Annotated in this window: 43 protein-coding genes and 1 pseudogene (1 of these 44 only partly in view); 25 read left to right on the top strand and 19 right to left on the bottom strand. The window is 54.0% G+C overall.

All coding sequences use genetic code 11. The features are described from left to right. On the top strand, positions 1-2544 hold a 2544-nt coding region (gene mukB, locus UN63_RS02860; protein ID WP_104485276.1), incomplete at its 5' end, for a chromosome partition protein MukB. Between the two features lie 481 nt (positions 2545-3025). On the opposite strand, the gene UN63_RS02855 is transcribed toward mukB, so the two are convergent. The 3 genes from UN63_RS02855 to UN63_RS02845 form a co-directional block, all read right to left on the bottom strand. Next, entirely contained in the window at positions 3026-4786 is a 1761-nt protein-coding gene (locus UN63_RS02855) for an amidohydrolase (RefSeq protein WP_181068157.1), read from the bottom strand. A gap of 1347 nt (positions 4787-6133) precedes the next feature. Then, positions 6134-6673, bottom strand: coding sequence for an IS630 family transposase (locus tag UN63_RS02850; RefSeq protein WP_104485260.1), 540 nt, complete (start codon positions 6671-6673; stop codon positions 6134-6136). Then, positions 6634-7155 (bottom strand): helix-turn-helix domain-containing protein, encoded by a 522-nt coding sequence (locus UN63_RS02845; RefSeq protein WP_181068156.1) that lies wholly within the window; start codon positions 7153-7155, stop codon positions 6634-6636. Before UN63_RS02845 ends, UN63_RS02850 begins: the two co-directional genes overlap by 40 nt. A gap of 91 nt (positions 7156-7246) precedes the next feature. Between UN63_RS02845 and UN63_RS02840 the strand changes: the two genes are divergently transcribed. The 4 genes from UN63_RS02840 to UN63_RS16910 all read left to right on the top strand — a co-directional run bounded on the left by UN63_RS02840 (position 7247) and on the right by UN63_RS16910 (position 11371). Then, positions 7247-8068, top strand: a complete 822-nt coding sequence (locus tag UN63_RS02840) for a hypothetical protein (protein WP_219821053.1) — start codon at positions 7247-7249, stop codon at positions 8066-8068. After that, complete coding sequence (locus UN63_RS02835) at positions 8065-8508, top strand: hypothetical protein (RefSeq protein WP_104485258.1); 444 nt, start codon at positions 8065-8067, stop codon at positions 8506-8508. The genes UN63_RS02840 and UN63_RS02835 overlap by 4 nt, the downstream gene beginning before the upstream one ends. Continuing rightward, positions 8505-10562, top strand: coding sequence for an AAA family ATPase (locus tag UN63_RS02830; protein WP_181068155.1), 2058 nt, complete (start codon positions 8505-8507; stop codon positions 10560-10562). The genes UN63_RS02835 and UN63_RS02830 overlap by 4 nt, the downstream gene beginning before the upstream one ends. Before the next feature lie 113 nt (positions 10563-10675). Next, positions 10676-11371, top strand: a complete 696-nt coding sequence (locus tag UN63_RS16910; RefSeq protein ID WP_146084706.1) for a hypothetical protein — start codon at positions 10676-10678, stop codon at positions 11369-11371. A gap of 162 nt (positions 11372-11533) precedes the next feature. On the opposite strand, the gene UN63_RS02825 is transcribed toward UN63_RS16910, so the two are convergent. Continuing rightward, positions 11534-12316 (bottom strand): transporter substrate-binding domain-containing protein, encoded by a 783-nt coding sequence (locus UN63_RS02825; protein ID WP_104485256.1) that lies wholly within the window; start codon positions 12314-12316, stop codon positions 11534-11536. A 177-nt stretch (positions 12317-12493) separates the two neighbouring features. Further along, positions 12494-13516: a DMT family transporter gene (locus UN63_RS02820; protein ID WP_181068154.1), complete on the bottom strand. Its 1023-nt coding sequence runs from the start codon at positions 13514-13516 to the stop codon at positions 12494-12496. A 170-nt stretch (positions 13517-13686) separates the two neighbouring features. Between UN63_RS02820 and UN63_RS02815 the strand changes: the two genes are divergently transcribed. The 8 genes and pseudogenes from UN63_RS02815 to UN63_RS02775 all read left to right on the top strand — a co-directional run bounded on the left by UN63_RS02815 (position 13687) and on the right by UN63_RS02775 (position 20065). Next, the gene (locus UN63_RS02815; protein ID WP_104485254.1) at positions 13687-14577 is read left to right on the top strand and encodes a LysR substrate-binding domain-containing protein; all 891 of its coding nucleotides are present in this window, start codon (positions 13687-13689) and stop codon (positions 14575-14577) included. A gap of 316 nt (positions 14578-14893) precedes the next feature. Continuing rightward, positions 14894-15544 (top strand): LysE family translocator, encoded by a 651-nt coding sequence (locus tag UN63_RS02805; protein WP_104485253.1) that lies wholly within the window; start codon positions 14894-14896, stop codon positions 15542-15544. Between the two features lie 223 nt (positions 15545-15767). Then, positions 15768-16106: a zinc ribbon domain-containing protein YjdM gene (locus UN63_RS02800; protein WP_104485252.1), complete on the top strand. Its 339-nt coding sequence runs from the start codon at positions 15768-15770 to the stop codon at positions 16104-16106. Between the two features lie 209 nt (positions 16107-16315). Further along, entirely contained in the window at positions 16316-17722 is a 1407-nt protein-coding gene (locus UN63_RS02795; protein WP_104485251.1) for a DEAD/DEAH box helicase, read from the top strand. Between the two features lie 83 nt (positions 17723-17805). Further along, positions 17806-18519, top strand: a complete 714-nt coding sequence (locus tag UN63_RS02790; RefSeq protein WP_104485250.1) for an RluA family pseudouridine synthase — start codon at positions 17806-17808, stop codon at positions 18517-18519. A 288-nt stretch (positions 18520-18807) separates the two neighbouring features. Continuing rightward, positions 18808-18960 (top strand): annotated as a pseudogene (locus UN63_RS02785) (MscL family protein); the annotation flags it as partial. 100 nt (positions 18961-19060) lie between these two features. Next, on the top strand, positions 19061-19612 hold the full coding sequence (locus UN63_RS02780) for a hypothetical protein (RefSeq protein ID WP_104485249.1): 552 nt from the start codon (positions 19061-19063) through the stop codon (positions 19610-19612). Positions 19613-19711: 99 nt separating this feature from the next. Continuing rightward, the gene (locus UN63_RS02775) at positions 19712-20065 is read left to right on the top strand and encodes a DUF1622 domain-containing protein (protein WP_104485248.1); all 354 of its coding nucleotides are present in this window, start codon (positions 19712-19714) and stop codon (positions 20063-20065) included. A 160-nt stretch (positions 20066-20225) separates the two neighbouring features. Here the strand turns inward: UN63_RS02775 and UN63_RS02770 are convergent, their stop codons facing one another. The 5 genes from UN63_RS02770 to UN63_RS02750 form a co-directional block, all read right to left on the bottom strand. After that, entirely contained in the window at positions 20226-21362 is a 1137-nt protein-coding gene (locus tag UN63_RS02770) for an NRAMP family divalent metal transporter (protein WP_229793455.1), read from the bottom strand. 248 nt (positions 21363-21610) lie between these two features. Then, entirely contained in the window at positions 21611-22585 is a 975-nt protein-coding gene (locus UN63_RS02765) for a 5-oxoprolinase subunit C family protein (RefSeq protein WP_104485246.1), read from the bottom strand. After that, positions 22582-23328 carry a 5-oxoprolinase subunit PxpB gene (gene pxpB, locus UN63_RS02760; protein ID WP_104485245.1) on the bottom strand — a complete coding sequence of 249 codons (747 nt, stop codon included), beginning with the start codon at positions 23326-23328 and terminating at the stop codon, positions 22582-22584. The genes UN63_RS02765 and pxpB overlap by 4 nt, the downstream gene beginning before the upstream one ends. Next, a complete protein-coding gene (locus UN63_RS02755) occupies positions 23325-24104 on the bottom strand; it encodes a 5-oxoprolinase subunit PxpA (RefSeq protein WP_104485244.1) in 780 nt (259 codons plus the stop codon). Before UN63_RS02755 ends, pxpB begins: the two co-directional genes overlap by 4 nt. 16 nt (positions 24105-24120) lie before the next feature. Continuing rightward, the gene (locus UN63_RS02750) at positions 24121-24930 is read right to left on the bottom strand and encodes a putative hydro-lyase (RefSeq protein WP_104485243.1); all 810 of its coding nucleotides are present in this window, start codon (positions 24928-24930) and stop codon (positions 24121-24123) included. Between the two features lie 171 nt (positions 24931-25101). Between UN63_RS02750 and UN63_RS02745 the strand changes: the two genes are divergently transcribed. Beyond that, complete coding sequence (locus UN63_RS02745) at positions 25102-26004, top strand: LysR family transcriptional regulator (protein ID WP_104485242.1); 903 nt, start codon at positions 25102-25104, stop codon at positions 26002-26004. A 13-nt stretch (positions 26005-26017) separates the two neighbouring features. Here UN63_RS02745 and UN63_RS17380 read toward each other — a convergent pair whose 3' ends face one another. Then, complete coding sequence (locus tag UN63_RS17380; RefSeq protein WP_268244978.1) at positions 26018-26140, bottom strand: hypothetical protein; 123 nt, start codon at positions 26138-26140, stop codon at positions 26018-26020. 141 nt (positions 26141-26281) lie between these two features. On the opposite strand from UN63_RS17380, the gene UN63_RS02740 reads away from it, so the two are divergent. The 3 genes from UN63_RS02740 (at position 26282) to UN63_RS02730 (ending at position 30175) form a co-directional block, all read left to right on the top strand. Beyond that, complete coding sequence (locus tag UN63_RS02740; RefSeq protein ID WP_104485241.1) at positions 26282-26923, top strand: PepSY domain-containing protein; 642 nt, start codon at positions 26282-26284, stop codon at positions 26921-26923. A 32-nt stretch (positions 26924-26955) separates the two neighbouring features. Further along, a complete protein-coding gene (locus UN63_RS02735) occupies positions 26956-27363 on the top strand; it encodes a UPF0158 family protein (RefSeq protein ID WP_104485240.1) in 408 nt (135 codons plus the stop codon). Between the two features lie 112 nt (positions 27364-27475). After that, entirely contained in the window at positions 27476-30175 is a 2700-nt protein-coding gene (locus tag UN63_RS02730) for a cation-transporting P-type ATPase (protein WP_104485239.1), read from the top strand. A gap of 19 nt (positions 30176-30194) precedes the next feature. On the opposite strand, the gene UN63_RS02725 is transcribed toward UN63_RS02730, so the two are convergent. Together UN63_RS02725 and UN63_RS02720 are read right to left on the bottom strand one after the other, a co-directional pair. After that, a complete protein-coding gene (locus UN63_RS02725) occupies positions 30195-30632 on the bottom strand; it encodes a cytochrome c family protein (RefSeq protein WP_104485238.1) in 438 nt (145 codons plus the stop codon). A 141-nt stretch (positions 30633-30773) separates the two neighbouring features. Next, positions 30774-31445: a Dph6-related ATP pyrophosphatase gene (locus tag UN63_RS02720; protein WP_104485237.1), complete on the bottom strand. Its 672-nt coding sequence runs from the start codon at positions 31443-31445 to the stop codon at positions 30774-30776. Between the two features lie 166 nt (positions 31446-31611). Between UN63_RS02720 and UN63_RS02715 the strand changes: the two genes are divergently transcribed. The 3 genes from UN63_RS02715 to UN63_RS02705 all read left to right on the top strand — a co-directional run bounded on the left by UN63_RS02715 (position 31612) and on the right by UN63_RS02705 (position 35075). Next, positions 31612-32523: a LysR family transcriptional regulator gene (locus tag UN63_RS02715; RefSeq protein ID WP_104485236.1), complete on the top strand. Its 912-nt coding sequence runs from the start codon at positions 31612-31614 to the stop codon at positions 32521-32523. A 101-nt stretch (positions 32524-32624) separates the two neighbouring features. Next, positions 32625-33737, top strand: a complete 1113-nt coding sequence (locus tag UN63_RS02710) for an adenosine deaminase family protein (RefSeq protein WP_219821052.1) — start codon at positions 32625-32627, stop codon at positions 33735-33737. 24 nt (positions 33738-33761) lie between these two features. Further along, the gene (locus UN63_RS02705; RefSeq protein WP_104485234.1) at positions 33762-35075 is read left to right on the top strand and encodes an NCS2 family permease; all 1314 of its coding nucleotides are present in this window, start codon (positions 33762-33764) and stop codon (positions 35073-35075) included. A 188-nt stretch (positions 35076-35263) separates the two neighbouring features. Here the strand turns inward: UN63_RS02705 and UN63_RS02700 are convergent, their stop codons facing one another. Next, entirely contained in the window at positions 35264-35764 is a 501-nt protein-coding gene (locus UN63_RS02700) for a phosphatase domain-containing putative toxin (RefSeq protein WP_104485233.1), read from the bottom strand. Between the two features lie 188 nt (positions 35765-35952). Here UN63_RS02700 and UN63_RS02695 point away from each other — a divergent pair, with 188 nt between their 5' ends. Together UN63_RS02695 and UN63_RS02690 are read left to right on the top strand one after the other, a co-directional pair. Next, positions 35953-36318: a SpoIIAA family protein gene (locus UN63_RS02695; RefSeq protein WP_104485232.1), complete on the top strand. Its 366-nt coding sequence runs from the start codon at positions 35953-35955 to the stop codon at positions 36316-36318. Positions 36319-36337: 19 nt separating this feature from the next. Further along, the gene (locus UN63_RS02690) at positions 36338-36529 is read left to right on the top strand and encodes a DUF1289 domain-containing protein (RefSeq protein WP_104485231.1); all 192 of its coding nucleotides are present in this window, start codon (positions 36338-36340) and stop codon (positions 36527-36529) included. A gap of 49 nt (positions 36530-36578) precedes the next feature. Here the strand turns inward: UN63_RS02690 and UN63_RS02685 are convergent, their stop codons facing one another. Further along, positions 36579-37136: a porin family protein gene (locus UN63_RS02685; RefSeq protein ID WP_219821051.1), complete on the bottom strand. Its 558-nt coding sequence runs from the start codon at positions 37134-37136 to the stop codon at positions 36579-36581. A 510-nt stretch (positions 37137-37646) separates the two neighbouring features. Beyond that, positions 37647-37808, bottom strand: coding sequence for a helix-turn-helix transcriptional regulator (locus tag UN63_RS02680; protein WP_229793454.1), 162 nt, complete (start codon positions 37806-37808; stop codon positions 37647-37649). Between the two features lie 304 nt (positions 37809-38112). Here UN63_RS02680 and UN63_RS02675 point away from each other — a divergent pair, with 304 nt between their 5' ends. From UN63_RS02675 to UN63_RS02665, 3 genes are all read left to right on the top strand, one after another. Then, positions 38113-38670, top strand: a complete 558-nt coding sequence (locus UN63_RS02675; RefSeq protein ID WP_229793453.1) for a cytochrome P460 family protein — start codon at positions 38113-38115, stop codon at positions 38668-38670. A 147-nt stretch (positions 38671-38817) separates the two neighbouring features. Further along, positions 38818-39105, top strand: a complete 288-nt coding sequence (locus UN63_RS02670; protein ID WP_104485228.1) for a sll1863 family stress response protein — start codon at positions 38818-38820, stop codon at positions 39103-39105. Between the two features lie 208 nt (positions 39106-39313). Continuing rightward, on the top strand, positions 39314-40477 hold the full coding sequence (locus UN63_RS02665) for a mechanosensitive ion channel family protein (protein WP_104485227.1): 1164 nt from the start codon (positions 39314-39316) through the stop codon (positions 40475-40477). Positions 40478-40579: 102 nt separating this feature from the next. On the opposite strand, the gene UN63_RS02660 is transcribed toward UN63_RS02665, so the two are convergent. The 3 genes in view from UN63_RS02660 to UN63_RS02650 are tightly spaced (each overlapping or abutting the next) and all read right to left on the bottom strand, a layout consistent with a single transcriptional unit that may run on beyond the window. Beyond that, entirely contained in the window at positions 40580-41203 is a 624-nt protein-coding gene (locus tag UN63_RS02660) for a PqiC family protein (protein ID WP_104485226.1), read from the bottom strand. After that, on the bottom strand, positions 41200-42837 hold the full coding sequence (gene pqiB, locus UN63_RS02655; RefSeq protein ID WP_104485225.1) for an intermembrane transport protein PqiB: 1638 nt from the start codon (positions 42835-42837) through the stop codon (positions 41200-41202). Before pqiB ends, UN63_RS02660 begins: the two co-directional genes overlap by 4 nt. Beyond that, positions 42830-43183 carry the 3' portion of a paraquat-inducible protein A gene (locus UN63_RS02650; protein ID WP_229793452.1) on the bottom strand. It continues 933 nt past the right edge of the window, so only the last 354 of its 1287 coding nucleotides appear in the window; its start codon lies off the right edge, out of view — the gene reads right to left on this strand; the stop codon is at positions 42830-42832. The genes pqiB and UN63_RS02650 overlap by 8 nt, the downstream gene beginning before the upstream one ends.

The raw sequence follows: 43183 nt of genomic DNA, 5'->3' as shown, positions 1-43183 counted from the left end.
AATGAGGTCACCGCCGCCATGCAGCAGGCGCTGCGCGACGAGCATCAGGCCGAGCAGAGCAAGCAGCAATCTCTGACTGCCAAGCAGCAGCTGGAGCAGCAAATTCGCAGCCTGAGTAGCGGTGTCGACGCTGATCCGCGCCTCATCGCCCTGTGCGAACAGCTGGGCGGCACCTTGCTGGCCGACGTGTACGACGACATAGCGGTAGACGACGCCCCCTATTACGAGGCGCTGTATGGCCCGGCCCGCAACGGCATAGTGGTGGCCGACCCTCAGGCGGCGCTGGAACAGTTGCAGGCGCTGGAGTCCTGCCCGGCGGATCTTTACCTGATCCAGGGCAACCCGGATGCCTTCGACGAAGACCTGTTGCACGCCACCGAGCTGGACGGCGCCATCTGGGTGAAAAACGGCGAACGCCAGCTGCGTTATTCCCGTTTTCCGACCGAGCCCATGTTTGGCCGCGCCGCCCGCGAGGCCAAAATAATGCAGCTGAGCGCCGAGCTGGAAACCGTCAGCGCCCGCTATGCGGAGTCCGCCTTCGCCCAGCAAAAGCACAGCCGTCTTTATCATCAGCTGAGTGAATTTGTTAGCCAGGGTCTGCAACTGGCCTTTGGCGACAACCCGGAAGCCGCGCTGGAAGAGCTGGCCGCCCAGCAGCATCAGCTGGAACAAGAGCTGACCACCATCGCCGGCCAGCGGGATCAGTGGCAGTCCCGCCGCAACCAGTTGCGCGAACAGCAGGCCTTGCTGCACAAGCTGTTGCCGTTGGCGGATTTGCTGGCCGACGAGGGCCAGGCCCAGCGTCTGGCCGCCGCCCGGGAAGAAATGGCCCAGCTGGACCTGGCCCGCGACTTTATGGCCGCCCACGGCCAGCGACTGGGTCGGTTGGCCGAGCAGGTACAGGTATTGCGCCAGGATCCCGCCGGATTCGACGCCCTGCAACAGCAGGTGGCCGAGGCCGAAGCCGAGCTGCGTGAGGCCCGCAACCGCACCTACACCCTGACCCAGCTGGTAGCCCGACTGCCGCACCTGGCCTATGCGGATGCCGAGCAATTGCTGGATCAGAGCTCGGCCATGAACGACAGCCTCAAGGCCAAGCTGGTGCAGGCGATCGATGCCCGCCGCAAAGCCGGTGCACGCGCCGAGCAGCTGAACGGTCGCCTGACCGATGCGCTGCAGGCCCGCACCGCCTTAGTGACCGGTCGGGATGCCAGAAGCCAGACCCTGAACGAATTCCGCGACGAGCTGAATGCCTTGGGCATCACGCTTGCGCCCGACATGGAAGACAAGGCCCGGGAGGCCAAGCGTTCCATCGAGAACGAGCTGGTGCACACCCGTGGCAAGCGCAGCCAGACCGAGGCCCAGCGCCAGGTGAGCAAGCGCGAAGTCGAATCTTTGAGTCAGCGTCTGGGCAAAGACGGCCAGGGCTATTTTGCCGCCCGCAAGGCGCTGGTGGCTCACAAGGCCAACTGGGCCAGGGTGGCGCGACTGGCACGGGACCACGATGTGGAGCGGCGTCTGGCCCGGCCGGAGCTTGCGTATCTGGATGCGGACGAGCTGCGTTCCATTTCCGACAAGGCGCTGGGCGCCCTGCGCATGGCGGTGGCCCACGACGAAGAGCTGCGCGATGCCCTGCGCCTGAGCGAGGGTAACCGCAACACACTGCAGAAGGTGCAGTTCTACATTCTGGTGTTCAGCCACCTCAAGGCGCGCATCCGGCACGACATCATCCGGGCCGACGATCCGGTGGAAGCGCTGGAAGAGATGGAAGTGGAGCTGGGCCGCCTGGCGGACGAGCTGCAACTGCGCGAGGGCCAGCTGTCGCTGTCTTCCGTGGAGGTGGCGGCCAAGATCAACACCATTATCCGCCGCGAGCAGAACCGCATTCGCCAGCTCAACCAGGGGCTGCAGAACATCAGCTTCGGTCTGGTGGCCGGGGTGCGGCTGAACGTGAACATTCGCGATACCTATGGCCGCCTGCTGGAAGCCCTGAGCGATCCGGAAGGCCGCCATCAGGACCTGTTCAGCAGCAAGGAACTGAGCTTCTCCGAGGCCATGGGCAAGCTGTTCCAGCGGCTGAATCCGCAGCTGGAGCAGGGGGATCGCAGCCCGCAGGTGCTGGGCCAGGCCTTGCTGGATTATCGCAACTATCTGGATCTGGACATAGAAGTGCAGCGTGGTGCCGACGGCTGGCTACGTGCCGAAAGCGGGGCGCTTTCTACCGGCGAGGCCATAGGTACCGGTCAGGCCATTCTGCTGATGGTGCTGCAGAGCTGGGAGGAAGAATCCCGTCATCTGCGCAACAAGGAGGTGAAACCCTGTCGCCTGTTGTTCCTGGACGAAGCGGCACGACTGGATGCTCGCTCCATCGCCACCCTGTTCGAGTTGTGCGAACGCCAGGACATGCAGCTGCTGATTGCCGCGCCCGAGAACATCAGCCCGGAAAAAGGCACCACCTACAAGCTGATCCGCAAGGTACACGGCAAGCAGGAACACGTACACGTAGTGGGCCTGCGCGGCTTCGCCGCCGAAGCGGTGGTGTAACGCCGAAGGGTTCCGCCAGCAATAGCTGGCGGAACATGAGCAATACTAAAGTGTTTTGCCGTAGGGTCCACTTCAGTGGACCTTCAACAAGGTGTTAAACAAGAAAACAAAGCCCCGCAACCGAAAGGCCGCGGGGCTTTTTAGATCTCGTCATCCCCAGGTAGACACCTTCACCTATGCCACGCGCCGAACAACTCCTCCCCCTTGGCAGCGGCCCAACAGGCATAACGGCGGTGTTACGCCAGGGGGAGGCGGGGTGGGGGTGTTGCTATCAGTCTTACCGTAGGGTCCACTTCAGTGGACCTTTATCGGCACCTTCAATAAACAAACAAGGCCCCACAACCGAAAGGCAGCGGGGCTTTTTGTATGTGGGCAACTCGGGCCTCGTCGGGCAAAGGGCCGGCTACACTGAGCCGAGCCCTTTATCCTCCTGCTAATCTCGGTGTGGGAGTATTTATCCTATGTCTGCACGGCAGTGGATTCAGAGGGCCGGCGGCAGTTGGTAATAGGGCTCGACATGGGAGCCCGCAAATACCTCTTCACCCGCTACTATGGTCTTCTCGACGGCCACATCCCGCAGCTTCAGGGGATCGATTGTCAGCGGATCTTCCGCCAGCACCACCATGTCGGCTACCTTACCCTCTTCAATTGAGCCGCGTTCATTTTCATCGAAGGTCAGGTAGGCAGGCCCCTGGGTATAGGCTCGGATGGCTTCCTCGACCTTGATGGCTTCTTCGGCGCCATAGACCTTGCCATCGTAGCCTATGCGGGTGGTGGCAGCCCAGATTCCGAGCAAAGGACCGTGGGGCAGACCATCAGAGCCGTAGGCTATCTTGATGCCGTGATCCAGCAGCGAGCGCTGGGGATTCTGTCTTTCCAGTCGTTCTCCGCTAACGGCGGCCAGCATAAAGGCGTTGTTGTAGTAGGTGTAGTTGGGCTGGGTATCGACAATGATATCCAGGTCGGCGATCTTGGCCAGGGTGGCTTCGGGGGGACGAATGGTCAGGTGATGCAGGTGATGGCGGTGGTCTTTCTTCGGACTTTCCTTGAGGATCCGCTCCAGTACTTCTACCGCCTGTACCGCGGCGGCATCACCTATGGTGTGGATACCCAGCTGCCAACCCAGTTCATGGGCACGCTTGCCGACTTTGTACAGGTTATCCTGAGGGATGACTGTGACACCATCGAAATGACCGTCGTGATTCTCCCAGGGGCCGTGTTCGTCAAAGCTGACCTGGCTGTCATAAGGTTCAATGGTCTTGAAATCGGGCACGGCAATGGCTCCATCCATGGCCATCTTGATGGCGCCCAGCTTCAGCCGCTGATCCCCGATGCCCGAGTGAAAGCCAAGGCCTTCTATTTCGGCCAGGCTGGTTTCAACATGGTCATAACCGGGAAACATGAAAATCTGTAGGGTTGCCCGGGGTAGCTCATCACCCCATCGGGCATAGACATCCTGGATCAGGCGCAGTTCGTTGGGCCGGACGCCGGCGACGTTGACACTGGTGACGCCCATGGGTGGAAACTTCTTCAGCTGGGCACGCAGGTTTTCCCGGGCTTGCTCATCACTGAGAGAGGGCTTGGGAATAACACCGAGGGCATAACTCCGGGCACCCATGGTCAGCACGCCCAGGGGCTCTCCCTGTTCATCGCGGACAATCAGGCCATCTTTTGGCTCGGGTGTGTCTTTACTCAGGCCGGCCTTGCCGATGGCTTGAGAGTTTAGTGTTAGCTTCAGTACGCCACAGGCCAGCATCACAGGGTGATCGGGGACGATGGCATCCAGCTCCCAGCGGTTGGGCATCTTCATATGACAGTAAGGGCGATTCATCACGCCCACCAGCCATTCACCTGCCGGCACTTTGGCAGCCTGTTCAGCTAACACCTCACCGAGTTGATCCGGGGTGGGAACATTAAAGGTGGCGCCAAACGGTCGGGCACCAGTACCCACATGAATATGGCCATCATAGAAGCCGGGCAGCAGGGTCTTGCCGTGCAGGTCGACCAGTTTGGTATCTGTTGAGGCCAGTGCCTGGATCTGACTGTTACTGCCGACCGCCATGATATGGCCGTTTTTTACCGCCACAGCCTCGGCAATCTCGAAGCTGTCATTGACGGTCACGACCTTGGCATTGTGATAGATGGTTTCGGCTGTGCCATCCTGGTTGGCGGTGGCGCCAAATGCCATCAGCGGTGCCATGAGCAGAGCCAGGCTGGAAACCTTGCGTAATGCGTTATCCATATCCATATGTTCCTCTTGTATACATCTGTTCATACTGGTTCAGCTGAGCAGGTAATTGACGATCAGTCATGGCCGATAAATCCCAAAGCTACCAATTGCTAACAAAAAGTTAACCATAAGTTAGCAATGTCGATATCAGATACGATGCGGATGAAAGGAAGTAGTGCCAGTGGTGAGGTGCCATTAGTGCCAGGTGAAGCCTCCCTCGTTCTGTGTGGGTGGTTTTATCTGGATGCAGGGTGAAACAGCTCGTCATCGCGATCAAGCTCGGTTCGGACATATTATCTGCATCGCGATGTATGGTGGGAATGCCGGAACGGCAGGAGCACTTTTCGTCCCTGAAACGGAAGGTCGGCCGAGCCACTCCCTTTATCCTCCTGCTAATCCCGGCGTGACCTGTAAACGGAATTAACCCCGAACATCGAACTGCTCCTCCCCCTTGGCAGCGGCCCAACAGGCATAACGGCGGTGTTACGCCAGGGGGAGGCGGGTGGGGGTGTTGCTGAAGGCCGGCACTGGCTCGCGGCATACGTCGAACAAAAAGGCAGCCCCACGGAATCATCCTTCACTCTTCCATTTTGCAATCTCAGCCCCTTATAATGCAAGGCTTCATTCGAGTTCAATTTAAGATCGGCGACAGCGCCTCACAAACAGGGAAGGGAGAGGCCAGATCGCCCGTAAGATCCGGGCGGTAGCGTGGCCAAAGCAAAAAACTGCTGTTTTATACCTTAGAAATCCCCTCATTTTAATAGCAGATCGCGCCATGTTAGCTGCATAAACTAAATATGCACTAACCCCGAAATCCGCTGAGTACCGCATTGAACCTGGGGTGGGGCCATTTTTCTAAGTTGTGCGGTAGTAACGATAGTTTGGTCATTTCTTGCTATGACGCCCTCAAACCCAGGCGTAGCGCGGCTCATATGAGGGGATGACTAAGGTTTTATACAGTATATTTTCGGATTCAAGAGCTCGGTGCGCACTATCAACAACGTATGCGCGTGTACAGCAAGCCAGGCCTTAAAAACGCTCATGATCTGAGCTGGTTAACGGCAGGGCTTTGTGGATAGTGCGCACGCGCCTGTTGATATCACGCATGCGTGTTTTTGCACATCACCTTATACGGCTGACGAGTAAGAATCATTTTACTATCATAAACTTATGGGTGAAAAGTGAGTTGGTGTGATGGAGAAATATGCGCATGCGCACTATTAAAATGTTATGGCAGGCCATAGCGTTGAAGGCACAATGGACTTTGGAATTAATAAATGATCCAGACTAAATACGGAACTTTTGACGGGGATTCATGGGAAGACCTGTGTCAACTGGTTTTCAAATCAAAGTAAGTAATCAAGCATAACTTATGTGGAAATCACTCCCAACTCCCTTGAGTAGAGTTGATACTTCATTTACTAACTTGTCTTTGCTCCAGGAAATCAAGCTGCGCCAGTGATATTTCGCCTGTTTCCATAAGATTTCGATCAGATTCAATTCAGGGCTGTATGGCGGTAGATAAAGCAGCACAAACAGGTATTCATACAGCCACTTATCGCGCATCGCTGGGTCAATAAAGTGATGAATGGATGCATTATCCATCACCACGATAGTGACTTTATCCTGACAGGATGATTGTGCCAATTTATCTAAAAATGGAACGACATGCTGCCGTTTCACCGAGTGCTCAAAAAGCTCAAAGTGTAACGCCCCAGTGGCATAATCCAGTGCGCCAATCACATTCACGCGTTTACGTCCGACGCTGGCATCAGCGAGATGCGTCACACCGAGAGGTGACCAGGCTCGCTGTACATTCGGTATACAGGAGAAGCCACTTTCATCGCAGTAGAAAAGCTCTATTTTTCTTGCCTTGGCCACCTCTCGATATCCCGCCAAGCGGCCTTTTGCTTCTTGGAAGGCGACTTCGTCTCTTTTTTTTCGAGACTGAGCCGAGTTCGTTTGAAAGAAAGCTTTCTGGCTCTCAGTCCAGCAGAAAGGCGATCCAAACTAAATGAAGGGGCATCAGGATAGAGGTCACGGACACGCGCAGCAATCTTGGCTAGCGTCAGTGGCTCAGCGCGAGCGATGTCTGCGGCAGCATCCAGCATGTCAGCCGTCAGCTTGGGAGGTCGGCCTCCTTTATGACCAGTCAAAATGCCAGCCAATCCCTTGGTTCGCCAGCCTTTTGTCCAGTTGTAAATCGGCTGATCGCTCATCCGAAACATCAGGGTAATCTGCACAACGGTAACGCCATCATTCAGTGCGAGTAGCGCCAGTGCTCTTCGCCTGAAGTCCGGGAAAGGATGATGCTTTGACATCTCTTCCAGAGTGATGACCTCTTCGGCTGTCAGCGGTTGTCCTAACAGGTTTCGTTTCATACAGCAGGCCCCACAAAATGGCATCTATGATGACAGTATAAATCCACTTAGGTTATGCCGTATTACTTATAAAGATCAACAATACCAAGAGATGGTTGCATCCCCTGGTGATTTCGGGATCGAAGGCTTTACGAAATTAGACGGCGTGGCATTTCAGTGTTATTGCCCCGATACCCACTACACTCAAAAAGAATTGTACGAAAAGCAGAGAGACAAAATAACTAAGGACCTTGAGAAGCTTCGAGCCTACGAAAATGAAATATCTCGTCGAATGGGTAATACGAAAATTAGGGAGTGGGTTTTCGTTACTCCGCTAATCACCGACAATAAATTGCTAAGTCATGCGCAAACGAAGCAAGTAGAGGTTGTCACATGGGGGCTCTCCATTATAGACCCTGAATTCAAAGTTATTCTGCAAGACGCTGATTATTTTGCTACGGAAATTAACGCAATACAAACAGCGAAAGGGAAAAAAATTACTCTTTTTTCCGCATTAGAATTAGAAAGCCAAGCAGAAGAACAAGAAGTCTCAGAATATGAAAAAAATATTAGCAAGAAGAATAAAGTTCGCTGTACATTCAATGGGGCTTTAGATGAAGAAAAGCATCTAAAATTGAATCGCATAACATCAAATAAATGGCTAAAAAATGATACATTCCTAAAAGAAATAGAGAAAAACGCTTCGGAAATCTACTTTCACGTGTTGAGAGCAATAAATCAGTACGAAAGTGAAGTAGAAGAGTTGTGTATAACTTGGCGCGGGGATGCTGAAGAATTGATATCTAAGGTTCGAGACGAATTAGCCCAAAGATTAAGTGAGGCAACACCTACTTTAGGAGAGGCTGAGATATACCGGATAGCTGATCAAATGACGTCAAAATGGATTGCATTGTGTCCGTTAGGTATTGAATGATGAGTAAACTTACATTTCACAGAAAGCCTATGCCTCTTATGGTTGAGCATAGGCCTATCTATAAAATTACTCAACTATTACTGGTATTATATCTCTCATCACGAGGAAAGAAGTCTAGCCTAATTCGACTACATTTATTCAGCTGGGTTTTGAAAGATGAGATAAGAAAGAAAATGTTGTTAGAGTCGGCGAACCAAAACCAAATTTTATTTGGGGTATGGGGGGTTGATCCAGCAGTCAATATATCACTTCAGTATGCTGAAGCTGAGGGGCTGATTAGTAAGTCTGGACTTTCATATAAGTTAACTCAAGATGGCGCCAAATACGTTTCAGAAATTGATAGTGAGATGGCTTTCAAAGATGATTACTTTTTTCTTCAGTCAATAGGTTCGAAAATAACTGAAGGCATGGTGGAAAATATTATTAAGGAATGGGAATGATTGGTTTGCACCTAGAGAAATTTAAAATAGTTCTCAATACGACCGGCGGTGAATACGGTTTTGAATGTGAATTTAAATCTGGATTAAATATTGTACGCGGCAATAATTCCTCTGGCAAAAGCACATTGGTTAATTCTCTTATCTATTCTCTTGGCATGGAGGAAATTCTTGGCGGGAAAGGTGAAAAGACCTTGCCTTATGCGTTGAAGAAATATGTTGAAAGTGAAAAGAAGGATAAGATAAGGATAGTATCATCTTATGTTTACTTACAGATCTCAAATAAAAATAGTGATGTTGTAACTTTAAAAAGAGCGATTAACTCTACTGATAAGGATACGAAACTAATCGAAGTTATACATGGGGACTATCTTTCGGGAAAAAATCGAGAATTTGATATATCTCCTAAGTATTTGCATGATAAAGGCTCAGCACAGAACGCTGAATCGGGGTATTTTACATTCCTTGAGAATTTCGTCGGTTTAAGTCTTCCTTTCGTTCCTGGTGCCAATGGTGGTGAGGTAAAACTCTATATTCAAACTATTTTTTCAGCTCTCCTAATTGAGCAAAAGAGAGGGTGGACTGATTACATAGCTAATACACCCTATTACGCTATCCGTGATGTGAGAACAAAAATCGTTGAATTTATTCTGGGGTTGGATGTTTTCGAAAACGAAAGACTCAAATCCACTTTGATGTCAGACTTGACTAATATTCAATCAAAATGGTCGGAGGAGAAGGTTAAAATTGGATTGCTGGAAGAGGACCAGTCTATCAATGTGATAGGTATTAAACGCACAGCAGACGATATGTTTGACCCACAACTAGTCAGAATTACGAAGCAAGTTGGAGATGCTACCTTTGCGCTAAGTAATTACATTGTTGAATTGATAAGAAAAATTGAGGCTATTGACGAGGCTGAGAATAAAACAAGAGATGATGTTTCTATCGATTTGATAGAGGCATATGAGAGTTCAAAAGCAGAATTAGACCAGCTAGTTTCTATGCTTGATTCCGCTAATGCGGAGATTCGGCTTTCCAAATCAAGGCTGAATGAGTATTTATCACTTAGATCAGAAATAGAAAAAGACTTAGAAAAAAACAAGATTGCTAAAAAACTCAAAAATTTTGGTGCCGAGAGTGGTTTGAGCCTTGCGCTTGATAGTTGTCCGGCTTGTCATCAACACGTAGATGACTCCTTGTTTTTAGCAGATACCCTTATACAACCGATGAGTATTGACGAAAATGTAAGGTACCTCGATAGTCAGAAAAAGATGGTATCTAGGTATATTTTAGGGTTAGAAAAAACAATTACAAAATTAGAGTCTCAAGCTCGTGAATATTCAGAAAATGTTTCTGATAAGCGTGCAGTATGCTTGAGTTTTAAAAAGCAGATACGATTATCTGGCAATGCAGAAGAGGCTGACTTAAGAGTTAAACTACAACTTGAGCTTAAAGTAGAAAGCCTCTTAAAAGCAGAAAGGATCATAAACAGTTCGGTCAATAATCTAGTAAATTTCAGCAATGAGTTTCGGAATATTAAGGCCAAGTTAGCAGGATTGCCGGAACGAAAATCATCTGCTGAGGATGTCAAGAAATATAATAAATTTCAGAATCATTTCCGAAGCTATGCGAGCCTTTTTGGCTATAAGAGTGCGCCAACTTCAGATATAGAAATAAATAGAGACACATTATTTCCATATTTGGCAGGGCTGGAATTGAGAGAAGTAAATACGGATATAAAATCTGATTCTTCAGCAAGTGACTTTGTGAGGCTCATCTGGGCTTACTTACTAGCAGTATATTCGGCTTCAGAAGAGTTAGGCGGGAATCACCCTGGATTAGTTCTTTTGGATGAGCCAGGTCAGCATTCTATGGGGGTCACAAGTGTAAATGCACTTTTAACGAATATCTCTAAACAGCGAAATATTCAAGGTATTGTGGCTGCATCTTTTGATGAGAGTGATGAAGTATTTGATGAGTCTGTGCTCGGAGTAAATCATCACTTAATAGAGTGCGGCTACAAGCTTTTGAAACCTGTGAGTCAAATGCCATAACAAGCGCCTGCAACCTGACCTTCGGCCACTGTCACCTTCTGTGCAAAAAGCCGCACAAAAGGCGAAAGTAGCCTCCGGCAGTTGAGGCGGGCGTTATGTTCTAGGGTAAGCATTTGAAAGTTTTAAGCATCATCTTTGTTTTAGCTTTACTTGTTCCAATCTTCCTATATACGAATCAATTTGGGTTCGGCCTATGGGATGATCATGCTAAGTGGGCTGAAATGGGAAGCTTCTTTGGTGGAATATTAGGGCCGATAGTTACTGTTATTTCTATTGGTTTTATTTACATTCAACTCAAAGCTCATCAAAAGCAGCAGCAATATACTCTCGACACATTAAAATTACAGAAAATTGAATCAGATATTTCATTTTTTTCAGCAGTAGTTAAGTCGGAGCTGAGTCGAAAAATATCAACAATGGATAACAAAACTCTAAATAGTATACTAAGCAATCATGCCGCAGTATTTTGCTCTGTTCACACTCATTGTCAGGGTAGCGAAGACCCTGATTTAATCGTTAAAGAGTTTGGCCGGCGATCATTTGATTTCTTGATTTGCTACGAAAGTCTTTTTTCATCATGGCGTGCTATCAATGCTCAACTGCATTCATTAAAAGCTCTTGATGAAGCTTTATCTATGGAAAACTACAAATCACAACTTGCGCGTGTATTCACCACATTAGATAGTTATATTTGCTCACATTTGGATACAATCTCAATGACGTTAGATAACGGGTTTAATCCACATTTTCGACCTTCATTCGAGGATTCTCGTGCAGAGGTTCAGGAGTCAATGGGTAAGCGAACATAACAAACGCATTAAAAACGACGCCAAACACTCCAGTTGCTTTGTGTTTCCGCTTCGCTCTAACTTACAACAAAGCAACTTCCGTATTCGGCTCGTTTTATGCGGGCGTTATGCATCAACGCGTGGCTGCCAAACCGGCGGCCACGCCAGGTATGGCGTTAGTACTTATTCCACGCCGTAGATGTCGTAGGGGAAGTAGTTGCTGGCAATCTGCTGATGAATGCCTTTTTCGCGCAGCGCCAGAATGCCCTTGTTCAGCAGCTCGGCCAGTGAAGTATCCTGCTTGCGCACGGCAATGCCGATGCCTCTGCCGAACCATTTTTCTTCGGTGAAGGAAGGGCCGGAAAAGTGAAAGTCTTTGCCGCCGGGCTGATCCAGCAGGCCGCTCTGCAGGCCGATGGCACCGCCAAAGACGGTATCTATTCGCCCGGAGCGCAAATCCATAAAGGCTTCATCGAAAGTGCCATAGCGGGCCACATCAACATCCGGATGCTGGGCGGCAAGGTACTTGTCGCCGATGGTGGCGCGCTGCACGCCAACCTTGAGACCGTCCATGCCTTCGTTGCTGAATTCAATTTCCCGCTCTGCCTTGGTGACGAAACGGGTTGGCACTCTTGCATAGGGAATGGTGAACAACACGCTCTTTTCACGCTCGGGCGTGATGGTCATGGCGGCGATAATGGCGTCGTTTTTACGCGACAGCAGGGCAGGGATGATGCCGTCCCAGTCCTGGGCGCGAATGGTGCAGGTTACCTGTAATTCCTCACACAACGCACGGGCCAGATCCACTTCAAATCCTTTCAGCTCGCCGTCGGTGGTGGTATAGCTGAACGGCGGATAGGCACCCTCGACACTGAATTTAATTTCCTTCCAGTCCTTGGCCACGGCACTACCGGCGGCGGTTAAGGCCATGCCCAACAGCGCGACGTTCAAAACATTCTTTCCCATCATTTACTCCTTGTGTGGGATATCCCTGATCATGGCTTTAGCGCCATCGAATCTAACGTCAGAAGACAGTAATTCCACAGCAAGAGAGGTGTCAAGTGGAAACTTCTGTAATCAGACGCCGATCTCGATATTATCTGTTTCTTGGTGATTATTGCGGTTCTGTTATTGGCTGCGGCATCAGCTAACGTCCGCGAGTGGCGGGCTGGGTGTTTTTGATGATGATGCAGGAGCAAGGGCATGCCGACTTTGCTGACTGTACTTCTTCATGGCCCACAGCACCCCTGATACCAGCAATACAATGGCAACTGCCTCTACAGGTCTGGGTAGCCTACTGCCATAAACAAAGCCATACAGCAGCGCGAACACCGGTTCGAATACGAAAACCTGCCCTGTCAAAGACAGGGGCAAGCGCCGCGAAGCGCTATTCCAGAACATATTGGCAATCAGTGACCCACCTACACCCACGGCAAGGCTGACGACCCAAAACAGGTGCCAGTCTTTGCCATCGAATACAGCGCCAGCAGGTTCGAAGGGCGAGCGAGTCAACCACAAGACCGCCGCTAGCCCCAGGGCCCAGATACCCGCACTGACTCCCGTTAGATAACACCAAAGCCCGCTCGATATCTCGGTTTTACGTTTCAATGCCCGAGCATTCAATACGGTAAACAGGCTCCAGCTGGCAAGTGCACCAAAGGCCAGTAACAGACCTGCCAGTGAGTCGCCAATCGGCTGAGACTGCTGCCCTGCGGTGCTCAATACGTCAACATTGATGAACAGAATTCCGATCACAATCAATAACAGCGGCCCGGCAAGGGCCGTGAGTGGCAGAGTGTCTTGATCGGACCTTCCCAGCAGTGTCACCACCACAGGTGCCATGCCCACCACCACAGGTGCCATGCCCACCACCAGTGATGCCGGACCAATACCCACCTGCTGAATAGAGGCCGCCAGCAAGGCGAAAAAGAATACATTTCCGAATGCGCCCAGCAATAACAGCAGGCCAACATCCGAGAGCGATAATTTGCGCCAAATCCACCGACACGATGGCGCAAGCAGCACAAGCGATGCCGCGCCATAAATCAGAAAACGGCCGGTGGCGATCTCTAATGCCGAGAACGAGGACAACACCAGCGGGCTAAGAAACACCAACCCCCAGCAGGCACCCGCCGCCGCACCGAATAACACTCCTGTACGATTCATCAACAACCTCTGAGACAACAAACATCGAGTCACGCACTCTAGAGCAGTGAGCGCGGTGCCAGTAGAGATAAATTCGACTTGAGCCATGCCATCACGGCATGGCTGTTATTTCTGGGTGGGTTGACGCACAATGCTCTTCAGAATTGTTCCCGAACCAGACGCCAGGAGCTATGAACAAACTGAAACGGCTACCGCCCATTCATTCAATTTCCGCCTTCGAGTCCGTTGCCCGGCTTGGGAGTTTTACCGCTGCTGCTGACGAACTCAATGTGGGGCAAAGCGCAGTCAGCAAGCAGATAAAAACACTGGAAGAACACACTAAAACATTATTATTTACCCGCCATGCTCGCGGCGTAGAGCTGACTGCGGCGGGAATGGAGCTGCTGAATGCGGTGCAGCCGGCGCTGTTCCAGTTATCGGCCGGTATCGAGCGAGTGCGCCAGCATCACGACACCAATATCGTGACTGTTATCGCGACCCATGCGGTTGCCCACTACTGGCTTTTTCCTCGCGTGATAGCGTTCAATCGGGTTCATCCCGAGATTACCGTCAGTATTCGATCCGACAATGCCATCAATGCCTCAAAGGTGACGGAGTACGACTTCGGCATACTTTATGGCGGGGGCCACTGGCCTCTGCTCGAAACGGCTCCTCTGTTTATGGAGTCCGTGTATCCGGTATGTCATCCAGATCTGCAACTGCAAGCGCCGCAACAGCCGGGTGATCTGACTCGCCTGAATTTAATCGACCTGGATTCTACCGAATGGGACTGTATTGGCTGGAGTGAATGGTTCGGAAGTTTTGGAGTTGAATACCAACCAACCCAGGACTCGCTGACTTTTAATCAGGTTACTCTTGCTTACGAAGCCGCACGGCAAGGTCTTGGCATCGCACTTGGCTGGCACTTTATGGTGAAAGATGATCTCCGCTCTGGCACACTGAAACGAGTTGGCTCGTTTAGCTATGAATCTGGCCGGCAGGACTATCTGGCTCATCGTGCGCATTCGCCCCTTAAACGCGCTGCGCAGGTGTTCAGAACATGGCTTCTTGCCTCATTATGAAGCCGGGCCATGACGCAACAGGAGTTATTATCGCGGGTTAAGTTCCATGTGAAGAAGACAGGTTTTATCTATCGAGCTGTCCGGATGTCAAAATTGATGGAGACAACGACGGTATTCCCAGTGAAAGTCAGTTATGTGGTGGTTGGTAGCGATGACGCTGTTACCAAAAGCGTCCGGCGGACGCCCTCAGAGGCTGTTCAAATAGTGAACTCCGATGTGGCAGTCTTGGATGGTGTTTTGTAGACGGCAGGAGCATTCTTCCGTGCAGGAATCTTTGCACTTATTATAAGTATTATATTTAATCGATGAGATATATATGGAATTTAGTACCTGGTTGCTTTATGTAAGTATTATTAGCATTTTAATATTCAGTCCGGGGCCTTCGGCTTTGTTGTGTGTATCTGATGGCTTGAAGTTTGGTAATAAAAGAACGATCCCAACCATTTTGGGAGGGGCGGTTGCAGCTCTCGTGTTGATGACAATTTCAGCAGTTGGCCTTGGCGCTATTTTAGTCACATCCGAAACGCTCTTTTTTATTATCAAGATTGTTGGAGCACTCTATCTTATTTATCTAGGCTGGAGTTCCTGGAAGGACGACGCTATAAAAGTAGAGGTTAATGCACCGAGTGAAAATAAATCAGTCAATTACTCATGGACTTTGCTATTAAGGAAAGGATTTTTGGTTGGCATTAGTAACCCCAAGGACTTGTTGTTCTTTATCGCGTTATTCCCTGGCTTCATGAATGCTGATTTACCACAGGTTGAACAATATATGGTACTTGCGTGCACCTGGTTTGTTATAGACTGCACCTCTATGTTCATGTATGCAGGCCTTGGCTCAAAAATAAGCCCGTTTCTGTCTAAATCACGTAATCTGAATATAGTTAACCGCACCGTAGGTAGCGTGTTTATTTTTCTGGGTGGTGCATTGGCGATCTCAGCCGGTGCCAGTAGAGATATGTCATAAATCGATCCAGCCGGCTATGTAGTTCCCCCGTTTAAGTAGACACCTCAGTCGAACCGAAGGCGAGGTGAAAGATGTCAGCCAGCGTGATGAAATAATCAGCAGTGATTGGGTGTTTTTTCTTCTGAATGATTGAGTAACACAAGAAGTTCGCCGGAATCTGCTCGATAAGTCAGGTAACTCCCGTTAACATATTCCCCAAATCATTTTAAAGAAGAAAGAGCCAATGTCATTACCTCCATGCCCCAAATGCCATTCCGAATACGTATACCAGGATCAGGACCATCTGGTCTGCCCCGAGTGTGCTCATGAATGGAATCCGTCGGTAGCCGCAGCCGACGACGAGGCGCTTACCGCCAAGGATGCCAACGGCACTCTGCTGCAGGACGGTGACAAGATTACCCTGGCCAAGGATCTTAAGGTCAAAGGCAGCTCTCTGGTGCTGAAGATTGGTACCAAGGCGCTGATCAGACGTATCGTGGAAGGCAAGGATCACGAGCTGGACTGCAAGGTAGACGGTGCCGGTGAAATGATGGTGACGGCCAAGTTTGTGAAAAAAGCCTGAGGCAGCAGTTTGTCGTTGTCACCTTCTATCACAGGATACTGTGATGGTCTTTGAAGTAAAATCACCAATGGTGCCAGGACTAAGGCTCCGGAGGCACCAGCCTGCTGCCGTTTACCCAAAACCGCAATCAATTCTCTCTTCTACCGCTAAAATCCTGTATAATTTGCCCTCGAATTTTTTGACTGTAGCTACTCTACAGAGGATCTCTCATGCAATTTTCATCTTTAGATTTGGCCCCGGATCTGCAACGTGCTCTTGTTGCATGTGGCTACAGTGCTATGACTCCCGTACAAACCCAGGCCATAGTGCCCGCGCGTCGCGGTAAAGACCTGCAGGTCACCGCGCAAACCGGCACGGGTAAAACCGCCGCCTTCGCCGTTCCTGTCTTGCAGCGCATGCTGGATAAGCCCAAAGAAGCCGTCGCACGCCGTCCGCGTACCTTGATCCTGACGCCAACCCGTGAACTGGCGGAGCAATTGGCCGATGCTATCGGTGCTTATGCGCAGTTTTTGCCGGTCAGTGTGACGGCGCTCTACGGTGGCGTTAAAATGGGCGGTCAGGCCAATAAATTAAAAGCGGGCGTTGATATCGTGATCAGCACCCCCGGCCGTTTGCTGGAGCACATGACCCTGGGTAACGTAACCTTAAGCGACGTCGAGTTTGTGGTGCTGGATGAAGCTGACCGTATGCTGGATATGGGCTTTATCAATGATGTGCTGAAGTTGATGCAGCTGACCGCAAAGACACGCCAAACCTTGCTGTTTTCTGCCACCACGTCACCCGCGGTCAATGAGCTGTCACATAAAATTCTGAATAATCATCAGCAAATCCGTGTGACCAAAATCAACAGTACGGCCGATACCGTAAGGCATGCGGTGTATCCGGTAGAAGAAAGCCGCAAAATCGAACTGTTTGAACAGCTGCTGAAAGAGAAAAACTGGTTTCAGGTGTTGGTGTTTACCAGCACCAAGGAGCAGGCCGACCGTCTGTTGGCCGGGCTCAAGAAGAGTAAAATTGAAGCGGCCGTGTGTCATGGCGATAAAAGCCAAGGGTCGAGACGTCGTGCCATTGCCGATTTCAAGTCTGCCAAAATACAGGTGTTGATCGCCACTGAAGTGGCTGCCCGGGGTCTGGATATTCAGGGTCTGGATTATGTGGTGAACTTCAACCTGCCCTATTTGGCAGAAGACTACGTGCATCGCATCGGTCGCACGGGTCGGGCAGGGGCCTTGGGTACTGCCATTTCATTTGTCAGTCGCGAAGAAGAGCAAACCCTGGAGCGCATTCAAAAGCTGATTGGCACCGAGGTTAAGCGCATCGTCAAGCCGGGCTTTGAAGTCACCAGTCGTGGTTCGCTGTTAAAGAGTATTTCGCAGAAGGTGTTGTCGGGGCGTTCAAACAGAGCCAGTGAAACCATTATTGAACTGGAAGGTTCAAACAACGGCCAGCATAAAGGTAAGCCACGCCGCGCCAGATCGGGCGGTGAATCGGGTGTCGAATCGGGTAACAAGGCCACGGCGAAACCTGCACGCCTGAAAAAGACGAATGCTGAAAATACCAAGGGACCGAAGAAAAAAATCTTGCGCGGCAAGCGCGCCGAGAAATATTCCCGTTAAGTACCTCTAATCAAAACCGAGGTCGGTGCCGCCGGGCGAGATCACTCGCGGGCGGCACTGGTTATCAATACGGAGAATGTTGAATGCCTGCTCTCGGCCCGTCGACTCACACCATTGTTGATGATTTTGTGGCGCCGGTCTGTGCCGAGCCAGTGGTGATTCTGTATCAGGATGACGACATCCTGTTGATCCATAAACCCAGTGGCCTGCTCAGCTTGTCGGGTAAAAATCCGCTCAATTGGGATTCGGTTCACTACCGTCTGGTACACGGTCAGGCAGGGGTGACGCCGGCCTTTCCGGAGGCAAAGTTGCCGCATCGGCTGGATTTTGGTACTTCGGGCATCATGGTGGTGGGGCTGAATGCAGCCTCGTCGCAGCATCTCAACAAGCAGTTTCAGGCGCGCACCATTCAAAAGCGGTATCTCGCCCTGCTGGAAGGGTGGATTGCCGACGATCGGGGGCAGATTACCGCGCCCATCGCGAAAGATAAAAATCATTTTCCTCGGGTAAAAATCTGCTACACCACAGGCAAGGCAGCCATCAGTGAATACAGTGTGTTACACCGGCTGGAGCAACCGCGCCGCAGCCTGGTGCAATACACTCCTCATACGGGGCGTACCCATCAGTTACGAGTCCATAGTCTGGAAATAGGCCACCCTATCCTTGGGTGTGATCTATATAACAGCGCTCAGAGTGAACAAATGGCCGATCGTTTGCTGTTACACGCCAGTGATTTATATTTCGAGCATCCTGCCAGCGGCGAACCATTCCATGGGCAGTGTCCCTGTCCGTTCTGAATAATGACGGGCTCTGTTTGAGGGATAAATGTAAGGCCTGAACCCATGACTCTGAATAAAAGCCCCGGACCATTATGTCCGAGGCTTTTTTTTATCTGGCGTTCAGAAAAACGGCCACTTCGAGCAGGATGAATTCGTTATCGGCGGCGGCAATGGCCATAAGATCGATACGGCCCTGCCGGTGACGATGGCATGACGGCGAAAACCGGCAATAAAAAGGAGGAAAGGGCGTAATGCACTTAAAATAAAAATGATTTAATAACCATCAACGTCGAGAGGGATTTGACCATGAGCATGATGAAAGAATTCAAGACCTTCGCGGTGAAGGGGAATGTGGTTGATATGGCGGTGGATATCATTATCGGTGCGGCCTTCGGTAAAATCGTGACTGCCCTGGTTTCCGGGGTGATCATGCCGCCGATAGGGTTGATGCTGGGCGGCGCCAAAGGCACCGCCCAAGCCTACTGCGGAAGAGGTACTACTGACGGAAATACGCGACTTGTTGAAGTCCAGATCCTGATGTGAACGTGGGAGGTACGTGATGAAGAGTATGCTCGCCCATTTTATTGGTGTGGTGCTTCTGGCCGGATGCGTTTCGGTCACGGGCATATCGCCAGATTATCCCGCCGGTTGGCCGCCAGTGTCTTCCACTTCGCATGATGTATGCCCTGACCTGTCGGGACGGTATCAGAACCTCGCCATTTACTCGTTTCTACCGATGTACGGGGCTAACTCGCTGGCGTTCAGGCTGGGTGGAGAGACAAGAGACACGGACACTGTGGTTCTTGCTTATTCTTCCGATACGCTGCGAGTCGAAACCCTCAGCGGCAAGGTGATTGTCGGTGAAAAACGGCTTTCGAAAGACAACGGCGATTTTTCCTGTGCCGAAGGGGCTTTCGTTTTACCCATTATGGTTGACCAGGATGCGGACGGAACTGGCGGCTACCGAGCCGAGCGTCGCCTCTACTTGAGGCGCGCCCGAGGGGGCGCTTTAATTGGCGAACAACGCTCTTCAGGTGTTGGTGCAATGTTTTGGTTAGTACCAATCGGGGGCTGGCAAACATTCTGGTTTCAGTGGCATCAGGCAAAATAAAGACTTACCCGTCGTTAGAGTGGGCACCGGGCCATGCCAGGCGCCGTTCCATTCGATGTTGGATGGATCCCGAATTAGCAACGCTTACAGGCTGACATTATGGAATTTACCGAAGTCATATCCATCGCGGGATACGCCATCGAGGCGGTCGGGGTACTGGTAGTGGTTGTCGGATCTATGCTTTCCTCTTTTGTGTTTATCCGTTCGTTTCGGCAATTGCCCGAGGGTATTGCCTACCGCACATACCGCAGGCAACTGGGGCGATCCATTATTCTGGGCCTGGAGTTTCTGATTGCCGGCGACATTATCCGCACTGTCATTGTGGCGGATACCCTGGAGAATGTGGCCGTGCTGGGCATGATCATCTTGATACGTACCTTTCTTGGCCTGACGCTTCATCTTGAAGTGGAAGGAAGATGGCCCTGGCAACCGGACGAGAACGACACCCCTTAACCTGGTGCGCCTGATGAGCTGGCAGTCTCGAATTTCTTGAAAAGAAACATGTCGGCAATTTTTTACTGATCCCGCCGCCCTTAAACTAAACCCAAAAAAAGCCCCGGACCATGATGTCCGGGGCCTCTTTATCTGGCTTTTACGAAACCGTTCTCGTCGGTTACTTGAACAGCATGGTGTACAGGGTATACAGGCTCATCGCTGCCATCATGATGGTGATCAGCCAGCCAAACACTGACATCCAGACCGGGTGTTTGTAGTCACCGATGATGGATTTTCTTGTCGCGGCAATCAACATTATGCCGAGGGTAACAGGCAAAATGAAACCGTTCAGCGCACCGGCAATAATCAGTAGCGCAATGGGTTTTCCGATGAAACAGAAGATGACTGTTGAGGTGACAATAAAGCCGATAATGCAGGCCCGGGAGTATTTTTCAATCAAGGGATGCAATGTCTTGAGAAACGACACCGACGTATAAGCCGCACCGATAACCGAGGTGATTGCCGCCGCCCACAGTACCAGACCAAAGAGTTTGTAGCCGACATTACCTGCAGCATGCTGGAACATGGACGCAGGCGGATTGCTTGGATCCAGGGTTACGCCCTGGCTGATCACGCCAAGCGCTGCCAGAAACAGCATTACTCGAACCAGAGACGCCAGGCTTATCGCCGAAATTGAACCGCGGTTCACTTGCGGCAAGGCTTCCTGGCCGGTAACACCGGCATCAATCAGGCGGTGGGCGCCGGCAAAGGTGATATAGCCGCCAACGGTGCCGCCAACCAGGGTGATAATGGCGATTACGTTTACCTCTTCTGGCCATACGGCACGGTACAGTGCTTCACCGACGGGGGGCTCGGTTGAAAGCAGTACGTACAGGGTCATGGCTATCAGTGCACCGCCCATAACGATGGTGAAGCGGTCCATTATCTTGCCGGCGTCTTTCAGCAGGAAGATGGTCACGGCGATAACTGCACTGATCGCGGCACCGACTACCGGCGACAGGGAAGGGAATAACACGTTCATTCCCATACCTGCACCACCGACGTTACCGATATTGAACGCCAGACCACCAAGGGCGACGGCACCGGCGATGGCAAAACCCAGGCCCGGTAAAAGATCATTCGCAATGTCTTGAGCCCGTTTTTTCGCCACAACAATCACTCGCCAGATGTTCAGCTGCGCGCCGATATCCAGCAGGATAGAAACCAGGATGACGAAGGCAAAACTGGCCCCAAGAGTCTGGGTAAAAACGGTAGTCTGGGTCAAAAAGCCCGGGCCGACAGCGGAGGTCGCCATCAAAAAGGCGGCCCCCATAATGAGCGACCAGTTAAATCCGGTGCGGGGGGAGGACGATGTGGACGCTGATAGTCCACTCGCCGGTGATATCATTTTTTCTGACGCCATGTTTCTACTCCTGTATGTAAAAGCCCTTATCCACTGGGCAACTTATTGCTTGTTTATTGGGGGCATGTTGCTGTTTTTGGCGGTGTTCCCTGAAGGGGCATGGGGTATCCGCGCTGATTTAATGTGTGACCAGGCATTAATTAGCCGGGCCTGTTGTTTTTATTCAGGATTTTCTCGGCATGTTTTTTCCCTATGTATCCCTGAAAAAAGTGTTGTTCGATCACTCGCTCGGCTTCTGCCTGATAGAGCTCTTTCTCGATAAACCGCACCGTAGCACCAGGCTGACATTGAGCAAGGGTGCTCAGATCCCGTGCGGTAACGCAGCCTATTTTCGGATAACCGCCAATGGTCTGGCGATCCCGCATCAGGATGATGGGCTGACCATCAGCCGGGATCTGGATCGCGCCCAAGGCGATGCCTTCCGAGATAAGGCTGCTGGTCTGGCATTGAATTGCAGCGCCTGACAGGCGGTAACCCATTCGGTCCATCTGCGGCGTGACGGTATATTCACTGCTGAAAAAGCGCTCGCGTTCTGCTTTGTCGAACCTGTCATACTGGTAGCCCGGGATCACACTCAAGATGATGTCCTGTCCGTATTCGGGTATGAACTGCAGTGGCACCTGACGTGTTGGTATGGGCGAGGTGACGTTATAACGCAGCAGATCCTGAGCCGCTAATTTGTCACCCTGACCGCCTGCGCCACCCAGACTATCGCGCATAACGGTGGCACAGCTGCCGAGTATATCTGTTACCTTGAACCCGTCCTTGACGGCCAGATAAGTACGGATACCGCGACGAGCACCGTTTAGTGACAGTTGATCACCGGCTCGAATACGCAGGCTGTGCCACACGGTAACCGTCTGGCCATTCAAGGTCGCATTCATGTCTGCCCCGGTCAGGGCGATAGTGGTATCGGCATGGAACTGGCAGCTGAATTGCCCGATCGCAATTTCAATCTGCGGGGCATTAAGCGGGTTGCCCAGCAGCCGGTTTGCCCATAAAAAGGCGTGTTCATCCATAGGGCCGCCCGGGCTGACACCAATATGCTGATGACCATGGCGACCTAAATCCTGTATCAGGCTCAGTGGACCGGGTGTTAAAATACGTAACGTCATGCGACCTCCCGTACTGGCATAGTGGCAGCTGCGTCGGATACTCGGGCGTACTCATCGGTTTCAATGACACCGCCCAGCGCTAAAAACTCTTCTCGGGAAATTGGATTGAATTTTACCCTGGCGCCCATCTCGAACATGGTCAGGTTGTCGCGCTCGAAGTCGATAAGATCCACCGGCGTACGGCCAATGATCTGCCAGCCACCGGGTGAGGACTTGGGATAAATGGCGGTTTGCTGATCGGCCAGGGCCAGGCTGCCTTTGGGCACCTTGGCTCTTGGGGTCTGTTTGCGTGGAATTTGAATGCGCGAATCGGTGTTACCAAGATAGGCAAAACCCGGCGCAAAACCGATGGCATAAACGCGGTAAACCGTGCTGGCATGGATCTCGATTATCTGCTTGAAATCCAGGCCGGTATGCCGGCTGATTTCTTCGGCATCCAGTGAGACTTCGGGCCCGTAATAGACCGGCAGCTCAATCATGGGGCTCAGGCCCGCCTGATGCTGCATCTGTTCGGCGTGTGCCAGCACCCGCTTGAGCATTCGGCTGAAATCCCGCAGGCCAATAGCAATCAGATCAAAGGTCACCAGAATAGAGGTGTACGAAGGAATAATATCAATGAGATATTGACCGAGTTCCGCTCTTAACAGGGGACATATCGCCGCTATGTTATCGGCTGTTTCCGGACTGGTGCGATCGGCAAAATAGACCATCACCGTATTTTCATTGACTGGGGTAATTCTCATTGATTACCTCCGGCTTTACCGGCTGCCGCTTTGTCACCAAAAGCACTTCTTGGTAGCAGTTCACGCAACAGTGTTGCCGTTGGCAGTGCTTGTGGACCATCACCATGAATGCACAGGGTGTCGGCATGCACGAAAATGGTTTGACCATCGAGCGTGGTGATGGTGCCTTCTTCGATCATCTGACGGGCTTGCTGGCGGATTTGCTCCAGCTCGTGATGGCTTGAACCGGGTACATTGCGCGGAACCAGACGACCATCCTGATCATAGGCTCGATCAACAAAGGCTTCGAACCACAAGGTAATGCCATGTTCATTAGCCAGTGCCTGATATTTTTGATGATTGGGCACCGCCATCACGACCAGAGGCAAGGTTGGGTCAACACGTTTCAGTGCTTCAAGCAGGGTAATGAAGACTTCATCGTCTTTCATCATGGTGTTGTACAGTGCGCCGTGTGGCTTAACGTAATCGAGCGGGACTGACTCGCTCGTGCAAATGGCAGCCAGCGCGCCAATCTGGTAGATGAACAGGGCAGCCAGTTCATCCTTGCTCATGGCGATATTACGGCGGCCAAAGCCTTGCAAGTCTGCGTAGCCAGGGTGAGCACCGATACTCACCCGATGCTGTTTTGCCAGTCGGACTGTGTTCAGCATGACGGTGGGGTCGGAGGCATGCATACCGCACGCTATGTTGGCCATGTCCAGATAAGGCATGACTTGTTCATCACTGCCCATTTGCCAGATACCGTAACTTTCCCCCATATCACAATTGATTTTCATGACGTCTCCTCCGGGTTTACAACACTGACAGCGCATTGTTCAGTAAGTCGGTAATCAGCATCTTGCCCGGTGCGTGGGTGATGCAGACTGGCGGTTTGCTCTGACGGATGACGTTCTGGGGGGTTACGCCGCACGCCCAGAAAACCGGTACTTCACCTTCTTGAATATCGACGGCCTCACCATAGTCTGGTGAGTGGATATCGCTGATCCCGATAGCATCCGGAAAGCCAAAGTGAACGGGCGCCCCGTGTGCTTTCGGGTAACGGCTGGTGATTTGAATGGCACGAATGGCATCTTTAGGCGTGAACGGGCGCATGGATACCACCATGTTGCCCGAAAAGCGCCCCGCAGGCTGGCAGGCAATTTGGGTGTCATACATGGACACGTTACGCCCTTGCTCGATGTTCCGGACGGTAAGGCCAGACTGCATAAGCGCTTCTTCGAACGAGAAAGAACAACCCAGTACGAAGATCACCAGATCATCGCGCCAGTGTTCGCTCAGGTCAGACACGGAGGTTTCGAATCTGCCGTCATAGAACACCTGGTATTCCGGTACATCGCGACTGATATCTATGTCGGTACCGAGTTCGGCAAGGAAGGGGCTACCTGGCTCGGTTACGCCGAGCAGTGGACAGGCGACCGGGTTCTTCTGGCAAAACAGCAGAAAATCATTGGCCCAGTCGGCCGGTAGCATGACCAGGTTGGCTTGCAGATAGCCTGGCGCCAGCCCGCTGGTGGAGCCGGTATAGGCATTGGTGCGAATTTTTTCGCGAAGGGCAGACAGGGTAAGCTGTTCGACAGATGGCTGTTCACCGGAGGTTAACATCACACCACTCCTTGGCAATTACTGAGTTAATAATTGGTAACAATACGGCTTCCTGAGATAATGTCTATTCGTGATTTTATAGCTTATCCGATAAAAAAAATTTATCTCGAAGTCTTTTATCCTGTATTTTCTTGTTTCATATAGGGATCTACCACACAAGGAGGCGTGGGCATGTTGAATTTCAAGCAGTTGGAAACGTTTATATGGATTGCAAACCTGGGCAGTTTTCGTAAAGCGGCAGAGCACTTGTGTACCACACAGCCAGCGATTTCGACACGGATAGCCAATCTGGAGCAAGCATTGAACACGACGTTGTTTTATCGCGAAGGGGGAGTGGTGTCGCTTACGGCAAAGGGGCGGGAACTGCTGCCGTTGGCGGAAAAAATCCTCGCCAATACCGAGCAGCTGCAATATAAAGCGGATGCCTCCAAGGCGCTATCCGGAGTGGTGCGTATCGGGGTGTCTGAAACGCTGGTGCATACCTGGCTGCCGGATTATCTGAAGCTGATTCATCAGCAATTGCCGAATGTAGAGGTAGAGCTGATTGTCGATGCCACTGTGAATCTGCGCAAAGAGTTGCTGGCTCGAAATGTCGATATCGCGCTGTTGATGGGGCCGATTTCCGAGCCTTCGGTGATTAATCGGGTGATTTGTGAGTATCCGCTCTGTTGGGTCGCCCGCCGAGACTTGCTTAACGAGGGTAAAGCGCAGCAGGAGGACTTCGCTCAATGGCCAATCATCACCTATGCCCGCAATACGGCACCCTATCATGAGATTTCCCGGCATTTTAAGCAGCGGGAAGGTCTGGCGGTGTGTTTTTATTCTGCCAGTTCGCTTTCTGCCAGTGTTCGACTGGTAGAAAACGGTGTCGGGATCGCGTCACTCCCCAGAGAGGTCATAGGCGAACAGCTGGACAGTGGCAGATTGGTGCTGCTGGAGGCCGATTGGCAGCCCAGCCCACTGCGATTTACGGTCTCGTATATTAATGCGCCTGCCAGCTTGTTAATTGAGCAGGCGGTCAAACTGGTGATTGAGGCGCGAGATAATTATGAGGCTACAGAGTGTACAGACTGAATGTTACGTTGGTTTAACCCGCCAGTTTGGCCAGGTTGGTAGAAAGCCCCAGTAGTGCGCCGCCAAACAACAGGCACAGCAGCGGGACCAGCCAGGCCTTGTGATGGTCAGCGACTCGGGTTATCGAGCTTGTCATGGAGTTTTTATGCCTCCGGCGTGAACCGTCTGATGGATATATCGCGAAGGCATCTTATCAGATGATAAATTGTGGCGGTCCGACCGCACAGTGGTAAAAAGCATTGCAAGGGGCGGGAACGGCATCGCTGGCCCTTCATAAATGAAATCAAAATATAATCGCAAGAGAGCCGGAATGAGCAAAACAAGACGAATTCATCGGCTGCTGGGGCTGCTTCTGTTGCTGCCGCTGCTCGGCTGGGCGATCACCGGCATGGTGTTTTTTATCAAGCCCGGTTATGAGGGCGCCTATGAACAACTGGCGGTCAAAACCTACCCGTTGCAACAGACGGCGCTGGTAAGCCCAAAGACAGACTGGCAGCAGGTGCGCTTGGTCAGAACCGTGCTGGGCGAGCACTTGCTGGTGAAAAGCCAAGGCCGGTCGCTGCATCTGCAACCGGGCAGTCAGGCGCCCTTTGTGCTGCCGGACGAGGTGCAGCTGCGTTTGCTGCTGCAAGATGCCATGGCGGCCAATCCGGCCCGTTACGGCGAGATTGAAACCCTTGCCGGTACCCAAGCGCTGACCAGTACGGGGGTGGGCATAGGCCTGAACTGGGATACACTTTCTCTGCACCAGCAGGGCGCGGATACCCGGCTTATCAACGGCCTGTATCGGGTGCATTATCTGCAATGGCTGCCGCTGGGGCCGCTCAATCGATGGCTGGGCATGCTGGGCCTGGCCTTGCTGCTGGCCATGGCACTGGTGGGCCTCAGGTTGTGTTTCAGGCGGCAGGCCGATTCATAACGTAACAAGATAGGAAGAAAGGCGGCTTTTTAATGAAATTCACCGATATTCTGGACGCATTCGAAATGATTGGCGGCGCTCCCATGGGGGAAGCCGATACGTATATTTGCAAGGAAACGGGACAGGTCTATATCGACTCGACCTATTGTGACGAGCCCATGCCGGACGATCTGGGCTCCGACCGTTATCTGTGCCTGCCGGACAAGCGGGATCTGGATCTGGGCCGACGGTTGGCCGAGCGTTTTGCCTGGAATTATCTGCCGGGTGATGCCGAAAAGGTCGAAGACATATTCCGGAGCAGAGGCGCCTATGGTCGCTTCAAGTCGCTGCTGGAACGTCGCAACATGCTCGACCAATGGTATCAGTACGAGGCGCAGGCCACCGAGACGGCACTCAGGGAATGGTGTGAGCTTAACGACATTGAGCTGGATAACGGCTAAGCCCTTGTAGCGGCAGGTAACAAGCCGATATCGCGCTAAATGTAATGCCTGATCCCATGACTTCCGTGCCCGGTGTTAGAATTCATACAACCGAAGCCGGGCCGGGATGCACATGAGCAGTCAACATAATTGGCATGAGTTGTCACAGGAAAAGGCGCTCTCTGTTCTGGAGGCGGCACCAACGGGGCTGAGCGCCAACGAGGCATTGGCGCGGCTCGACATGCACGGCCCCAACCGGCTACCTCCACCGCCCAAGCGCAGTCTGCTGCGGCGCTTTCTGATCCACTTCCACAATATTCTTATCTACGTCCTGCTGGGGGCAGCCCTCATTACCGGTCTGCTCGCACACTGGGTGGACATGTCCGTGATTTTGGCGGTGGTGATCGTCAACGCCATTATCGGTTTGCTCCAGGAGGGCAAGGCGGAAAAGGCGATGGATGCCATCCGGCAGATGCTGGCGCCGCGGGCGGCCGTGCTGCGCGATGGCCAACGGCACACGGTGGCAGGCGAACAGCTGGTGCCCGGCGATATCGTGTTGCTGGAGGCCGGAGACAAGGTACCCGCCGATCTCCGGCTGCTCAAGGCCCATGGCTTGCATATTCAGGAAGCCATTCTTACGGGGGAGTCGGTCGCGGTGGAAAAGCAAACCCGGCCGGTCGCGTCCGCCGCGGCTCTGGGCGACCGCACTTGTCTGGCCTTCAGCGGCACCACGGTGACCAGCGGCCAGGGCTCGGGGGTGGTGGTGGCGACGGGGGCTGTGACCGAGATTGGGCGTATCAGCGGCCTGCTTGCCGAGGTTAAAACCCTGACCACGCCACTGGTCGAGCAAATGGCGGTGTTCGCCAGGTGGCTTACCCTCTTCATTCTGGCCATTGCCGTACTGATTTTCGCCTATGGCTACCTGGTACAGCATCACGATGTGACCGAGCTGTTCATGGCGGTGGTGGGCTTGTCTGTGGCCGCCATACCGGAAGGCTTGCCGGCGGTGCTGACCATCACGCAGGCGGTAGGGGTACAGGCCATGGCGCGGCGCAATGCCATCGTCCGCCGTTTGCCGGCCATCGAAACGCTCGGGGCGGTCTCGGTTATCTGTACCGACAAGACCGGCACCCTCACCCGTAATGAAATGAGTGTGGTGTCTGTGGTCATGGACGGGCAGTGCTACACCATCGAGGATACGGGCTATGAACCGCGGGGCGAGATAAAGGTGTCGGGCCGCGCCATCTCGGTGCCGGAACATCCGTCATTGACGGAGCTGGGCCGGGTGGCCGCCCTCTGTAATGATACCGAGCTTAAAGGACACCAGGATACGTGGACCGTTGAAGGCGACCCGATGGAAGGGGCCCTGCTGGCGCTCTCCGGAAAGGCCGGAATATCCGGTGACGACGAGCGCCGGCTCTGGACGCGAACCGATGTCATTCCCTTCGATGCCCGGCACAAGTTCATGGCTACCCTGCATCATGATCATGAAAACCACGCCTTTATCGCCATCAAGGGCGCTCCGGAACAGATTATTACGATGTGCAGGGCACAGCGTAGCGCCGTGGGCGGCATGGCTCCATTGAACGAAGGCGACTGGCGGCAGCAGGCTGACAAGATTGCGGCCGAGGGCCAGCGCGTGCTTGCCCTGGCTGTGGTGCCAGTGCCGCCCGAACATACGGTGCTTGAGCAGTGCGACCTGGCGGGCTCCCTGATCCTGCTCGGCCTGGTCGGGTTTATCGATCCGCCGAGGCCGGAAGCGATGGCGGCGGTGGCACAGTGCCAGGCGGCAGGCATTCGGGTAAAGATGATCACAGGTGATCACGCGGCAACTGCGATGGCCATTGCGGGGCAGATTGGCCTGCAAAATTGTGCAAGCGTGCTGACCGGTGCCGAGCTGGACCAGCTTGATGATGCGGCGCTGGGGGAGGCCGTGATGAACACAGATGTCTTTGCCCGAACCAGCCCAGAGCACAAGTTGCGCCTGGTGATGGCGATGCAGGCGCACGGCGTTACGGTGGCGATGACCGGCGATGGTGTCAATGACACGCCGGCCCTCAAGCGCGCCGAAGTGGGTATTGCGATGGGCATGAAAGGCAGCGAAGCGGCCAAGGAAGCCGCCGAGCTGGTGCTGGCGGATGACAACTTTGCCTCTATTGTCGCCGCCGTACGCGAGGGCCGAACCGTGTATGACAACATCAAGAAGGTGATCAGCTGGACGCTGCCAACCAACGCGGGTGAAGCCTCGACCATTATGGTGGCGCTCATGCTCGGCATGGCGCTGCCGATCACGCCAATCCAGATTTTGTGGGTCAACATGATCACCGCCGTCTCGTTGGGTATCGCCCTGGCCTTCGAGCCGACTGAAGAAAACACCATGCACCGGCCACCGCGCCCACGCGACCAGCCGCTGCTGACGGGCACCCTGGTGTGGCACATAGTGCTGGTGGCGGCCCTGTTTCTGGGCGGCGTGTTCGGAATTTATGCCTATGCGCTCGAGCAGGCCTATTCGCAGGAACTGGCCCGTACCATGGTGATGAATACGCTGGTGGTGATGGAAATATTTCACCTGTTTTTTATCCGCAACATGTATGGCACATCCGTGACGTGGCAGGCCATACGCGGCACCAAAGCCATATGGTGGGCGGTGCTGGTAGTCACCGCTGGCCAGTTCGCCGTGACCTATCTGCCCCCCCTGCAATCGGTGTTCGCCACGCAAGCCATCCCCTTGCCGGACGGCATGCTGATCCTCGGCACGGGTATGGCGTTATTTGCGGTTATCGAAATTGAAAAACAGATACGGATCCGGCTTTTTCAGTCGGGCCGTTTCTAGGATCAACAGACCCTGTCAATCAATGATGAATGCTGTAATTGGTTGGTTCGTAAGCCACTAGCTCGTATTTCGATTCCAGAAAGGTCACCAGATCAACGAGTTCGGATACGCTCATGAGATTGTTGTAGACCGGCATGACCGATTTTCCGTCAACCTGAATCGCCGACATGTCATCGACTTTTGCCAGTCGATGTGAAGGGTTGATCACCGAGGTGACCAGCTCGCCGTAGGTTTTCAGGCTCGTCCCCTTGCCACCCAAGGCAACAGACAATTCCCAATCCCCCTCTGGTCGTTCATAACCTTCCATGGTATGGCAGCTCAGGCACTGCATATCCTTAAATACCAGCTCCCCCTGCGCGATATCTCCAGGCGGCAGACTGAAGCCTTTAGAGCTTTGATCACAGCCACTTAGCCCAAGGGCCACAAGCGAAATAATGAATAGTTGCTGACGTTTCATGTCAATTTACTCCCTGTAGGCACGGTGCGCACCGGATGAATTCCGGTGGCATCCTATTCAGTTTAGGGCAAGGAGCGTGAGGCCGACGAGCAAGAAGGACTGTTTATGCGGGCCGGCAGCGGCGCCGTCGGGCCGTTGCGTTTAGCCGTGCACCGGCAGCACGTCCGTAAATACATAGCCGTCGCGGTGGACTATGTCGCCGATGCGGATATCGATTTTGTGCCGGAACATGGGGCCGTCGAATGCAAAGCTGTGAAACTCGCCGTTTTCGCCGCAGTGGTCGGTGCCCTCGGGCAGTTCGGCCAGCAGGGCCGGGCTCAGTTCCTGGCCGGCAAGGTGCTCGGGGACTTTTTTCGGATCGAGGCAGGTAATAACGGTGCGCAGGCCGCTGGCAAACATTTTGCCGGGCAGGGTATCGGTGGTCGTGCCCCAGATGGGGAACACCGCTTCTATGCCGGTGCCGAGCAGCTGTTGCTCCCGGTACTGGCGTACGTCTTCCAGCAACAGGTCGCCAAAACCGAAGCAGGCGATGCCCCGGGCTTTGGCGCTATCCACAAAGGCGGCCATGCGCGCCGCATATTGCTCGTTGCTGCAGGGGAAGGGGATATAGATGATCTCCAGCGGCAGGCCTATGCTGTCTGCCTGTCGGTGCAGCAGCTCGGCCCGCACGCCGTGCATGGCGACCCTCTGGAATTCCTCGTTGACAGTGGTGAACAGACCCACCACTTCGAATTCGGGATCTTGCTGCAGTGTGTGCAGGGCCCAGGCGCTGTCTTTGCCGCTGCTCCAGGACATCAGGGTTTTTCTGGTCATGATTTTCCTTGATGGGGCCGGCGCTATGGGCCGACACAAGAGGATGATATGCCGGGACTTTATCATGATGAGCAGTCAAATGGGGTGCCATCTTGTTGCGCTAAACAGGGCATAAGGGCGCGGTTCTGGGGTAATATGGCCTGGTTGCGATGAGGCGAGGAACAAGATGGACATCAAATGGCTGGAGGATTATCTGGTGCTGTGCGAGCTGCGCAATTTCTCTCGTGCCGCCGAGGCTCGTCATATTACCCAGCCTGCTTTTGGCCGCCATATCCGGGCGCTGGAAGCGGCGGTGGGCCAGCAACTGGTAGACAGAAGCACCCATCCGCTGAGCCTGACGCCGGCCGGGCGCCAGTTTCGTACCCTGGCCCGCAACCTGACCGAGCAGATGAGCGAGGGTCTGGCACGTTTGCAGCAGACGCCCAGGGCCAGCTTCAAGCCGGTGCGGGTGGCCGCGCCCCATTCCCTCACCACGCCCACCTTGCTGGACTTGCTCGAGCTGGTGGAAGAGTCGGCCTCTGCCATCGATATTCTGCGGGTGGATTTTGCGGTGGAGGCGCTCACCGAAGGGGAGTGCGATCTGCTGCTGTCCTTCGATATTCTCTCTCTGATGCAGCCGCCCTTTCTCAACTTCTGTCTGGGGCAGGGAGACTTCCTGCTGGTCGGCGGCACCGATGAGCAGGGCCAACCCTTGTTCACGCCCGAGGCCGACACCCTTCCTTATCTACGCTACAGCGCGGATTCTTTCAGCGCCAAACTGATTGAGCGTCAGATGCCGGTTCCGGCGTTGAGCCAGTTGCAGCCAGTGTTCGAAACCTCCATGTGCCAGCTGCACAAAGACATGGCGCTGCGCGGCAAGGGGGTGGCCTGGCTGCCCGACTGTCTGATTGGCGACGAGCTGAGCCGGGGCACCCTGGTGCCGCTGAATCCGGACAGCTTGCGTATTCCCTATCAAATCCGCCTCTACCGTCATGAGGCAACCCTGAGCCCGGCGGCCGAACGACTCTGGCAGACGCTAAGCCAGCGACTGGCGTCCGGCTGGCAGCTGCTACAGCCTCGCCACCCCCCCGCCGAATAACGGTGCCGATCCGGCACAGGCATATCAGTTTCGGCATTTCCTGCCGGCTGCCGTAACAGAGATAATCCGCCCCCGCATCGTTTTCATCAAGAGAGGTGGCAGTGAGTTCCCGTTTGCCCTTTACCGAATTTTTGCATCGTTTTCCCAAGGTGGACATTCATTACCACCTGTTGGGCGGCGTGCGGCTGTCTACCATGCAGGATCTGGCCCGCCATTATGGCGTGGCGCTGCCGGAGGCCGAGGCCAAAAGCTATTACCGGGCCTACCAGAGCGCCAATGGCGAACGCCGGGGTGGCATTGCGGCCCTGAATTTTCTCTATACCCTGATGCGCAGCCCACAAGACTACTACCGGGTAGCCCGTGAAGTGGCAGAAGACGCCCACGCCACCGGCATTCGCTATATTGAAACCTTCTGGAATCCGAGTGATGTGTGCATGTCTTATCAGGCCGCCAACGGGGCGCTGATCCGGGCCTGTGACGATGTGGAGCGGGAGCTGGGTCTGGTGATGCGGCTGATCCCCTCCATCAACCGGGAAAAATCACCGGAAGAGGCGGTGGCCATGGTTGAGGCCATGATAGCGCACCCCCATCCCTATGTGCTGGGCATCGGCATCGACTACAAGGAACAGCTGGCGCCGGTGGAAGGATTCTGGAAAGCCTATCGCCTGGCCAGGGCCCACGGCTATCGGCTGACCGGGCATTGCTCCGAGTTCGGCCTGCACTGGCGCAATGTGGAAACCGGCCTGGATCTGATTGGCCTGGATCGTATTGATCACGGTTACACTGTCATCGACAATCCCGAGCTGGCCGCTCGTTGTGCCCGCGAGGGGGTGCCGTTCACCGTGATCCCGTCCAATACCTATTATCTGAGCCAGTGGCCGGAGACAGATATCTGGCGGCAGCGGCATCCCATCCGCAAGATGGCCGAGCTGGGCCTGAACATAGTGCCCTGCACCGATGACTGGCACATGCACAACACCAATGGCGCCGAGCTGTACCGGGTGATGGTGGAAGAGTTCGGCTTCGATCTGGACGGTATTCGCCAGTGCATGCTGAACGGCATTGAGGCCAGTTGGGCGCCAGAGACCCTGAAAGCCCGCTGGCGCAACGACTGGCCCGACGAATTCGACCGCCTGCGCGCCGCTCTGGCGGCCGAGCCGGTGATCCCGCCGCAGCGGCATGTCCGCTATCGGTTACCTCGTACTGCAACCTGACCCCAAACAGGAAAAACTCCCCCCATGTTGAATCTGTTGAATCGTTTGTTCAAACTGCCGGAAAATGGCACCAATGTACGCACGGAGTTGATTGCCGGGCTGACGACCTTCGCCACCATGGTCTATATAGTGGCGGTCATTCCCGGCATGCTGAGCAAGGGCGGCCTGCCGTTCTCGGCGGCGCTGACTGTCACCCTGGTGATGACGGTGCTCACCACCTTGGCCATGGGCCTCTATACCAACCGGCCCTTCGTGCTTGGCCCGGGGCTGGGTAGTGCCGCCATTTTCTCTTACACCTTGCTGGGTGACGGCGTGCCCCTGAGCATTGCTTCGGGCATCGTCTTTATCAGCGGCGTGCTGTTCATGCTGGTGTCCTTTCTCGGCATTCGCGACTTTATCGTGCGGGTCATTCCCCAGAGCGTGAAGGTGTCTGTGGGGGTGGGTATCGGCCTGTTTATCGCCCTGCTCGGCTTCAAGCAGGCGGGCATAGTGGTAGCCAACGCCAAGAAGAACGTGCTGGTGTTTGGCGATCTCAACGCCATGGGCCCTATGCTGGCCATGGTGGGGCTGTTTCTGATCATGCTGTTTACCGCCCGTCGGGTGAAAGGCGGCATCATCCTCGCCATTCTGCTGGTGACCGCCATCGGCATTCCGCTGGGCGTCACCAAGGTGCCCGAGTCGCTGTTTGCGATGCCGGGGTCCATGGACGGCATGGTGTTCGAGCTGGACATCATGGGCGCGCTGGATGTGAAGTACCTGCCGTTTCTGCTGGCGTTCTTTATTCCGGATTTCTTCTCGACTCTGGGCACCCTGCTGGGGGTGGGCGGTCGTGCCGGTTACCTGGATGACAAGGGCAACCTGCCGGGCATCGAGAAGAATTTTCATGTGGACTCCAGCGCCACCACCTTTGGCGCGCTGTTTTCCTGCCCGGTACTGACTACCTATCTGGAAAGCTCCGCGGGGGTTGAGGCGGGGGGCCGTACCGGCCTGACCGCCGTGGTGGCGGCGCTGGGCTTTGCGCTGATGCTGTTTTTGTCGCCGCTGGCTTCTATGATCCCCACTGTGGCCACGGCACCGGCACTGATCTTCATCGGCATCTCCATGATGGCGTCGATGAAGAAGGTGAATTACGACGACATCACCGAGTATCTGCCGGCTTTCTTTTGTGTGGCAATGACCATTTTCAGCTTCAACTCCGGTAACGGCATCGCCGCCGCCATGGTGGTTTATGCCTTCCTCAAGCTGGCTACCGGTCGCTGGCGCGAGGATCACTGGTCTGTGTATGCCATTGCCGTGGCCATGATCTACTACTTCCATGTGGTGGCCAGCGCGCACTAACACCGGGTATCCGGATCCATGTAATAGCACAAAGGGTGGAAGGCCTTGTTGTGCTCCTTCTCCTGAAGTGGCCAGTTCATGGCCACTATCAATTCCGTAGGCGCCTATTTATACGGCTTATACGGCGCAAATTCACAAGCGAAGCGAGATTGGCAGCCACTATGCCATGATCTTATGGCGCCGAGCCGTTAGCCCAGTCTTTTTATATAGTCGTCCTGCTCGGGCAGGGTAAAGGCGTTGGGTCGCACCGCCTTGATCTGTTCTCGCGCCTGTTGGGGCTCGACCCCCAGTGCTCTCAATAGCCGATAGGCAATCAGGCCGGTGCGGCCCGAGCCAGTTATGCAGTGGATCACCACGTCTTTGCCGTGGGCCAGCTGGGTTAGCATGGCCACCTGATTGGCTTGCCATTTGTCTTCGCAGACCAGATCCGGCACCTCGTCTTCATGAACGGGCAGGTGCAGCCAGCGCATTCCCAGGGCGGTGACCAGCTCGGGCAACTGAGTGAGGTTTTTTTCTGCCAGCTCGGCCGCCGTGGTCAGGCTGATCACGGCGCCGGCCCCGTTGTTGCTCAGCTGTTTCAGGCTGTCGACCAGAGAGACGGTTTTGGTGCCGGGGCAGGGGGTCAGGGCCAGGCGGCCCGGCTTGGGGGTATTGAGGTACCATACCGGGTGGGTGTTGGCTGAACTCATGATGTCTCCTTGAGTGTTGTCGACGGTTTACGCCGGGACTCTTTCAACTGTAGCCAGTGCTTTGATTGAATGGAAAACTACGGCCTGGAAAACCTTGGGTATGGAAAACGGCGGTGTGAACGCGAAGTGATCTGAAAATAATGTAAAGTTAAAGACAGGGCACCAGATTACACAAACCGGGAGGGTGTATGTTCAACATAACGCTTAAGGGTGCAAACCGGCTGGATATCGAATTCAGCGGTCAACTCGACAGTGATGACATGAAGGCCATGCTGGACGAGTTGGTAAAGAAAAGCGAAAGCATGAATAACGGCAGAATGCTGTATCGCATTGGCGAGTTCGACTGGCCGACACTGGGAGCCATTGGCGTGGAGCTTTCTCGCCTCCCGGAGCTGTTCAGGATGATCCGGCGGTTTGACAAGGTGGCGGTGATTGCCGAGCAAGGCTGGGTCAGAACGGCCAGCAAACTGGAAGGCGCCCTGATCCCCGGGCTCGATATCAAGGCGTTCGAGCCGGCGCAGGAGTCGGAAGCCCAAGCCTGGCTTGCCCGCTAATTCGTTAACAAGGATACAGATGACAACAGATAAACATGAGAGGGTGCCCAGCCCCTGCATCAGGCAGTGCAAGCTCGACGAAGAGGAAGTGTGCCGAGGCTGTTATCGCAGTATTACGGAAATTATCGGTTGGGGTGACAAATCGGATGAGCAAAAGAGGAATATTCTGGCCAATTGCGCCCGGCGGATACAGGAGCTGGCGGTGAGCTGAGCGACCATGAAAAAGCCAGCCTTGGCGGCTGGCTTTTGTCGGCGGGGTGTTAGTAGTTGAAGCCGATACCGAACACGTAGGCCCAGGCACCGTCGTCAAAGTTGTCGCTTGCACTGCTGCCGCTGTCGAACAGGAACTGGTATTCGGCGCGCGCCAGTATGTAGGTAGAGCTGAGTACGTAGTATTTAAGACCAGCCTCCAGGCCTGCGGTACCGGTGTCTTTTACACCGTCACCGTAGATGGCACCGAGTGAGGCGCCAACAAAGGGACGGGCTGCCTGCGTGCCGAAGTGATAATCGATATAGCCGCGGGTGCTGCCGTTCCAGAAGTCATCGGTCAGATCCTCGCCCGTGATGTCGGCGTACTGTATGCTCTGGCGTACCCCGGCGACTGTTCTGTCAGACAAATACCAGCCGAGATCCGCCGATACCCCAAAGCTGCTGTTGTCGAAATCCTTGTTACTGGTACCGGTACCGGACAGTGAGAACTCCCGGTCGCCTGTATGCGGTCCGAAGTCATGGGACGACATACCCTGAGCTTGGCTGTAGGCGGGAATCATGATGGCGCTGGCGCATAGTGCGAGTGAAAACTTCTTGATCGTATTCATGAAGAACTCCTTGTCTGGACTAATCATCAAAACACTACCAAGCACGAAAACAGTCCGGAAGCTGTCTGTTGTTTACCTCGTTTACAGCGACCTTTATTTAGTCTCAGTTGAGACTTATCACTATTTTCTATAAATCTGCAATGTACTGGCAGACTTGCTCTCTATCCTAATACACTCGCTTGTTGACGGCCAAGTGTTTAATTTTATTCGTTTAACCAAAAATTTATATAACGCTTAATATTGGCATTGGTAATCCTTATTCAGGGGATAAGCAGGACTCTGTTTCTATTCAATCGGGTTTGAGTTTTATCCTGAACACAATTAAAAACAGAGCATCGCATATCAAACAATCCGAGTTGCCATATCTGATTATAGACTATCTATCTCAGTGCCATTGCCTCATTGCAAACACCACATAGATGTAGGCAGGCGGGAGCGATATGTCAATTAACAGGCTGAATTATTCCTGTTGTCTTCATCGCTCCGCCTGTTGCCAGCGGAAAAATTATCTTATTCAGACATGGGTGTTAGCCATTGTTTCAGCCAGCGGTTGGGCGTCTGCCCCAGGGTATTGCGAAAGGCCTCGGCAAAGCGGGCGCGGGACATGCCGGCCTTTGCCGCCAGAGTCACCAGAGTCCAGTTAGTCGAGGGCTGTTCGTGGATGGCGTTCAATGCCTGTGCCAGCCGTGGGTCGGCCAGACCGGCCTGACGGCCCCCTCGCTACCCGGCATCACAGAGCCGGCCGGTGTTGAATACACGGGCATCAAGATGAAAATGCCGGAGCAGTGCTGCGAGTCTGTCCATATTGATACCATAGGGTATTAAAGATGGACGATAAGATACCACCCGTCTTGTTTTTATCGTCCATGCTTATTATTGAAGTTGGCCTTCCTGGATAGGGCAAGCGTGCTGGTGTCGTTTGCGGGAGGGAGCGGCCATTATTCAACGACAAGTGCTAACTGAAGGCAGGAGCTGAATGATGAACAATATAATTCCAGGTACCTTGCTGGTTGCTGTGATGGTAGGACCATTATCCGCCATGGCGGCCGATATCGCCGAAGACACCTATAGCCGCCATGTGAGCCCTAAGGGTGAGATATCTCTGCCCGGTGATGCCCGTGTCAGTTGGACCCACCTGGGCTCTTGGATAGTGGCGGATGACAAGGCTCCCGGTCATGGCTTTCATGATGTCTACACTCAGCCTGAGGCGGTAGAGGGCTATAGAGAAACAGGGAAATTCCCCGACGGTACCCTGTTAATCAAGGAAATTCGCGGTATCGAGTCGGGCACCAAGACCACGGGCCATGCGCAGTGGGCTGGCGATAAAGGGGTTTGGTTCGTAATGGTCAAAGACGATAAAGGCCGTTTCGATGGCCCCCATTGGGGCAAGGGCTGGGGCTGGGCGTTGTATGAGGCCAAAGATCCCTCGAAGAATGTGTCCAAGAGCTTTGCCGATACCTGTCAGACTTGCCACATACCGGCAGAGGCCACCGGCTGGGTCTTCACCGAAGGGTATCCGACCTTGAGAAAATAACGCTGGTTGGCGGCGACCGACTGAACGCATTATTGAAATCATGGCCGCTTATGGCTAAGTGTTTCTGGTCGGCATCTGTCGGTGCCGGCACTTGATGGCCCCGTTGTTTGGTGGTCTGCTTTCAATCACAGCATAAGGAGAGTTCCCATGAATGAGAGAGAGCTGTATCAGAAAAAGGCCCAGGCCAAACTGGATGAATGGAAGGCTGAGCTGGACAAGCTCAAGGCCCAGGCATCGGCAGCGAGTGCCGATAAACAGCTGGAACTGAACCGGCACATCGACGCTCTTGACGCAAAAATTGAGCAAAGCGAGCGAAAACTGGATGAGTTGTCCAACAGTAGCGAAGATAGCTGGGAGTCGATAAAACATGGCTTTGAAAGCGCCTGGACCACGCTCAAGGGCTCTTTCAAGGATGCCGCCGACAAGTTCAAGTAACACGACAGCCTGGGTTCTGACAGGACACAGGCTGTATCCTTTCAACGATTTCCACGTACCTGCACTCAGCCAAGGACGTGGCTTGGTGCCCTTTAATCTGTTGATCATGCTTGTCTTAAATATTCTTAAGTTATTGACCTTGCTAGAGATGCTATAGTTTTATGCGACAGGCGACGTAAGACTTTTAGCTGAATACAAGGATGTGATAATGGCTAATTCCAGTATTACCCTGTTGTGGGAACAGTTTCAGGCGAGCTTGACCGATACCAGCGACGCTCTGGGGGTGAGCGGGCTCAACTGGCAAGAGCTGGCGGTGGCCGTGGTGGGTCAGCTGCTGGTCTCGATGATGATTCTGGTGTTGTTTGGCACCGTGTACTGGCTGTTGGCCAGCCTGCTCAGGCTGGTGCTGGGGCGCTCGAACTATGGCACCCGGCCCTTGATGTCAGCCAGAACCGTGCTGCGTTATCTGTTGGGCCTGGCGGCCATAGTGGCCATTCTGGCCCAATACGGTGCTCCCGATGGTGTGCTCAAGGGGGCGGCCCGGGCCGGACTGATGGCGCTGGCCTTTTATGTGCTCTGGTTGCTCTTGTCTCGCGGTCTCACCTCCAGCCTGTCGCGGCATCATATCGACTCTTCGCTGGAGCAGCTGTGCAAGAACACCCTGTCGGTCTCTCTTATCGCCCTGGGCGCCATTACCGTCATGGCCCAGTTCGGCTTCGATGTGCTCTCTATTATCGCCGGTCTGGGTATTGTGGGTATCGCCGTCGGTTTTGCGGCCCAGTCCACGCTGGCTAACTTTATTGCCGGTATCACCTTGCTTATCGAGCGGCCTTTTCGCATCGGTGACTGGGTGCAGATCCACGGTGAAGAAGGCCGGGTGGTGCGTATTGCCTTTCGTACCACCTGGCTACGCACCCGGGACAACATTTTTACCATGATCCCCAACGAAAGCGTGGCGACCTCGGACATCATTAACTTCAGCGCCGAAGGGCCGACCCGTATTCGCATTCCCTTGGGCATTGCCTATAAAGAGTCGGTTGAGCGGGCGCGGGAGGTGATCATGCCGCTGTTGAGCGCCCACCCCATGGTGATCACCAACGACCAGATGAAGCCCAGGGTACAGCTGCGCGAGCTGGCGGATTCATCGTTGAACCTGAGCGCTCAGGTCTGGGTACGGGCGGAAGATGTGGAAGTGAAGGGGCGAATTTCCTGCGAGTTGCTGGAGAGCATCAAACAAGGACTGGATGACGCCGGCATCGAAATGCCCTTTCCCCATCTGCAGCTGTTTATCGACGAAGCCAAGGGCCTGGAGCCCTGGCTTAATCGACAGGGCAAGGCGATGGAGTCGAAGAGTGAACCGAATACCGATTAGCAAGCGAGCCTTGCCAATCGGGTTAAACATCATCTGGCTCGAACAGGGCTCGGCTTTAGCCGGGCGATGCCTGTTGCCATGTTTTCCCCACTGAAGTGGGGCTTACAAAGAGGGTTGCAGGCTCAACTCTGCGGCCAGTTGATCAGCCACTTGCTCCCAGGCGGCGGCGAGGGTGCGAACCAGGGCCGGATAGCCGTCGTCGGTCAGCGGCTGTTCAACCCGAAAACCGGCCTGTTTCAGCAGGCGTCCGCTGCCATCCAGCAGTTGCCATTGGCCCTCGGCCAGGGCCATGCCGTCGTGATGGCCCTGAAAGCGGCTCACCTGAATTCTGATGTCCCTTACCGGCACGCCGCCTAACATCGGCTGGCCTTTACCCACCACCTGCGAGCGGGGCAGGCTGAGCGTCAGCCGTTGCTGCAGTTGTTGTTGCAGCTGTTTGCCCAGATCTTCGGCCCACAGGTGCTGGCGCGCCTGATACACCTCGATGTCGTTTAACTGCATCACTATACCCTCACTGTCCAGATGGCCGGCGATGCCGACCGGGGCCACGCTAATGGCCAGGGTATGCGGGTATTGCTTTGTCGGTGCAGTGGACGGCAGCAGGTAGCTGGACGGAGCGGGATCGCTGCCGGCGCATCCGCTCAGGCCAAGCAGTAAGGGGCCCAGCAGCAGGCTGAGTACCAGGCCGGGCAGTAATGCCGGCCGGGTGCGGGGAGTTGTTATCATTTCCTGGCCCTCGGTTGTGGGTCTTCGGTGAGTTTCTTGTCAAAGATCAGGGCGTTGGGCTGATCGCTCAGGGTGCGGACCACCGGCTGCAGATCCCGCATCAGTTTTTCCAGCCGCGACAGGGTCTGGGTCAGCTCGTTGTAGCCCTGAGAGTCGGGGGCAAAGCCCTGCAGGGTATCACGCAGCTGGCGCATGGTCGTGTTCACGTTGTCCGGCAGCTGGCTGGTGGCCGGATCCGCCAGCAGCGCATCCACCGAGGCGGCAATGCCGTTGACCTTGTCCATGGTTTTCTGGGTGCTGGCCAGGGTCTCGTTGAGGGTGTTTAATACCGGCTCAATCTGCAGGTTGTTCAGCTTGTCCAGCAGGTTGGACACCTTCTGTTCAATCTGGGCGAAGCCGCCGGAGGTGGTGGGAAACACCTGTTTTTCCACAAAGGTCATGCGTTGGAAGGGCACCGCCTCTTTGTAGAAGTTGAGATCCACGAACAGGGCGCCGGTGAGCAGGTTGCCGGCCTTGAGTGAGGCGCGCAGACCATGGTCAAACATGCGTTCCAGTCGCTGTTGCCACTGCTCTGTGTCCACGTCCTGCTCGGTGTCGTCAAAGCGTTGGGGTTCGATGCGGATCAGCACCGGAATGGCGAAGCGGCTGAGCGAGTCGGGCTGGGGTGCGGTAAAGTTCCAGGGCACGCTGACCACGGTACCGATACGTACCCCCCGATATTCCACCGGGGCTCCGGGGCTCAGGCCGCGTACCGTGTCGTCCACCAGCATCACATATTCCAGATACTGGCCGTAGCGGCCTTCCTTGGCGCTGTCTTCATCGTTGAACAGCACATAATTGGCGCCTTCCTTGGCCTGGCGGCCTATGGAGGCATTTTCGGGGACGCCGAAGGTGATGCCGCCACCGATCAGTGATTCCAACGAGGCAACGTTCACCTTGAACCCTTCGGAGTCCAGCCGCACATCCACGCCGGAGGCGGTCCAGAAACGAGTGGTGCTGGTGACCAGTACCTCGTAGGGGGACTGGATGTAGAGCCGGTGTCGCATTTCCCGCTTGTCCGGATCGAAATGGCTGTCTTCTACCCGGCCTACCGTATACCCCTGATAGGTCACAGGATCGCCGGTGGAAATGGAATTACCCACCTGGCTTATCAGGTTTATGCGCAGACCTTCGGCGTCGGGTGGGGCCACCGGCGGCTGTTCCAGCACGTCGAATACTTCTTTCGACATCTCGCTGCTTCCAGGCAACAGCTGAATATAGGCACCGGACAGCACTGTGCCCAGGCCGCTGACGCCCTCGCGGCCGATACGGGGCTTGACCACCCAGAACCGGGTATCCTCGTTGAGCATGTCTTCTGCCTGAGGGCTCATGCGGGCGGTGATTTCCGCATGATTAAGGTCGTCCGACAGCCTGACTTTTTCTACCCGGCCCACTTCCACATTTCGGGTCTTGATCAGGGTTTTTCCGGCTTCTATGCCTTCGGCATTGTCCATGATCAGGGTGATAGAGGGGCCCAGTTTGCTCAGGTTATCGTAAATCATCCAGGCGCCAATCAACAGGGCCACCAGAGGCACAATCCAGATGGGAGAGAGGGAACGCTGGGGCCGTCGTTCGGCGCGCTGCGGGTCAGACATGAGATGATTCCTTGGATGGACGCTGAGGTCCGGTAGAAGATAAGTCTGCGTGTTCAGATGGACTGGCGCCCTGCCAGATGCTGCGCGGGTCAAACATCATGGCCGCCAGCATGGTCAGCAATACCACGGCGGTAAAGGCCAGGGCACCGGCACCGGGCTCGATGGACATGATGGAGCCGTTACGGATCAGGGCCACCAGAATGGCGACCACGAACACGTCCACCATGGACCAGCGGCCGATAAATTCGGTAATACGATAGAGGCGAATACGGCTCATCTGGCTCAGGGGCCGCTGTTTCTGGTGTACCACATAACAGAGCCACAGCAAGGCCAGCATCTTGCTGAC

The organism is Oceanisphaera arctica (assembly GCF_002936955.1).
Lineage (GTDB): Bacteria > Pseudomonadota > Gammaproteobacteria > Enterobacterales > Aeromonadaceae > Oceanimonas > Oceanimonas arctica.
This window is presented reverse-complemented; position numbering and strand designations above follow the sequence as displayed.

Coding starts and splice junctions, on each gene's coding strand:
- UN63_RS02855 (WP_181068157.1), bottom strand. CDS start 4,786: ATGGATAACGCATTACGCAAGGTTTCCAGCCTGGCTCTGCTCATGGCA.
- UN63_RS02845 (WP_181068156.1), bottom strand. CDS start 7,155: ATGAAACGAAACCTGTTAGGACAACCGCTGACAGCCGAAGAGGTCATC.
- UN63_RS02840 (WP_219821053.1), top strand. CDS start 7,247: ATGGTTGCATCCCCTGGTGATTTCGGGATCGAAGGCTTTACGAAATTA.
- UN63_RS02835 (WP_104485258.1), top strand. CDS start 8,065: ATGATGAGTAAACTTACATTTCACAGAAAGCCTATGCCTCTTATGGTT.
- UN63_RS02830 (WP_181068155.1), top strand. CDS start 8,505: ATGATTGGTTTGCACCTAGAGAAATTTAAAATAGTTCTCAATACGACC.
- UN63_RS02825 (WP_104485256.1), bottom strand. CDS start 12,316: ATGGGAAAGAATGTTTTGAACGTCGCGCTGTTGGGCATGGCCTTAACC.
- UN63_RS02820 (WP_181068154.1), bottom strand. CDS start 13,516: ATGAATCGTACAGGAGTGTTATTCGGTGCGGCGGCGGGTGCCTGCTGG.
- UN63_RS02815 (WP_104485254.1), top strand. CDS start 13,687: ATGAACAAACTGAAACGGCTACCGCCCATTCATTCAATTTCCGCCTTC.
- UN63_RS02805 (WP_104485253.1), top strand. CDS start 14,894: ATGGAATTTAGTACCTGGTTGCTTTATGTAAGTATTATTAGCATTTTA.
- UN63_RS02800 (WP_104485252.1), top strand. CDS start 15,768: ATGTCATTACCTCCATGCCCCAAATGCCATTCCGAATACGTATACCAG.
- UN63_RS02795 (WP_104485251.1), top strand. CDS start 16,316: ATGCAATTTTCATCTTTAGATTTGGCCCCGGATCTGCAACGTGCTCTT.
- UN63_RS02790 (WP_104485250.1), top strand. CDS start 17,806: ATGCCTGCTCTCGGCCCGTCGACTCACACCATTGTTGATGATTTTGTG.
- UN63_RS02780 (WP_104485249.1), top strand. CDS start 19,061: ATGAAGAGTATGCTCGCCCATTTTATTGGTGTGGTGCTTCTGGCCGGA.
- UN63_RS02775 (WP_104485248.1), top strand. CDS start 19,712: ATGGAATTTACCGAAGTCATATCCATCGCGGGATACGCCATCGAGGCG.
- UN63_RS02770 (WP_229793455.1), bottom strand. CDS start 21,362: ATGGCGACCTCCGCTGTCGGCCCGGGCTTTTTGACCCAGACTACCGTT.
- UN63_RS02765 (WP_104485246.1), bottom strand. CDS start 22,585: ATGACGTTACGTATTTTAACACCCGGTCCACTGAGCCTGATACAGGAT.
- pxpB (WP_104485245.1), bottom strand. CDS start 23,328: ATGAGAATTACCCCAGTCAATGAAAATACGGTGATGGTCTATTTTGCC.
- UN63_RS02755 (WP_104485244.1), bottom strand. CDS start 24,104: ATGAAAATCAATTGTGATATGGGGGAAAGTTACGGTATCTGGCAAATG.
- UN63_RS02750 (WP_104485243.1), bottom strand. CDS start 24,930: ATGTTAACCTCCGGTGAACAGCCATCTGTCGAACAGCTTACCCTGTCT.
- UN63_RS02745 (WP_104485242.1), top strand. CDS start 25,102: ATGTTGAATTTCAAGCAGTTGGAAACGTTTATATGGATTGCAAACCTG.
- UN63_RS17380 (WP_268244978.1), bottom strand. CDS start 26,140: ATGACAAGCTCGATAACCCGAGTCGCTGACCATCACAAGGCCTGGCTG.
- UN63_RS02740 (WP_104485241.1), top strand. CDS start 26,282: ATGAAATCAAAATATAATCGCAAGAGAGCCGGAATGAGCAAAACAAGA.
- UN63_RS02735 (WP_104485240.1), top strand. CDS start 26,956: ATGAAATTCACCGATATTCTGGACGCATTCGAAATGATTGGCGGCGCT.
- UN63_RS02730 (WP_104485239.1), top strand. CDS start 27,476: ATGAGCAGTCAACATAATTGGCATGAGTTGTCACAGGAAAAGGCGCTC.
- UN63_RS02725 (WP_104485238.1), bottom strand. CDS start 30,632: ATGAAACGTCAGCAACTATTCATTATTTCGCTTGTGGCCCTTGGGCTA.
- UN63_RS02720 (WP_104485237.1), bottom strand. CDS start 31,445: ATGACCAGAAAAACCCTGATGTCCTGGAGCAGCGGCAAAGACAGCGCC.
- UN63_RS02715 (WP_104485236.1), top strand. CDS start 31,612: ATGGACATCAAATGGCTGGAGGATTATCTGGTGCTGTGCGAGCTGCGC.
- UN63_RS02705 (WP_104485234.1), top strand. CDS start 33,762: ATGTTGAATCTGTTGAATCGTTTGTTCAAACTGCCGGAAAATGGCACC.
- UN63_RS02700 (WP_104485233.1), bottom strand. CDS start 35,764: ATGAGTTCAGCCAACACCCACCCGGTATGGTACCTCAATACCCCCAAG.
- UN63_RS02695 (WP_104485232.1), top strand. CDS start 35,953: ATGTTCAACATAACGCTTAAGGGTGCAAACCGGCTGGATATCGAATTC.
- UN63_RS02690 (WP_104485231.1), top strand. CDS start 36,338: ATGACAACAGATAAACATGAGAGGGTGCCCAGCCCCTGCATCAGGCAG.
- UN63_RS02685 (WP_219821051.1), bottom strand. CDS start 37,136: ATGAATACGATCAAGAAGTTTTCACTCGCACTATGCGCCAGCGCCATC.
- UN63_RS02675 (WP_229793453.1), top strand. CDS start 38,113: ATGATGAACAATATAATTCCAGGTACCTTGCTGGTTGCTGTGATGGTA.
- UN63_RS02670 (WP_104485228.1), top strand. CDS start 38,818: ATGAATGAGAGAGAGCTGTATCAGAAAAAGGCCCAGGCCAAACTGGAT.
- UN63_RS02665 (WP_104485227.1), top strand. CDS start 39,314: ATGGCTAATTCCAGTATTACCCTGTTGTGGGAACAGTTTCAGGCGAGC.
- UN63_RS02660 (WP_104485226.1), bottom strand. CDS start 41,203: ATGATAACAACTCCCCGCACCCGGCCGGCATTACTGCCCGGCCTGGTA.
- pqiB (WP_104485225.1), bottom strand. CDS start 42,837: ATGTCTGACCCGCAGCGCGCCGAACGACGGCCCCAGCGTTCCCTCTCT.